This is a genomic window from Rodentibacter pneumotropicus DSM 21403, from assembly GCF_000379905.1.
GTDB lineage: Bacteria > Pseudomonadota > Gammaproteobacteria > Enterobacterales > Pasteurellaceae > Rodentibacter > Rodentibacter pneumotropicus.
The window spans coordinates 115343-173013 of record NZ_KB904056.1; the positions used below are offsets into that span (position 1 = coordinate 115343).

At 40.0% G+C, this 57671-nt stretch carries 51 protein-coding genes (1 of these 51 cut by a window edge); 21 read left to right on the top strand and 30 right to left on the bottom strand.

Annotated elements, in window-relative coordinates; translation table 11 throughout:
• Positions 1 to 5 precede the first annotated feature (5 nt).
• Positions 6 to 509 carry a hypothetical protein gene (locus A3GE_RS0107475; protein ID WP_018356641.1) on the top strand — a complete coding sequence of 168 codons (504 nt, stop codon included), beginning with the start codon at positions 6 to 8 and terminating at the stop codon, positions 507 to 509.
• Between the two features lie 12 nt (positions 510 to 521).
• Entirely contained in the window at positions 522 to 1673 is a 1152-nt protein-coding gene (dnaJ, locus tag A3GE_RS0107480) for a molecular chaperone DnaJ (protein WP_018356642.1), read from the top strand.
• 207 nt (positions 1674 to 1880) lie between these two features.
• Here the strand turns inward: dnaJ and A3GE_RS0107485 are convergent, their stop codons facing one another.
• The 4 genes from A3GE_RS0107485 to modA form a co-directional block, all read right to left on the bottom strand.
• On the bottom strand, positions 1881 to 3209 hold the full coding sequence (locus A3GE_RS0107485) for an L-cystine transporter (RefSeq protein WP_018356643.1): 1329 nt from the start codon (positions 3207 to 3209) through the stop codon (positions 1881 to 1883).
• A 102-nt stretch (positions 3210 to 3311) separates the two neighbouring features.
• Positions 3312 to 4367: a molybdenum ABC transporter ATP-binding protein ModC gene (gene modC, locus A3GE_RS0107490; protein WP_018356644.1), complete on the bottom strand. Its 1056-nt coding sequence runs from the start codon at positions 4365 to 4367 to the stop codon at positions 3312 to 3314.
• A complete protein-coding gene (gene modB / locus A3GE_RS0107495; protein WP_018356645.1) occupies positions 4354 to 5082 on the bottom strand; it encodes a molybdate ABC transporter permease subunit in 729 nt (242 codons plus the stop codon). The genes modC and modB overlap by 14 nt, the downstream gene beginning before the upstream one ends.
• 66 nt (positions 5083 to 5148) lie before the next feature.
• Positions 5149 to 5913, bottom strand: a complete 765-nt coding sequence (gene modA / locus A3GE_RS0107500; protein WP_018356646.1) for a molybdate ABC transporter substrate-binding protein — start codon at positions 5911 to 5913, stop codon at positions 5149 to 5151.
• A 181-nt stretch (positions 5914 to 6094) separates the two neighbouring features.
• Here modA and A3GE_RS0107505 point away from each other — a divergent pair, with 181 nt between their 5' ends.
• A complete protein-coding gene (locus A3GE_RS0107505) occupies positions 6095 to 6862 on the top strand; it encodes a TOBE domain-containing protein (RefSeq protein ID WP_018356647.1) in 768 nt (255 codons plus the stop codon).
• 63 nt (positions 6863 to 6925) lie between these two features.
• Here A3GE_RS0107505 and A3GE_RS0107510 read toward each other — a convergent pair whose 3' ends face one another.
• From A3GE_RS0107510 to sstT, 5 genes are all read right to left on the bottom strand, one after another.
• Positions 6926 to 7492 (bottom strand): TorD/DmsD family molecular chaperone, encoded by a 567-nt coding sequence (locus tag A3GE_RS0107510; protein WP_018356648.1) that lies wholly within the window; start codon positions 7490 to 7492, stop codon positions 6926 to 6928.
• A complete protein-coding gene (locus A3GE_RS0107515) occupies positions 7489 to 8100 on the bottom strand; it encodes an NAD(P)H-dependent oxidoreductase (protein WP_018356649.1) in 612 nt (203 codons plus the stop codon). Before A3GE_RS0107515 ends, A3GE_RS0107510 begins: the two co-directional genes overlap by 4 nt.
• Positions 8097 to 8552, bottom strand: coding sequence for an NfeD family protein (locus tag A3GE_RS0107520; RefSeq protein ID WP_018356650.1), 456 nt, complete (start codon positions 8550 to 8552; stop codon positions 8097 to 8099). The genes A3GE_RS0107515 and A3GE_RS0107520 overlap by 4 nt, the downstream gene beginning before the upstream one ends.
• A gap of 219 nt (positions 8553 to 8771) precedes the next feature.
• A complete protein-coding gene (locus tag A3GE_RS0107525) occupies positions 8772 to 9686 on the bottom strand; it encodes an SPFH domain-containing protein (RefSeq protein ID WP_018356651.1) in 915 nt (304 codons plus the stop codon).
• A 126-nt stretch (positions 9687 to 9812) separates the two neighbouring features.
• Complete coding sequence (gene sstT / locus A3GE_RS0107530; RefSeq protein WP_018356652.1) at positions 9813 to 11057, bottom strand: serine/threonine transporter SstT; 1245 nt, start codon at positions 11055 to 11057, stop codon at positions 9813 to 9815.
• A 266-nt stretch (positions 11058 to 11323) separates the two neighbouring features.
• Here sstT and A3GE_RS0107535 point away from each other — a divergent pair, with 266 nt between their 5' ends.
• On the top strand, positions 11324 to 11767 hold the full coding sequence (locus tag A3GE_RS0107535) for a LexA family protein (protein ID WP_026215438.1): 444 nt from the start codon (positions 11324 to 11326) through the stop codon (positions 11765 to 11767).
• A 99-nt stretch (positions 11768 to 11866) separates the two neighbouring features.
• Here A3GE_RS0107535 and lpxM read toward each other — a convergent pair whose 3' ends face one another.
• The 7 genes from lpxM to seqA are packed head-to-tail and all read right to left on the bottom strand — an operon-like array spanning position 11867 to position 20999.
• Entirely contained in the window at positions 11867 to 12823 is a 957-nt protein-coding gene (gene lpxM / locus A3GE_RS0107540) for a lauroyl-Kdo(2)-lipid IV(A) myristoyltransferase (protein ID WP_018356654.1), read from the bottom strand.
• 30 nt (positions 12824 to 12853) lie between these two features.
• The gene (locus A3GE_RS0107545; protein WP_018356655.1) at positions 12854 to 13621 is read right to left on the bottom strand and encodes a TSUP family transporter; all 768 of its coding nucleotides are present in this window, start codon (positions 13619 to 13621) and stop codon (positions 12854 to 12856) included.
• Between the two features lie 28 nt (positions 13622 to 13649).
• Complete coding sequence (gene mepA, locus A3GE_RS0107550; protein WP_018356656.1) at positions 13650 to 14510, bottom strand: penicillin-insensitive murein endopeptidase; 861 nt, start codon at positions 14508 to 14510, stop codon at positions 13650 to 13652.
• A gap of 10 nt (positions 14511 to 14520) precedes the next feature.
• Positions 14521 to 15597, bottom strand: coding sequence for a chorismate synthase (gene aroC / locus A3GE_RS0107555; RefSeq protein WP_018356657.1), 1077 nt, complete (start codon positions 15595 to 15597; stop codon positions 14521 to 14523).
• Between the two features lie 24 nt (positions 15598 to 15621).
• Complete coding sequence (gene mscK, locus A3GE_RS0107560; protein WP_018356658.1) at positions 15622 to 18966, bottom strand: mechanosensitive channel MscK; 3345 nt, start codon at positions 18964 to 18966, stop codon at positions 15622 to 15624.
• A gap of 7 nt (positions 18967 to 18973) precedes the next feature.
• Positions 18974 to 20374 carry an o-succinylbenzoate--CoA ligase gene (menE, locus tag A3GE_RS0107565; protein ID WP_018356659.1) on the bottom strand — a complete coding sequence of 467 codons (1401 nt, stop codon included), beginning with the start codon at positions 20372 to 20374 and terminating at the stop codon, positions 18974 to 18976.
• Complete coding sequence (gene seqA / locus A3GE_RS0107570) at positions 20343 to 20999, bottom strand: replication initiation negative regulator SeqA (RefSeq protein WP_018356660.1); 657 nt, start codon at positions 20997 to 20999, stop codon at positions 20343 to 20345. The genes menE and seqA overlap by 32 nt, the downstream gene beginning before the upstream one ends.
• A 70-nt stretch (positions 21000 to 21069) precedes the next feature.
• Here seqA and A3GE_RS0107575 point away from each other — a divergent pair, with 70 nt between their 5' ends.
• From A3GE_RS0107575 to fur, 3 genes are all read left to right on the top strand, one after another.
• Positions 21070 to 21855 (top strand): alpha/beta fold hydrolase, encoded by a 786-nt coding sequence (locus tag A3GE_RS0107575; protein ID WP_018356661.1) that lies wholly within the window; start codon positions 21070 to 21072, stop codon positions 21853 to 21855.
• A gap of 81 nt (positions 21856 to 21936) precedes the next feature.
• A complete protein-coding gene (fldA, locus tag A3GE_RS0107580) occupies positions 21937 to 22461 on the top strand; it encodes a flavodoxin FldA (protein WP_018356662.1) in 525 nt (174 codons plus the stop codon).
• 23 nt (positions 22462 to 22484) lie between these two features.
• Positions 22485 to 22934, top strand: coding sequence for a ferric iron uptake transcriptional regulator (fur, locus tag A3GE_RS0107585; protein ID WP_018356663.1), 450 nt, complete (start codon positions 22485 to 22487; stop codon positions 22932 to 22934).
• Between the two features lie 61 nt (positions 22935 to 22995).
• Here the strand turns inward: fur and A3GE_RS0107590 are convergent, their stop codons facing one another.
• The gene (locus A3GE_RS0107590; protein ID WP_018356664.1) at positions 22996 to 24552 is read right to left on the bottom strand and encodes a peptide ABC transporter substrate-binding protein; all 1557 of its coding nucleotides are present in this window, start codon (positions 24550 to 24552) and stop codon (positions 22996 to 22998) included.
• Complete coding sequence (locus tag A3GE_RS0107595) at positions 24545 to 24949, bottom strand: YbaN family protein (RefSeq protein ID WP_018356665.1); 405 nt, start codon at positions 24947 to 24949, stop codon at positions 24545 to 24547. Before A3GE_RS0107595 ends, A3GE_RS0107590 begins: the two co-directional genes overlap by 8 nt.
• A gap of 115 nt (positions 24950 to 25064) precedes the next feature.
• On the opposite strand from A3GE_RS0107595, the gene prlC reads away from it, so the two are divergent.
• Positions 25065 to 27104: an oligopeptidase A gene (gene prlC / locus A3GE_RS0107600; RefSeq protein WP_018356666.1), complete on the top strand. Its 2040-nt coding sequence runs from the start codon at positions 25065 to 25067 to the stop codon at positions 27102 to 27104.
• Positions 27105 to 27232: 128 nt separating this feature from the next.
• Here prlC and fabB read toward each other — a convergent pair whose 3' ends face one another.
• Entirely contained in the window at positions 27233 to 28453 is a 1221-nt protein-coding gene (gene fabB, locus A3GE_RS0107605) for a beta-ketoacyl-ACP synthase I (RefSeq protein WP_018356667.1), read from the bottom strand.
• A gap of 173 nt (positions 28454 to 28626) precedes the next feature.
• Here fabB and mnmC point away from each other — a divergent pair, with 173 nt between their 5' ends.
• Complete coding sequence (gene mnmC / locus A3GE_RS0107610) at positions 28627 to 30636, top strand: bifunctional tRNA (5-methylaminomethyl-2-thiouridine)(34)-methyltransferase MnmC2/FAD-dependent 5-carboxymethylaminomethyl-2-thiouridine(34) oxidoreductase MnmC1 (RefSeq protein WP_018356668.1); 2010 nt, start codon at positions 28627 to 28629, stop codon at positions 30634 to 30636.
• A 75-nt stretch (positions 30637 to 30711) separates the two neighbouring features.
• Here mnmC and mfd read toward each other — a convergent pair whose 3' ends face one another.
• From mfd to A3GE_RS0107625, 3 genes are all read right to left on the bottom strand, one after another.
• Positions 30712 to 34152 (bottom strand): transcription-repair coupling factor, encoded by a 3441-nt coding sequence (mfd, locus tag A3GE_RS0107615; protein WP_018356669.1) that lies wholly within the window; start codon positions 34150 to 34152, stop codon positions 30712 to 30714.
• Between the two features lie 90 nt (positions 34153 to 34242).
• Entirely contained in the window at positions 34243 to 34419 is a 177-nt protein-coding gene (locus A3GE_RS12235; protein WP_018356670.1) for a DUF5363 family protein, read from the bottom strand.
• A complete protein-coding gene (locus A3GE_RS0107625) occupies positions 34416 to 36269 on the bottom strand; it encodes a tRNA(Met) cytidine acetyltransferase TmcA (protein WP_018356671.1) in 1854 nt (617 codons plus the stop codon). Before A3GE_RS0107625 ends, A3GE_RS12235 begins: the two co-directional genes overlap by 4 nt.
• A 243-nt stretch (positions 36270 to 36512) precedes the next feature.
• Here A3GE_RS0107625 and A3GE_RS0107630 point away from each other — a divergent pair, with 243 nt between their 5' ends.
• From A3GE_RS0107630 to A3GE_RS0107645, 4 genes are all read left to right on the top strand, one after another.
• Positions 36513 to 37493 carry a mannose/fructose/sorbose PTS transporter subunit IIA gene (locus A3GE_RS0107630; protein ID WP_018356672.1) on the top strand — a complete coding sequence of 327 codons (981 nt, stop codon included), beginning with the start codon at positions 36513 to 36515 and terminating at the stop codon, positions 37491 to 37493.
• A gap of 11 nt (positions 37494 to 37504) precedes the next feature.
• The gene (locus A3GE_RS0107635) at positions 37505 to 38299 is read left to right on the top strand and encodes a PTS mannose/fructose/sorbose transporter subunit IIC (RefSeq protein WP_018356673.1); all 795 of its coding nucleotides are present in this window, start codon (positions 37505 to 37507) and stop codon (positions 38297 to 38299) included.
• 10 nt (positions 38300 to 38309) lie between these two features.
• Positions 38310 to 39143 (top strand): PTS mannose transporter subunit IID, encoded by an 834-nt coding sequence (gene manZ / locus A3GE_RS0107640; RefSeq protein ID WP_018356674.1) that lies wholly within the window; start codon positions 38310 to 38312, stop codon positions 39141 to 39143.
• A 65-nt stretch (positions 39144 to 39208) separates the two neighbouring features.
• Positions 39209 to 39592: a hypothetical protein gene (locus A3GE_RS0107645; RefSeq protein WP_018356675.1), complete on the top strand. Its 384-nt coding sequence runs from the start codon at positions 39209 to 39211 to the stop codon at positions 39590 to 39592.
• 39 nt (positions 39593 to 39631) lie between these two features.
• On the opposite strand, the gene A3GE_RS0107650 is transcribed toward A3GE_RS0107645, so the two are convergent.
• The 6 genes from A3GE_RS0107650 to A3GE_RS0107675 form a co-directional block, all read right to left on the bottom strand.
• The gene (locus A3GE_RS0107650; RefSeq protein ID WP_018356676.1) at positions 39632 to 41458 is read right to left on the bottom strand and encodes an ATP-binding protein; all 1827 of its coding nucleotides are present in this window, start codon (positions 41456 to 41458) and stop codon (positions 39632 to 39634) included.
• Positions 41459 to 41627: 169 nt separating this feature from the next.
• Complete coding sequence (locus A3GE_RS0107655; protein ID WP_018356677.1) at positions 41628 to 44438, bottom strand: valine--tRNA ligase; 2811 nt, start codon at positions 44436 to 44438, stop codon at positions 41628 to 41630.
• A gap of 12 nt (positions 44439 to 44450) precedes the next feature.
• Positions 44451 to 45578, bottom strand: a complete 1128-nt coding sequence (locus A3GE_RS0107660; RefSeq protein ID WP_018356678.1) for a DUF4268 domain-containing protein — start codon at positions 45576 to 45578, stop codon at positions 44451 to 44453.
• 1 nt (position 45579) lies between these two features.
• Complete coding sequence (gene yqfB / locus A3GE_RS0107665) at positions 45580 to 45897, bottom strand: N(4)-acetylcytidine aminohydrolase (protein WP_018356679.1); 318 nt, start codon at positions 45895 to 45897, stop codon at positions 45580 to 45582.
• Between the two features lie 39 nt (positions 45898 to 45936).
• Entirely contained in the window at positions 45937 to 46461 is a 525-nt protein-coding gene (locus A3GE_RS0107670) for a hypothetical protein (RefSeq protein WP_018356680.1), read from the bottom strand.
• 26 nt (positions 46462 to 46487) lie between these two features.
• Positions 46488 to 46919, bottom strand: coding sequence for a DNA polymerase III subunit chi (locus A3GE_RS0107675; protein WP_026215440.1), 432 nt, complete (start codon positions 46917 to 46919; stop codon positions 46488 to 46490).
• Between the two features lie 302 nt (positions 46920 to 47221).
• Between A3GE_RS0107675 and fumC the strand changes: the two genes are divergently transcribed.
• Together fumC and A3GE_RS0107690 are read left to right on the top strand one after the other, a co-directional pair.
• Positions 47222 to 48616 (top strand): class II fumarate hydratase, encoded by a 1395-nt coding sequence (gene fumC / locus A3GE_RS0107685; protein WP_018356682.1) that lies wholly within the window; start codon positions 47222 to 47224, stop codon positions 48614 to 48616.
• Positions 48617 to 48726: 110 nt separating this feature from the next.
• The gene (locus tag A3GE_RS0107690; protein WP_018356683.1) at positions 48727 to 49329 is read left to right on the top strand and encodes a chalcone isomerase family protein; all 603 of its coding nucleotides are present in this window, start codon (positions 48727 to 48729) and stop codon (positions 49327 to 49329) included.
• 27 nt (positions 49330 to 49356) lie between these two features.
• Here A3GE_RS0107690 and A3GE_RS0107695 read toward each other — a convergent pair whose 3' ends face one another.
• Positions 49357 to 50256, bottom strand: coding sequence for a RimK family alpha-L-glutamate ligase (locus A3GE_RS0107695; RefSeq protein ID WP_018356684.1), 900 nt, complete (start codon positions 50254 to 50256; stop codon positions 49357 to 49359).
• A 122-nt stretch (positions 50257 to 50378) separates the two neighbouring features.
• On the opposite strand from A3GE_RS0107695, the gene A3GE_RS0107700 reads away from it, so the two are divergent.
• The 6 genes from A3GE_RS0107700 to A3GE_RS0107725 all read left to right on the top strand — a co-directional run bounded on the left by A3GE_RS0107700 (position 50379) and on the right by A3GE_RS0107725 (position 56417).
• Positions 50379 to 50642 (top strand): GrxA family glutaredoxin, encoded by a 264-nt coding sequence (locus A3GE_RS0107700; protein ID WP_018356685.1) that lies wholly within the window; start codon positions 50379 to 50381, stop codon positions 50640 to 50642.
• 199 nt (positions 50643 to 50841) lie between these two features.
• Positions 50842 to 51129 (top strand): citrate lyase acyl carrier protein, encoded by a 288-nt coding sequence (gene citD / locus A3GE_RS0107705; RefSeq protein WP_018356686.1) that lies wholly within the window; start codon positions 50842 to 50844, stop codon positions 51127 to 51129.
• Positions 51126 to 52001, top strand: coding sequence for a citrate (pro-3S)-lyase subunit beta (gene citE, locus A3GE_RS0107710; RefSeq protein ID WP_018356687.1), 876 nt, complete (start codon positions 51126 to 51128; stop codon positions 51999 to 52001). The genes citD and citE overlap by 4 nt, the downstream gene beginning before the upstream one ends.
• A 12-nt stretch (positions 52002 to 52013) precedes the next feature.
• Positions 52014 to 53516 carry a citrate lyase subunit alpha gene (gene citF / locus A3GE_RS0107715; RefSeq protein WP_018356688.1) on the top strand — a complete coding sequence of 501 codons (1503 nt, stop codon included), beginning with the start codon at positions 52014 to 52016 and terminating at the stop codon, positions 53514 to 53516.
• Between the two features lie 61 nt (positions 53517 to 53577).
• On the top strand, positions 53578 to 54975 hold the full coding sequence (gene citG, locus A3GE_RS0107720) for a triphosphoribosyl-dephospho-CoA synthase CitG (protein ID WP_018356689.1): 1398 nt from the start codon (positions 53578 to 53580) through the stop codon (positions 54973 to 54975).
• Between the two features lie 2 nt (positions 54976 to 54977).
• The gene (locus A3GE_RS0107725; RefSeq protein WP_018356690.1) at positions 54978 to 56417 is read left to right on the top strand and encodes an anion permease; all 1440 of its coding nucleotides are present in this window, start codon (positions 54978 to 54980) and stop codon (positions 56415 to 56417) included.
• A gap of 50 nt (positions 56418 to 56467) precedes the next feature.
• On the opposite strand, the gene A3GE_RS0107730 is transcribed toward A3GE_RS0107725, so the two are convergent.
• Positions 56468 to 57671: the 3' portion of a glycoside hydrolase family 2 gene (locus A3GE_RS0107730; protein ID WP_018356691.1), read on the bottom strand. 1841 nt of this gene lie beyond the right edge of the window; the window shows 1204 of its 3045 coding nt (coding positions 1842-3045); its start codon lies beyond the right edge, outside the window; the stop codon is at positions 56468 to 56470.

Below are 57671 nucleotides of genomic sequence, written 5' to 3' on the forward strand. Positions count from 1 at the left end.
TTTTAATGATGAAAACTTTAAGTCGTTATCTAGTAACATTCTCATGTTGGTTTATTATTATCGTAATTATTGAAAATACAAAAAATAACTCTGTACTTTCAATTGATAATTTGATTACTTCAATGACTTTATTTTCATTGATGTTACAAAACTTAAAAGTAAAGGAAATTGAATCTCTACAAGATTGGTTGGTTAATAAGATTAACATGCATGAGTTCTTTATTTTAACCTCTCATATTTTTTGCATAATATGTCTTGTAACAGCAATTATTATGCCTATAGGGCTGAATGAATTTCCAAGTTACCTTATAAAATTTGATAAGTTATCTAGCTGGCATGAGTTATTAAAATTAATCATTAAATTATCTTTATTTTTTGCTATTAGTTTCTATGCTCTTTCCCCTTTTGGAAAAGAAATTGATAGTAGCGTTGGAAATGACACAAACAAGAAATATGGGTTATTTTATGCAATATTACTCATTATTTATATCGCAACCAAAATAAGTTAGATCTATTTTATTATGGCAAAACAAGATTATTACGAACTTCTCGGCATCTCAAAAGGTGCAGACGAAAAAGAAATTAAGCGTGCATATAAAAAACTCGCGATGCAATATCATCCTGATAGAACTAAGGGTGATAAAGCTAAAGAAGAAAAATTCAAAGAAATCCAAGAAGCTTATGAAGTTTTAGGTGATAAAGAGAAACGTGCTGCTTACGATCAATACGGCCATGCAGCCTTTGAACAAGGCGGTTTCGGTGGCGGTGGATTTGGTGGCGGTTTTGGCGGTGCCGATTTCGGTGATATGTTTGGCGATATTTTTGGTGATATTTTTGGTGGCAGTGGTCGTAGCCGTCAGCGTGTCGTGCGTGGTGAAGACTTACGCTATGATCTTGAAATCAGCTTAGAAGAAGCGGTAAAAGGAACAACCAAAGATATCCAAATTAACACTCTGGTACATTGTGATAATTGTGACGGTACAGGCGCTGAAAAAGGCTCAAAAGTTGAAACCTGCCCAACCTGTCATGGAGCCGGACGTGTTCGTCGCCAACAAGGTTTCTTTGTATCTGAGAGTATTTGTCCGACCTGTCACGGTTCCGGTAAGAAAATTGAAAAACCTTGCCACATCTGCCACGGAGACGGTCGCGTTCATAAAAAAGAAAGCCTTTCGGTTAAAATCCCGGCAGGAGTGGATACCGGTAATCAACTTCGCTTAAGCGGCAAGGGTGCAGCCGGTGAAAACGGTGCGCCGGCAGGTGATCTTTACGTTGTCATTCACGTGAAAGAACATCATATCTTTGAACGTGACGGCAATAATCTTTATTGTGAAGTGCCGATTAGCTTTGCTACTGCGGCATTAGGTGGTGAAATTGAAGTTCCAACCTTAGATGGTCGGGTAAAACTCAAAATTCCTGCGGAAACCCAAACCGGAAAATTGTTCAGAATGCGTGGCAAAGGTGTAGCCTCTAACCGTAGCGGTTATGCTGGCGATTTAATCTGCCGCATTGTAGTGGAAACGCCAGTGAACCTAAACAGTAAACAAAAAGAATTACTGAAGGAACTTGAAGAAAGTTTTCAAGGTAAAGGATTAAGTAAGCATAGCCCGAAATCCTCCGGCTTTTTGGATGGCGTGAAGAAATTCTTTGATAATCTCGGTAAATCCGATAAATAAAAAAACTTGAGTAAAAAAAGCCCGTACTTTTCGGGCTTTTTTATTTGACTTATAGCAAAAGTGCGGTGATTTTTGACCGCACTTGATGATTTAAACAGAATGTAAAACCACAAAATAGAAATATCAATGAAATGTAGGGACACACTGCGTGTGTCCTACGAATATCATCTTTGTGTCGTGGTTACCCCATATTGAGTTTAAAATTATTTATTCTTTTAATTTCAACCATTTACTGCTTAACGTTCCCGCCGTCATTGCACCGTTTACATTTAATGCGGTACGTCCCATATCAATAAGCGGTTCGATTGAAATCAACAAACCGACTAATTCTAGCGGTAAACCTAAGGTTGAAAGCACCACGATCGCAGCAAAAGTTGCCCCGCCGCCTACCCCGGCAATACCAAAGGAAGAAATCGCCACGACTAAAACAAGAGTCGTAATATAACTCACGCTAAAGGGATCTATGCCTACCGTTGGTGCAATCATGGCAGCTAACATCGCTGGATAAATCCCCGCGCAGCCATTTTGTCCGATTGTCGCACCAAAAGTGGCTGAGAAATTCGCAATAGCCGGATTATTACCAAGTTTACCCGTTTGCGTTTCGATATTAAGTGGAATAGTCGCTGCGCTTGAACGAGAGCTAAAAGAAAAAGCGAGAGTCGGCATCACTTTTTTGTAATATTGAATAGGACTGATACCGGATAATAAAAGCAATACACCATGCACAATAAACATCAAGAAGATCGCAATATAAGAAGCAACAATGAAGCTACCTAGATTCAGAATATCCGCCCATTTTGAAGTTGCCCCCACTTTAATCATTAATGCAAATACCCCATAAGGCGTTAAACGAATGACAAAACGTACTAAACGTGCGACTAATTTATTCAGTGTTTCAACACCTTGTGCTATGCGATCACCCAGTTCTTGATTTTCTTTACGCAAACTCAACGCCGCTACGCCTAAAAATGCAGAGAAAATCACCACACTAATAACAGAGGTCGGATTCGCCCCTGTTAATTCGGCAAACGGATTCTTTGGAATAAAAGAAAGCAACATTGCCGGCACACTTAATGCATTAATTTGATCCGCACGGCCCAATACTCGGGTTTGAGCGGCAAGCTCACGTTCACCGGCGACTAAACCTTCCGCCGTTAAACCGAATATTTGCACCATAATAATTCCGATAAAAGCGGCAATAGCGGTGGTGACAAGTAATACGGAAAGGACGCTAAAGCTGATTTTTCCTAAAGAGCGTGCCTCATTTAATCGGGTAATTGCCGATAAAATTGAAACAAAGACTAATGGCATCACGATCATTTGTAATAAACGAACATAGCCTCCTCCTACAAGATTAATCCAATCTAATGCGGTTTTAATCATTCCTTCATCACCAATGTTTTGTAGCAATGCCCCCATACCTAAACCAAGCACTAAACCAACAAAAACGGTTTGTCCCAATTTCTGGTTTTTTTTATAAAGATAGCCTAACAGCACAAGAATCAGTGCAAAAACGGCTAAAGTAAGAAATAACATATTCATATTCTCCTATAAATTCAGGTGGCGATATTAGATAGACTTCCTCATAAAAGATCTAATCGTTTTTTGTTATAGCTTATAATTTTATGGAATATCATTTTAAACAACGGAGACCGCTTTTATTTGTACATAAACATTCATACCAACCGTAAAATGCAATTCATTCTGCGCCCATTTGCTAATACTAGCCCAAATCCTATACCCTTCCACTAACACGGCAATATCCACTCGAGAATCCTGTATGTCAATTTGTGCAATTTGACCTTGTAAAATATTACGAATACTGGTTTGTTGCGGTTTATGCAAGGCGATTGAAACATCGGAACTATAAATACAAATGCGTACAAGCTCCCCCACTTCCGCATTCATTTGATGAATCCAAAGTAATTGTTCTCCCAACGAAAGTGCGGTCATTTTATAAGGCGGATTATGCAAATGTACGGGTAAGGCTAAAACACTACTCTGCTCATTTTCCCCTTTCCATGGTGCAAAAATCGCACTGTTCCAAATTCGCTCCACAGAACCGTAGGCTTTTACTTTCCCGTTTTCCATTAATACCACCCGATCTGCGAGTCGTAATAATTCATCTAAACTATGTGTGACATACAAAATGGGAATATTAATTTCTTGAGAAAGTCGTTCCAAATAGTGCATTAATTCCCGTTTACGCGGTAAATCTAACGCAGAGAGGGGTTCATCCATCAATAACATTTCCGGATCAGTGAACAACGCGCGTCCAATAGCAACACGCTGCTTTTCCCCACCAGAAAGAGTGAGCGGATAACGTTTCAATAAATGACTTATGCCAAGCAATTCGACAATATAATCAAATTCTTCTTTTGAAACATTTTTCGCACCATAACATAAATTGCCTTTCACCGTATAATGCGGAAACAAACGGGCATCCTGAAACACATAACCGATTTTACGCAAATGAATAGGCACATTTTGTTGTGTTTCGGTATCAATTAAAGTACGGTCATTTAATCGGATAAATCCCTCATCAGGTTGCGTGAGTCCGCTCACTAAATTAATTAAAGCGGTTTTCCCCGCACCGGACAAACCGAAAATAGCCGTCACACCTTGAATAGGAATCTGCAAATTTGCCTGTAATGCCAATTTTCCTAATTGCTTTTTTATATTAATTTGCAACATTGCCTTGCCCTAATTGTTTCTGCATACGTTTACCAAGCCATTCTGAGGCAAGTAATGAAATGAATGAAAGTATAATCGCAAATAGGCATAAACGTGCGGTTTGCGCCTCAGCACCCGGTGTTTGAATGAAAGAGTACATAGCAAGGGGAATAGTTTGAGTTTCACCGGCAATATTGGAGACAAAAGTAATGGTTGCACCAAACTCCCCTAATGAGCGGGCAAAACCTAATATCAATCCGGCTAATACGCCCGGAAGTGACAGGGGGAAAGTAATTGTAAAAAAGACACGCCATGGGGAAGCACCCAAAGTTTGTGCTGCCCGTTCAAGCCTAATATCAATACTTTCAAGAGAAAGGCGAATCGCCCGAACAACGAGAGGAAAAGCAACTACCGCCGAAGCAAGCACCGCCCCTTTCCAACTAAACCCAAAAGACACGCCAAACCATTGATATAAATACTGTCCGATAAATCCGTTTCGCCCCATTCCTACCAGCAATAAATAGCCAATCACAACGGGAGGCAGCACCAAAGGTAAATGAACAATGCCACTCACTAAGGACTTACCATAAAAATTTTTACGTGCCAAAATCCACGCCACAAAAATCGCCGGAGGTAAACACCAAAGCACTGCATTAAACGCCACACTTAGGCTCAGACGAATCGCATCTGTTTCTAAGGGGCTGAGATTGAATAGGGAAAGAAATTGAGTGAGCAAATTACATTTCCTTATAACGCTTAAAGTAGGAATAGGATTTTAACAAAAAGGACAAACTCTAGCCCCTCATTTCACGGAGAAACCGTAACTTTCAAACACTTTTTTCGCTGCGTCAGAAGCAAGATATTTTAAGAAATCACGGGAATTCGCATTATCTTGCTCTTTCAAAATCGCCATCGGATATGCGATCGGTTGATAACTCTCTGCCGGAAATACTCCCACCGTTTTCACTTTTTGACTCACTTTCGCATCGGTGCTATACACAATACCATAAGACGTTTCAGCCCGTTCAGCTAAGACTAATGCAGCACGTACATCTTTGGCTCGCGCTAAACGATCTTTCACTTTATCCCACAAATTCAGTTTGATTAGGGCTTCTTCCGCATATTGTCCGGCCGGAACGTGTGCAGGATCTCCAACGGATAAATAACTGTCTTTTAAGGCATTCACCCACTCACCTTTGGAAATATCCACAGAATCGACCGCACTTTTCACCGAGGCAATTAATACCAACTCATTCCCAGCTAACACTTTTTCCGTTTCTTTCACCGTTAAATTTTTCTCAGAAAGATATTTCATCCACTTATTACTGGCTGAAATAAAAATATCAGCCGGTGCGCCTTCTTCTATTTGTTTTGCCAAGGTTGAAGAAGAAGCAAAAGAAAATACGACATTATTTTTAGGATTTTGTCTTGCGTAATCCACCGCCACATTTTGCAACACATCCTTCATTGAGGCAGCTGCAAACACCGTAACTTTTGCTGGAGTCGCTAAAGAAACACTAAAACCAATCACAAAAAGTGCGGTTGAAATTTGGGTTAATTTTTTCATTATTTTCTTCTATGCCGAATAACGTTATTTATTTGATTATATATTGAGATAAAAAATAGCGATACGTAAAAATTTGGTTTTATCATAAAATATATAACGCTCAGAATCTGTGGACACGTTATTTTCACCTAGCTTTATCGGAAAAATTGCCCACAGTTTCAATTATCATAAAGGGAATCCTATGAAAAATACTGAAATTTTACTCACCATAAAACTTAAACAGATGCTCTTTATTGATCCCAAACGGGTTCGCTTACTCAAAGAAATTCAGCAATGCGGTTCGATAAATCAAGCGGCAAAAAATGCCAAAGTCAGCTACAAAAGTGCGTGGGATCATCTTGAAGCCATGAACAAGCTCAGCCCTTCCCCTTTGCTGGAACGCAATACAGGGGGAAAAAATGGGGGTGGTACGGTTTTAACAAGCTATGCGGAACGTTTACTCCAACTTTATGATTTATTAGAAAAAACCCAAGATCATGCATTCAAAATTTTACAAGATGAATCTGTGCCGCTTGATAATCTGCTTACCGCCACCGCACGCTTTGCCCTACAAAGTAGTGCACGTAATCAATTCTTCGGCAGGGTTGCACGCCAACGAATGATGGATTCCCGTTGTATTGTGGAGGTAAACATAGAAGGATTGCCAACCCCCTTACAAGTATCCATAACCACAAAAAGTGCCTCACGTTTGAAATTAATGACAGAAAAGGAAGTAATACTGATGTTTAAAGCCCCTTGGGTGAAAATGGCGAAACAGCCTTTGGAAAATCAGACAAATCAATTTCCCGTGAGCATCAAATCACTCAATGAGGAAGAAGCTATTTTAGTTTTTGATGATACAGAGATGGAATTTTGTGCAACAATCACACAACCAAATCAATGGCAAATTGAGCAACAAATTTGGTTGCATATCGATCCGGAACAAATTATTTTGGCGACATTGGAATAAATTTTTGATAAGAAAAACGGCTGATATTCAGCCGTTTTGCCAATAAGGAAGATTTAATTCATCTTAAATATTGCGATTTTCCTCTAATTCATCCGCCATTGCTGCTAAAATTTCGCGTGTTAAGTACGCTAAAGAACGATAAAAAGGTAAAGTAGCATAGGTTTCTATTTGCGTTAGAAATTTCGCAGCACAAGGCAATAAGAAGGCTTCAAATAGGGTTCGTTGTGCAGAAACGGAATCAACGTTATCCTCCAACCAAGAAGCAGTCAGCAAAAGTAATGCAAAATGATCAGCACGTTCCACTTCCGGCATACCACGTTCATTACGAAAAGCCATAAAATCCGCCACATCAATATCATAAGAGGAAATGGCTGTGGCAACTTTACCTTCCGTACCAAGCAATTTTTGATACTCTTCATTTAACAATGTGAGGTCAATTTTTAACTGGAGATTATCTAACGCTGTTTGACTTTCTTTATCCGCATCTAATGCCCATACTTGATCTAAGCCTTTTTGTTGCAACCAATCAAAAACACCGGCAAGCACCGAGTCTGTTGGGGCGCGATAAAATAAATTACCGAATAAACGACTAATTAAAGAAAAATTATTAAGTGGCTTTTCTGTACTCATACTGCTTTTCCATTTAAAAGTGCGGTCAATTTTTCCCGTGTTTTTTGCTCAACGATATCCAACATTGCGTGACGTGCCTCATCATCAATTAAATGAAGATCACCAAATAACTCATAGGTTACATTTTCAATACCGCAATAATTAAACAAACCGTTCACGAGACAATGATCAAGGGATTTATCAATGCCAAATTCTTTATACTTATCCACATTGCTGCCAAGTGTGATGAATTGCTGCATTTGTTTCCCTTTAAGTAAGCCAACGGATTCGCCATTTTCTGTTTTATAAGCAAACCCATGACTTAACACCCGATCCAAATACCCTTTCAAAATCGCCGGAAAACCCATCCACCAAAGGGGATAAACGAGCGTAAGTAAATCGGCTTGCTGAATAAGATCATGTTCATATTTAACTTCTTCGGGAATAACACCATTATTCACCGCTTGTAATTCTTCAAAAGAAATGATCGGATTAAAATCTAGGGTATAGAGATCACGGAATTGGGTTTCCACCCCAAGACTTTGGCTGGTTTTCACCACACAATCTGCCACAGCACGCCCAAAACTGCCTTTAGAATTAGGATGAGCAAAAATAATGAGATGATTCATTCTGTTACCTTTTCGACAATCAGCGTAATACCTTCTACACGCACAACCTTCACAAGATCATTCACCACAAGATGCTCGCCTTGAATACGCCAAGTGGTATCACCAAACGCACCACGTCCAATACCATTTACAGCGATTTCCTGCACCGTACCTTGTTTACCCAACATGGAATGATCACGCTGGTTTAAAGAGCTTTTAGCCTGATCTTGACGATCTTTATTATGCTGGTATTTCCACCAAGCGACAGATAAAATACAAGCTAAAACCCCATAAAAGATCGCTAGTCCGACTAATGAAAAAGTGGGAAAAAGAAACTGTACAAGAGCTGTCACCAAAGCGGCTAATCCCCACCAAAGTAAAAATACACCGGGAATGACAACTTCAGCGATCAACAATACAAAACCTAAAACCACCCAATGCCATAATGTCCATGTGGTCAACCATTCTGCCATATTGTCTCCTTTGATAGAAAAAGTGCGGTCAATTTCAACCGCACTTTGAAAAATTAGCGGTATTATGTAACAGCTGCAGAAACTTAATTTTTGGTTTATTTGTAGGGACACTCTGAGTGTGTCCGTTATCAAATCAAATTATTTCAGTATATTATAAACGAACACACGCAGTGCGTAGGTTTTGTGCCTTTGTCACGTAATACCGAAAACTAAACACACTTAGGCTTTTTTATCACCTTTTAATAATTCTGCAATACCTGCCACAGAACCAATTAAATTGCCTGCCTCCAATGGCATTAATACCACCTTGCTATTTTGCGAGCCGCCAATTTCTTTTAATGCTTCCGTGTATTTTTGCGCAATGAAGTAATTGATCGCTTTGGTATCACCACTTGCGATAGCTTCGGATACCATTTGTGTCGCTTTTGCTTCGGCTTCTGCTGCACGCTCACGGGCTTCCGCTTGTAAGAAAGCCTCTTGACGTTCCCCTTCTGCTTTTAAAATACGCGCTTGTTTTTCCCCTTCCGCCCGTAAAATTTCTGCTTGTCGAATCCCCTCGGCTTCCAACACTTCCGCCCGTTTGTTACGTTCCGCTTTCATTTGGGCATTCATAGAATCAATCAATTCACGTGGCGGACGAACATCACGAATTTCAATACGGGTGACTTTAATCCCCCATGGATTTGTGGCTTCATCTACAATCGCAAGCAAACGGCTATTAATGGAATCACGCTGCGATAACATTTCGTCCAATTCCATAGAACCGAGAACCGTACGGATATTTGTCATGGTTAAATTAATAATCGCCTGTTCAAGATGATTCACCTCATAAGCTGCGCTACGTGCATCAATCACTTGAACAAAACATACCGCATCAATGGCAACATTAGCGTTATCCTTAGAAATGACTTCCTGTGAAGGAATATCCAACACTTGTTCCATCATATTAATTTTGCGACCGACACGATCCACAAAAGGCACAACAATATTTAAACCGGGCATTAATGTTCGCGTGTAGCGCCCAAAACGCTCAATTGTCCAGTTATATCCCTGTGGAACAGTTTTAATAGTTGAAAATAAAATAACAATAATGAGTACAAGAAATACTAATGTCGCTATGGTTAATCCATCCATTTTGATGTCCTCCATCTGGTTTTAAACGAAAAAAGTCTAACAAATTAGACCGCACTTTGTATAGCGAAATCTAAGCATCTAAAAAAACAAAAAGTGGGCTTTCGCCCACTTCATAAAATAATTGAATTATGCGTTATTTTTTCGCTCTTCTTCCAGGCAAACTGCGGCGGTAAATAACACATCAGTCGAAGAGTTTAACGCCGTTTCGGTAGAATCTTGCAAGATACCAATCACAAAACCGACCCCAATCATTTGCGCTGCGACATCATCAGAAATACCGAATAAGCTACATGCTAACGGAATGAGTAATAACGAACCGCCTGCAACACCCGATGCACCGCAAGCACAAAGTGCGGCAACCATACTTAATAACACGGCACTAACAAAGGAGATTTCTATACCAAGTGTATGTACTGCCGCTAAAGTTAATACCGTAATAGTAATAGCTGCCCCCGCCATATTGATATTTGCTCCTAATGGAATTGCTACCGAGTAGGTTTCTTCATCAAGATTTAGACGTTTTGCCAAAGCAATATTCACCGGAATATTTGCCGCGGAGCTACGGGTGAAAAATGCGGTTACACCGCTTTCGCGTACACAGGTCCAAACTAATGGGTAAGGATTTTGGCGAATTTTCCAATAAACTAAAATAGGATTAAGAACAAATGCAGTAAAAAGCATTGTACCGATTAAGACAAATAATAGATGAATATAGCCGCCTAAAGCCACTAACCCTTTATCTGATAAGGTTTCTGCCACTAAACCAAATACCCCAAAAGGCGCAAATGAAATAATCACATGTACAATTTTAGAAATTCCTTCTGCAAAATCTGATACCACTTGTTTTGTTGTTTCAGCGGCATAACGAAGCGCTAATCCTAAACCGATTGACCAAGCCAAAACACCAATAAAATTTGCTTTAAAAATCGCGTTGAGCGGGTTATCCACCACATTCAGCACTAAAGTTAATAATACTTGGGTAACCGATTGTGGTGCCGAAGAAACATCTTCTTTCACAGATAATGCTACTTCAGAAGGAAAAAGCATACTTGCAATCACAGCAGCAACCGCAGCTAAGAAGGTGCCTAAAAGGTAAAGCACAATAATTTCTTTCATATTGCTTTTTGAACCAACCTTTTTATTGGCTAATGCCGCCATCACAAGGAAAAAAATTAAAATTGGCGCAACTGCCCGAAGTGCTTTGACAAAGATTTGTCCCAGCACGCCAACATTTGATGCAAGATTAAAACCAAACGTTTGTTCAATAGTTGAGTTAACAAGTGCAACGAGGATCCCAAGAATAAGACCAAGGGCAATTCGTTTTACTAAATTACCTTGGAAAAGAAAATGAAATAAACGTGATGTATTCATAATAAATTTAAATAAAAATATAATTAAACTTCAGATCATTGCAGATCCACCTAAGCAGGCTAAAGATAGCTTAAATTCTATCTAAAAGAAAACCTTTTCTTCGTTTTTTATCATAGTTTCATCATTTCCAGATTATTCATTATATTTTTTCTAAAATTTTGCTTGATAAAAAAATTTTTTCCATCCGACATTGACAAACTGTATGAAACACCAGTATATTTACACCTGTACAAAAAAACATATTTAAACCAAAGGAAAATAAGATGATGAACTACGCAAACACTGTTGCTCCAAATGAAATGACGTTTTCTTATCATCCAATGCCATTCTTTAATGATATTGAGAAAAGATCAAAATTCAGTAAAAAACTTGATTTAAATCTCTACTGTATCAAACGTCCGCAGCAAACCTGCTTTATTCGTGTTACGAATCCAAATATGCTTGCCTGGGGAATTGAACAAGGTGATATGTTGATCGTTGAAAAAAATGATCGTCTTTCTATTGGCGATATTGTCGTATTAGAAAGTGAAGACGAATTTCATCTCTATGAATTTATTACTCATCATGATGAATTTATTTTTATGGCGCTGGATTCTCAAATGCAAAATATCAAAACGAAAAATTGGACATCATTACCGATTATTGGAACCGTAACAAATACGATCCACCAAATTCAGCCAAAACATAATACGCTAAAATTCTCAGCTTAATCTAAGGTAAATGACAATTTTTTCCGATAACACAGATACCCCCCCCAACAGCTCCGAGAAAAAGTGCGGTTAAAATTGACCGCACTTTTGTTACATCAGCTAATCATAAAGATCTTCGCTATCTTTACGCGTTCTTAATAATTGTAAAATCCAAACATATTGTTCTGGGGTTGGGGTAACAAAAGATTCAATTTCTTCATTCATCGCGCGGGCTGATTTTTCGGGTTCATCACCCAGCACCATAGCAGGATGAATTTCCATCTCATATTTACCACTTTTCGCGTTATAGCGAGGAAACATTGGGATCACAACAGCTTTCGCCAATTTTGCCATTTTATTTAGTCCCGGTAATGTCGCTTTATAAGTAGCGAAAAAATCAACAAATACACTCTGTTCTGCACCGAAATCTTCATCGGGCAGGTAATATCCCATTTCTCCTTGACGAACACTTGCCAAAAAAGGCTTAATGCCATTTTGACGGGCGTGCATTTTTCCACCGAAACGCTGACGGACAATTGTCCACAGCCAATCTACCAAAGGATTGCGATGAGGATTATACATGGAAGTCATTGGCATGCCATGGGTATGCAAAATAATACCAGAAGCATCAATCGCCCAACCGTGCGGCACCATTAAAATAATGTTATAGCCTTCCGCTTTAGCTTTCTGAATATGTTCAATACCGATAAATTCACTGCGTTTTTGTAAATGTTTTTTAGAACGGACTGCAATTTCACCAATACCAAACATTACTTGGGCGACCACAGCAAACATTTCATCAATAACTTGCTCTCGCTGTGCTGCAGTCCACTCTGGAAAACAATAACTCAAATTAATTTGAGCCCGTTTACGTTGTTTTTTTGCCTTATGTCCAATCCATACACCCAGTTTTGCTGCGATCTTATCTCTCAAACGAAAAGGCACAAATGCCAACAAAAGCAAAAAGAAAATACCGAGCCAAACGCCCCAGTATTTTGGTTTTAAATAGGACCATAAAAATTGTGGTTCATAACCCACACGCGCCGTTAAACGTAAATTTTGTTGAAAATCTGTCATACTAAAAACAGCTGCGGAATTAACCGCACTTTAAATGTTAAACCAACCTTGATCATATGCCATTTTTGTTGTCATCAAAAACGACATCACCACTACCATAGGACGAATTAAAGTTTTACCTTTTGTCATCACCATTTTAGCACCTAAATTTGCCCCAATAATGCTCCCCGCCATCATCACGATTCCTGCGATCCACAAAATTTGCCCGCCGGCTAAGAAAAATAAAAAGGAAGCGAGATTTGAAGTAAAATTCATCACCTTTGCGTGGGCTGTCGCTTTTGCAATGTTGAAACCTAATAAGGTTACACAAGCCAGACTCATAATAGAACCCGTCCCCGGTCCGAAAAAGCCGTCATAGAAACCTAAAAATGGGCTAATAGAAAAACCGAAAACCACATAAGTTAAACGTTGTTTACGATCCTCATTACCCAATTTAGGTGTAAAAAGAAAATATAACCCAATGGATAAAATTAAGAATGGCAAAATTTTCTTAAATACAGACACATCAAGCAATTGAATTAAGATTGTGCCTAAGGCTGAACCGAGAAAAACGCAAAGTAAAATAAACCAAAATTCCCGTAAATTCACCGCTCTTCTACGTAAAAAATAGAGGCTTGCAGAAAATGCGCCCCCCATCGCTTGCAATTTGTTTGTACCTAGAGCAACCGCTGGTGGAATTCCTGTCATGAGTAAGGCTGGAATGGTAATTAAACCTCCACCACCGGCAATAGCATCAATGAATGCTGCAACAAATGCGACCCCGAATAATATCCCTAAAATATCAACGCCTAATTCCATATTATTTCTCTATTACTTGCCTACAAAATTATTCTAACCATTCATTTCGATTTGGCGAATTTAATATTTGTTGGCACAAAAGTGGTTCAGGCGGTATTATCTTTGGTTTATTTGAACCCGTGCTTGGTTTTGCAGGCTCAAACCAAGAATAAAGTTCACGACCACAGCCATCGCCTGCCGGTATCGGTGCTTGATCTTCACAATAAACAGCGTCAGCCGGACACTTTAAACGAACGTGAAAATGTGAATCATGCCCAAACCAAGGGCGAATTTTATGTAGCCAACCACGATCATTAGCTGCAGTTTGACACAGTTTTAATTTAATTGCCGGATTCACAAAAATACGGGAAACGCCATGATCCTGAGCTGCAAGTTTAATCAGAGTAGTGTGGTTGTTATTCCATATACGATCATCAACCCGTTGTGCTTTTCTATCAACCACCAACAAGCCTTTTCCATCTGAATTTAATGCATCTGCATCGGACATCGCACCCATGCGTAACCAAATATCCGCATCTAATCCCATTTGATGGCTGGCATGCCCGGTCAAGAAACGACCGCCGCCCGGCATAGCAATATCCCCTACAAGCATTGTTGGTAATCCCGCTGCTTTCGCTTTTTCTCCCAAACGTTTAAGATACTTAATAATTTCCGGGTGTCCATAATATCGGTTACGATTCATACGGATCACTTGATAGCCGTCACCTTTAGCCGGTAAAGCTTCAGCACCGATAATACAACCATTAGAATAGCTTCCGATTGGCTGGGCTTTTCCATCCTCACTTGGAATAGGACGCTTAACTTGCTGCCAATCGTGTGGAGAGGCTTGCACCCCAAAACAAAAAAGTGCGGTTAAACCAACCGCAGTTTTTAATATAATTTTATTCATTTCACGCGCTCTACTGCTTACATTGCGCCTTAAAACGTAATAAATGATCCAATAGCACAATAGCGACCATCGCTTCCGCAATGGGTACAGCACGAATCCCCACGCAAGGATCATGACGACCTTTTGTCACCACATCTACTGCTTCACCATCAAGGTTTACAGAACGCCCAGGTATTGTAATGCTTGAAGTCGGTTTCAATGCAATGGTGGCAATAATCGGCTGACCGGAGCTAATCCCCCCTAAAATGCCGCCTGCATGATTGCTTTCAAAGCCACTCGGTGTCATTTCGTCACGGTGTTGGCTACCCCGTTGTTCCACCACCGCAAAACCATCGCCAATTTCCACACCTTTCACAGCATTAATTCCCATTAAGGCATGAGCCAAATCAGCATCCAAGCGATCAAATACCGGTTCACCTAAGCCAACCGGTACATTTTCAACAATCACGGTGAGCTTTGCACCAATGGAATCGCCCTCTTTTTTAAGTTCTCGAATCAATTCATCAAATTTTTCAACCGCACTTTCGTCAGGGCAAAAGAAAGGATTACTTTCCACTTTTTTCCAATCAATCTTCCCTACCGTCTGCGGTGCAATTTTCACCTCACCGATTTGACTTAAAAAACCACGTACCTCAATGTCAAATTGTTCCCGTAAATATTTTTTAGCAATCGCTCCTGCTGCGACTCTCATAGCCGTTTCACGTGCGGAAGAGCGTCCGCCACCACGATAATCGCGAATACCGTATTTCTGTTGGTAAGTAAAGTCAGCGTGTCCCGGACGAAAACGATCTTTAATTTCACCATAATCTTGAGAACGTTGATCAGCATTTTTAATGATCATTCCAATGCTTGTGCCGGTAGTTTTTCCCTCAAATACACCCGATAAAATTTGCACTTCATCTGCTTCCCGACGTGCGGTAGTATAACGAGAAGTACCCGGTTTACGGCGATCTAAATCAGGCTGAATATCCGCTTCAGACAATGTCATATTGGGTGGAACTCCGTCCACAATACAACCGAGCGCAATACCGTGCGATTCACCAAAGGTTGTCACGCGGAAAAGTTGTCCTATTGTATTACCTGCCATATTTTACCTCCCCTTTTTCTACTTCTACGATTTTTTCTTAGATAATGTTGTTGCATTGACATCAATGAAAGGAATTTCTTCACCGGTATCATTGTTTTTAATAAAGATATCAAGTTGATTGAATGCAATGTCAATATTGTTTTCAGAAAAGAGTTCATTAATACGACGATTAAGCGCATCTACCGTATTGGTTCTTTCAGAAAGCTGACCAACATAAACACGTAGCTCGTGATCTAATGTACTCGCCCCAAATGATAAAAAGAATGCGCGAGGTTCAGGATCTTTTAATACCGCAGGTTGCTCGTTTGCCGCCTGAAGGAGTAATTTTTTCACTAATTCTAAATCTGAACCGTAAGCTACCCCAACAGTCACAACTAAACGGGTCATCGTACTGGAAAGTGCCCAGTTAATCACCTGACCAGTCACAAAAGATTTATTAGGAACAATAACCTCTTTTCGATCAAAATCAATCAATGTAATCGCACGAATACGAATTTTAGCGACGGTGCCGCTTACCCCATTAATCGTTACGGTATCACCAACACGAATCGGACGTTCAAATAGTAAGATAATGCCGGAAACAAAATTCGCAAAAATTTCTTGCATACCGAAACCAAGTCCCACTGAAAGTGCGGCAAATAACCACTGCAATTTTGACCACGACATCCCCAGCGTAGCAAATCCCCATGCACCGCCTACTGCCACAATAACATAGGTTAATAACGTCGTGATGGTATAAGGCGTTCCCTGAGATAATTTCAAACGTGAGAAAAGTAAGACTTCCAGGATACCTGAAATATTTCTTACAAGAACATAAGTAATCCCCACAATAATAAGAGCAACAAGTAAATTAAATAATGTGATACTTTCCGTGACATTTGCCCCATCTACCACAGAGATTTGCTGCCATAATGTAATATCACGCAAGTAACTTGCCACTGTCACAAGATCCGACCAGATAAAATAGAAAATTGCAAATAATGCCGACCAAATAAACAAGTCTGCAAAACGTAGCAATTGACTTCTTACCTCATTTAACGCCAAGCCTTCTTCTTGGTCTGTAATCACAACCACGTCATCTGAAGGCACACCATCATTAAACTCTTCCGATTTTTGATAGCGTTTTTCCATAAGACGGCGGTGTGCTAAGTGGCGCGATGACACTGTAATACCACGATAAATGACATTGCGTAAAATAAACCAAATACACCAAGCAATATAAGAATTGATGATATGTTGGATTAAATTCAGCGCCGTATAGTAATAACCGAGAACAATCAGCAGAATTAACCCTATTGGAACCAACTGCAATAGAATTTGAATGGCTTTCACAATCACGTTATTACGTTGTGATTGATTTTCTTCATAAGCTCGAAGAGCGCGATTAAAACGTGGTGCGATAATTACCGTACAGAACATCAAGGCGATAATCGTGTTGAGTTCGCCCAGTACATCATTTGCCAAACCATTATCCATCACATTACTAAATACCGATGTATTCAATAAGAGAACAACCGCAATAATAATGCGTTTTACCACCCCACGGAACTTTTCAGCATCCTCTTGAGCAAAACCAAAATGGCGAACGAAAATCCCGTTTGGACGATAAATGGCAAACCACACATTGAAGAACCACCAATATCCCGCCATACGGAACGACCAATCCCAAAATTCTTGCGGATTACGGAAGAAGAAAAAGCCAATCATTTGGCAGATCGCAAGAAACCAAAGCGTACCGGATAAATTAAGTAATCCCGTTAAAATCAATGCCATCGGTGTATGCCACTGGGTATCTGCACGCAAAGTATTAATTTCACCATTAATCATTGCCAAGCGATGCTTAATAGCCGGTTTGAATTTAAAAATCGCACCACCAATCACAATAAGAAAAAATACATAAGTCAGCAACGAGGGCAAATTATCATAGTTTGTAGGAAAACCAAGACGTTTCATCATGCCATCAAATTGCCCCTCTAATGACATTGGCAAAGCTTTCAGCCAATCCAAATTAATCGGGTTATTGCTTTTTACCCAGAAACTTTGTTGATCGAGCTTCGACTGAATTTGATCGCTAATTTGGGTAATTTGTTGCTGCGTTAATTCTAAAGAAATCGCTAAATTTAACTGATTATTTAATGATTTGATTAAGTCAGAACCCATTTTGCGACGTTCGGTCAACAAAGTAATTAATTGTGTCTTTTCCGTATTGGTAAAAGGTTGATCTTCATTCAACTCTACTTTTTGAATGTACGCATCGAGATCATAGAGCTCATTACGACGCTGTGTAATATCGAAAATTTGCACACGTAAATCAGCAATTTGTTTTGATAACCCCTGAATATTTAAATTTGTCGGTAATTTTTGTTTTTGCTGCTGAATAATACGGGAAAGCACAAGTGTACCCTGCAATGCACTGATCTGTTCGTCAATCGTACGTTGGGTCTGTGTTAAATTATCCAACACATTACGCATTTTCAGTTCATCTTGCGTTAATGTATTTGTTTTTTCCGTTTGTTCTAACAAAAACTTACTGAGTTGTGCATTGCGATCCAATTCTTTTTGAATGTAATCATTTTTAACCGCACTTTGTTGCTGTTGCTGTACTTGCTCAACTTTGTCTTGGCTTTGAGCAAGATTTTTCTGATTAATAACGTCCTGAATTGCTGAAATCTGTTGTTGCTGAACTTGTTGTTTAACATTTAATAAGTCATATCGACTCTTGTAGAGTAAAGAAAGTTGATCGCTATTTTTTAGCAAAGTTTGATTATAATCATTTTTTAGTTCAATGAGTTGCAATTCCAACTGATATTGCTGCTGCAACGCTGTACTTAGCCTATGATCAGAAAGCTGTTGGTTTAAAATTTGCGTGCGTCTTAAATTATCCGCCAGTACGGTTTGCGAACGTTCTGAAACACCGCTTTGTCCTGCCATTAACCCATTAGCCGCACTTAATGCTACCTGACTCTCTTGCTGCTGATTATTCAGTTTTTCCAGTTCAGTTTGTAAATCCGCCAAAGAAATTGAAGCGTAGTCATCTACCTTGACTTGATCTAAACTTTTTTTAAGATTTTGCAAATCCGTATTATTTTTTTGGATTTCCGCATCCGCACGGCTAAGCGTACTATCCAAATCATCATTATTTTTTTGCTGATTTTGAATTTGTTGTAACAAATCAAGTGATATCTGCAACTCATTAATACGTGATTTTTTCACTTCAGCATCATCTATTTTTTGTGCCGCAGACAAATCCGCTTTCAGGCTTTGTTCTGTCGGAAGTGCTTTTTCCTGCTCCGCCATAGCAGATTGCGTAAGGGCAACCCCTACCATAAAACTAACTGAAAGTGCGGTTAAAAAACGAGGTAATTTCATAGTTTTCCTATTTATTTTCTTGACACGCCAACCATTGTGCTAACGCTTTACGCGAAATCTTAATCGCTCCTTGTTGTATTCCAAGAGGCAATGGGTAATAAGCGATCGGTTGCTTAAATCTTGCTAAATGTTCTTGTAAAAAAACACGCAGTTTTTCGACCGCACTTTCCGTGAAGTGTTCATAAAATTCAAGGATAGCGACGGGTCTTGCACCAAATTCTAAATCCTCTTTGGGTAATACAAACACTTGTTTCACCAAATTAGATTGCAATATCGCCCTTTCAATTTCTTCCGGTTGGAGGTTTTCACCACCAGAAATAAACATATTGTCTAAACGCCCCACGACCACTAATTCATTATTTTTCCACATGCCTTTATCTTTTGTTTGCAACCAACCTTGTTCGTTAGTGAGCGGAATAATCTCACCTTTTTTCCAATAACCTAACGCCAACCCAGCTCCTTTCAACCAAATTTCTTCATTCACCAGTTGAAATTCACGTCCTAAGAGCGGTTGCCCCACACCGGGCAAATTATCCGACAATTTCGCAAAAATTGTTGATGCCATTTCTGTCATACCATATCCGCTATAGGAAGAAATGCCATACTGCTGAACAGCTTGAGTCAATTCCACCGGAATATGCGCTCCCCCCAATAAAATATGCTTCGTTTTAAAAGTTGCTTGGGGATGTTGCACAAAATAATTGAGCAAACGTTGAAGCTGCGTTGGTACTAATGACACATGGCTGGCTTGCAAGAGTGAGGCAAAAAAATCCACTTGAGGAAAATGTAATTCAGCCCCACAGAGCAACCAACGCCACACAATGCCCTGCCCTGAAACATGGTACAAAGGCAATGATAATAACCATGATTGAGAGGAATTAAAGTGCATTAACTGACACACGCCACGGGCATTATCCAAATGTGCCTGTATATGATGTACCACCGCTTTAGGCAAGCCGCTTGAGCCAGAAGTCAGTGTCATGGTCACAGGGCGAACAAAATCCGCCTCATGATGAAACGCAACTGATAAATGTTCGTTTGAAATAGCCAACAAATCTTTATCAAAAAAGCATAAGTCAATGGCATATTCACGACATAGCTCATGGATTTTTTCTTGCGGAAATGCAGGATTTAAACCTAGAATTTTTGCCCCGATCTGAATGGTCGCAAGATAAAGAAAAAGGATCGATTCAGAATTTTTGCCACAAAAAGCGACCGCACTTTCCGATGTGATACCTCGCGTTTGTAAAAATATGGCGGTTTGATCGATTTTTTGCCCAATCTCTCCCCAAGTAAAAACATCACCTTGAGATGAACGCAAGGCAATTTTTTCACAATATTGGGGATCATTGGCAAAAATTTGCCAAGGAAATGATTTAGTTGCTGACAAAATAGACTCGAACTTCATCAATCAGGGTCTCCGGCAAATCCATAGATTGCATCGCCCCTTCCAGCATTAGCATTTTTCTGCCGCTATTGGTATTAGTAATCACCCAATAAGGCGTATCCGGAATTTGTTTCGGTTTGGTGTGATTACCCGCCATTAACAATGTCCCTTCATCACGAGCAAAATAAACACGGGTACGGCCTTGTAGAGATTCCGTTGCCTGTGCGAAACTTTCCGGATTAGTCCGATAAAGCACGCGCAAGACAGCTAAAAAACGCACAACTGCTTTTGTTTCTTCTTTAAATTCCGAAGAATTTAATAACGCACGAACTTTATCCGTTATTTGACTAATCGCCGTCTCCGACTGTTTTCTTGCAGTTTTTAACACTGCGGGTTCAAGTGCTTTTGGCGCAGATTCCGATTGGATTTGAGAGACATTTTCCGCCTTTGTCTCTTTTGGCAAAACAGCAGCAGATTTGACCGCACTTTTATTCGCCTCATCAAAAGAAACAAAATCTAACGTACTATTCGGGTTAGGGGGTAAATTCAGCAAACGGCGAAGAATATCGGAAGCACTTTCACCAATGGACTGGGTTTGTTTCGCAATGTATTGGTATAATTCTTCATCGACTTCAATGATCTTCATTTTTATTTCTCCCTTTGCTAAAATTTTTGCCCATTATAACGACTTCTCAACTAATTCTCACGCGAAAATTATGCCTAGCTCTCAATTATTAAATTATCAATTTCATCAAACAGAACAAGCAATTACTCACCCTACCTTAGTTTTTATTCATGGTTTATTTGGCGATATGAATAATCTCGGCGTTATCGCCCGAGCATTCAGTGACGATTACGATATCCTACGTGTTGATTTGCGTAATCATGGACGAAGTTTTCATGCAGAATCAATGAATTATGAACTCATGGCGGAAGATCTCTTCACGCTTATCCAACATCTTAACTTGAAAAAAGTCATTTTGATTGGTCACTCCATGGGAGGAAAAACAGCGATGAAATTGACCGCACTTCATCCTGAAATTGTTGAAAAATTGATTGTCATTGACATTGCCCCGCTCCCCTACGGCAAACAAGGACATCAAGATGTTTTTAGGGGGTTATTTGCCGTGAAACAGGCTAAACCAGAAACGCGCCAACAAGCGAAACAAATTTTAGAACAAGAAATCAACGATCCGAGTGTAATTCAGTTTATGTTGAAATCTTTTGAATCCGGCTCTCCTGAATTTTTTCGTTTTAATTTGACCGCACTTTTCAATAATTATAACCATTTGATGGATTGGCAAAATGTCAATGTTACAGCACAAAGTTTATTTATTAAGGGTGGGGATTCCCCTTACATTAAACCGGAAGACGCACAATACATTTTACAGCAATTTCCTAACGCGACATCATTTACTATAAACGGCTGCGGACATTGGGTTCACGCAGAAAAACCGGACTTTGTTATTCGTGCTATTAATAGGTTTCTAAATAAGAATTAATTGGTTTAAATGAGAACTAGTTTATGGTATAGTTTGCACAAATTTTGTTTGTTTAAACGTTTAAATTAAAAGGAAAGAAAAATGGCAGTAGTGGGCCTATTTTATGGTAGCGACACAGGCAATACCGAAAATATCGCGAAAATGATTCAAAAGCAATTGGGTAATGATTTAGTTGATATTCGTGACATCGCAAAAACCTCAAAAGAAGATATTGAAGCCTATGATTTCTTACTTTTCGGCATTCCAACTTGGTATTATGGTGAATCTCAAGCAGATTGGGATGATTTTTTCCCAACTTTAGAAGAAATTGATTTCACAGATAAATTAGTGGCAATTTTCGGTTGTGGCGACCAAGAAGACTACGCCGATTATTTCTGTGATGCAATTGGTACGATACGCGATATTATAGAGCCACGCGGAGCAATCATTGTAGGAAACTGGCCAACTGAAGGTTATACATTTGAAGCCTCAAAAGCACTCTTAGAAGACGGCTCTTTTATCGGTTTATGTATTGATGAAGATCGTCAACCTGAACTCACTGCTGAACGCGTAGAAAAATGGTGTAAGCAAATTTATGAAGAAATGTGTTTAGCCGAGCTCGCTTAACTATCATAAAAAAAGGAAACTTTATGTCTGAAGAAAATATTAAATTGCTTAAAAAAGCTGGCTTAAAAATTACTGAGCCTCGTTTGACTATTTTGGCTTTAATGCAAAATCACAAAAACGAACATTTTTCAGCAGAAGATGTATATAAAATTTTATTAGAGCAAGGCAGTGATATTGGTCTTGCTACTGTTTACCGTGTACTTAACCAATTTGACGAAGCGCATATTTTAATTCGTCATAATTTCGAAGGAAATAAATCGGTTTTCGAACTTGCACCAACAGAACATCATGACCATATTATTTGTGAAGACTGTGGTAAAGTATTTGAATTCTCCGATAACCTTATTGAGCAACGCCAAAAAGAGATTAGTGAACAATATGGCATCAAACTAAAAGCCCATAGCTTGTATCTTTATGGAAAATGCAGTGATATTGAAACATGCGAAGAAATTGTTAAGAAAGACGAGAAATAATTCTTAAAAAATTCCCCGCTTAATGATTAAGTGGGGAATTTGTTATTTAATATGTTATTTTTTACTCGACTTCCACTTTTCTCCATAGATGCTTACTATAGATCGTACTAATAGAATTTTTCTTTGCCCCCATTATGGAAGAAGAGATATAAACAGGTGTCGTATATTGAAACAGTGGCAATACTAAATTTTCCTGTTGGATAATTTCACTTAATTTTAAATAAATTTCTGACCGCTCTTTTTCTGATGTGCTTTTTAATGCCTGTTCAAAAAGCTGATCATATCTTACATTGATATAACCACTCTTGTTGTCCGGACTTTTTGAATAAAATAACCCTAAAAATGCCATAGGGTGATTAAAATCGCCACACCATCCGGAACGAATTAATTGAAAATCACCTTTATTCCGTTTTTCCTGCAATTTTGGCCAGCTCATCGGCTCGGTTTCTACACGTAATAAATCCGACTCCGATAATTGTCTCGCTAAACGATTCGCAATATTTTGATGCAATGCAGTATCATCATAACCTAATCGTAAAGCCAGCGGTTGCTTTTCCGTAATATGGCTTTGTGCTAGCAACTGCTCTGCCAATACCGGCTCCCAATGTGAATCTTGCCCTTGTAACATTGTTTTTGGTAAAAAATAAGAACTTGGAATGGAATTGGGCATTTCGTTATTTGTAATACCTGTAATGGAAATAAGAGAAACTATCGCCTTCCGAATTAAGGGATTAGCCAACTTAGGATCACGCAAATTAAATTCGTAAAAATAGCTACATAGTTGAGGAAAATATTGTATGTTTTCTGTTTTTTCCCTTGGAGACCAAATAATATCTAATTCAGTCTGCGGTTCAGTCTCATAAGGGACATAGTCCACTTGTTTAAATGACACTCTATCTTTTTGCCAATAATATGGGTTTTTCTCCAGATGAATCCCTTTTTCATCACGCAATGAAAACATATACGCCCCGTTTGATATAAATAAATTCAAATCATGATATTGTGGTAATAATGCAATATGTGCCAACATTTCAGGTAAATAAGGGGTAGGTTTATCCAGCGTGATAATTAAAGTGCGGTCATTTTCAGCAGAGATACCCAAATTTGTTAAGGGTTGTTTTTTGTCTAGAACAGGTTTCGCACCTTTTAAATTTAAATAGAGCAAATAAGATTTAAGCGGGCTTTCAGATTGAGAGAGGGCTTGCCAAGAGAGAACAAAATCCTGTGCAGTTAAAGCTGTGCCATTTGACCACTTCAACCCTTCACGCAAAATAAATGTCCAATTTTTATTATCTTGCGTTGTCCAACTTTCCGCAGCAGCAGGAATAATATTACCTTGTACATCATAGGCTGTTAATCCTTCAAACAAATCTCGAATAAGGGAAAACTGTTCTGCCTCCTTCACTTGCCAAGGATCTAAAACTGCAACCGATTTTATGCTGCGTACAAGTTTCTCTCGATTATTGTGTACCTGCGGTTTTTCTATTGAAATAGTGGGTTCGGATTGGTGTTGAGATGGTTTTGGATTCTGTGACTGATTATTATCACACCCATTCAGCGCAAAAATAACAGAAAAAATGACCGCACTTTTCAAATTTACAAAGAAAAAATTACTCATTACTTATCTCTTCTCTTTGAATAGGAGCAACTTCCGATTCTTCCTCAGTTTTAATCCAAAATAAGAAAAACCAATATTTCACAATGATTAATGCGGCAATAATACTTCTACCGACAACACTAGGAGTAAAGTAAAAACCAATTAATAGCATTGAAGTGGCAAATGCCAAAATAGCCATTTTTGTTTTTTTGCTCATCGCCCGACGTTCATTAAATGACTTCAAATGTTTTTGGTATATAGACGTGCTAAGAAACCAAGTTTCCAAACGTTCTGAACCTTTTGCAAAGAAAAATAACGTGAGTAAAAGAAAGGGTGTGGTTGGTAAAAGTGGCAGAAAAATACCAATAATACCTAGTGCAAGAGAAATAAATCCCAACAGAATATAAATATACTTCATAGCGTACCTAAATAATTTAAATGCGAACCATTATTACTGATTTTTTAGATTTTTCAACCTTGATATTATAGAATTTGCCGTCACATAAGAAACAGTTTTCAAAAAGGAAATATCTATGTCAAATCCATTACTTAACATTCAAGGCTTACCGCCTTTTTCACAAATTAATCCTGAACATATTCAACCAGCCGTTGAAAAACTCATTCAAGATTGCCGTGACACGATAGAACAGGTCTTAAATCAACCTCACTTTACATGGGAAAATTTCATTTTACCTTTAACAGAAGTCAGCGATCGTCTAAATCGTGCTTGGTCGCCTATTTCCCATTTAAATTCAGTAAAAAACAGCTCTGAGTTGCGCGAAGCCTATCAGGCCTGCTTACCTTTACTTTCTGAATACAGTACTTGGGTGGGACAGCACAAAGGGCTTTACAATGCTTATTTAGCCCTCAAAAATAGCCCTGAGTTTTCCGATTACTCCGTGGCACAAAAAAAGGCGATTGAAAATTCCTTACGGGATTTCGATCTTTCCGGTATTGCATTACCTGAAGAAAAACAAAAACGCTATGGTGAAATTTCAGCACAATTATCCGAACTCAGCTCACAATTCAGCAATAATGTTCTTGATGCCACGATGGGTTGGGAAAAAGTGATTGAAGATGAAGCGGAACTGAAAGGTCTTCCCGAATCGGCATTACAAGCGGCAAAACAATCCGCCGAAAGCAAAGGCTTGAAAGGCTATCGCTTTACCCTTGAAATTCCAAGCTATTTGCCAATTATGACCTACTGTGAAAACCAAGCATTGCGTGAAGAAATGTACCGAGCTTACGCAACCCGCGCATCAGAACAAGGCCCTAACGCCGGCAAATGGGATAACAGTAAGATCATGGAAGAAATTCTCACCTTGCGCGTAGAGTTGGCAAAACTACTTGGTTTTAGCACCTACACCGAACTCTCTCTTGCCACAAAAATGGCAGAAAATCCGCAACAAGTATTGGATTTCTTAGATAATTTGGCAAAACGAGCCAAGCCACAAGGCGAAAAAGAATTGGCTGAACTCAAAACCTATTGCGAACAAGAATTTGGTGTCACAAACCTTGAACCTTGGGATATCACTTTTTACAGCGAAAAACAAAAACAACATCTCTACGCCATCAATGATGAAGAATTACGCCCTTATTTCCCTGAAAATCGTGTTCTATCCGGTTTATTTGAACTGATTAAACGCATTTTCAACATTCGTGCGGTAGAGCGCTTTGATGTGGATACTTGGCACAAAGATGTGCGTTTCTTTGATCTCATTGATGAAAACGATCAACTGCGCGGCAGTTTTTATCTCGACCTTTATGCCCGAGAAAACAAACGAGGCGGCGCATGGATGGATGATTGCATCGGTAGAAAACGTAAACTTGACGGTTCTATCCAAACGCCGGTGGCCTATTTAACCTGTAACTTTAATGCACCAATCGGTGATAAACCGGCATTATTTACCCATGATGAAGTCACTACACTTTTCCACGAATTTGGACACGGTATTCATCATATGCTCACACAAATTGATGTATCCGATGTGGCTGGCATTAACGGTGTACCTTGGGATGCAGTAGAATTACCAAGCCAATTTATGGAAAACTGGTGCTGGGAAGAAGAGGCGCTGGCATTTATTTCCGGTCATTATGAAACGGGTGAACCTTTGCCAAAAGAGAAATTAACACAATTATTGAAAGCAAAAAACTTCCAAGCGGCAATGTTTGTCTTGCGCCAACTGGAATTCGGGATTTTCGATTTCCGTTTGCATCATACTTTTGATCCTGAAAAAATGAATCAAATTCTCGACACACTCAAAGCGGTAAAATCACAAGTTGCGGTCATTAAAGGCGTAGATTGGGCAAGAACCCCACATAGCTTCAGCCATATTTTCGCCGGCGGCTATGCCGCAGGCTATTACAGCTACTTATGGGCAGAAGTGCTATCCGCCGACGCCTACTCACGATTTGAAGAAGAAGGAATTTTTAACCCAATCACCGGAAAATCTTTCCTTGATGAAATCTTAACCCGTGGCGGTTCAGAAGAACCGATGGAACTTTTCAAACGTTTCCGTGGCCGTGAACCCCAATTAGATGCACTGTTAAGACACAAAGGTATCGCAAATTAATCACAGCCAAAAGCCCTGAGGATTCAGGGCTTTTTTATGAGTAAAGTGCGGTCATTTTTCAACGCGTTTTATATAAAAAATCGCACGCTATCACTAACGTGCGATTCTCCTTTTGATTAGCGTATTAATTAACCATTGTAACGTTTAAAAATTAACGTCGCATTCGTACCACCAAAACCGAAGCTGTTTGACATCACAGTTTGCAAGCCGGCATTTTCTTTGGTTTCTGTCACGATATTGCAACCTTCCGCTGCTTCATCTAAGGTTTCAATATTAATGCTTGGCGCGATGAAATCATTATCAAGCATTAATAAGGTATAAATCGCTTCATGCGCACCTGCAGCCCCTAAAGAGTGACCGGTCATTGATTTCGTTGAAGAAATTGCCGGAGTTTTTGCTCCGAAGACTGCTTTGATTGCACCCAACTCTTTCACATCACCGACCGGTGTTGAGGTGCCGTGAACATTAATATAATCAATTGGTGCGTCCACTGTCGCCATGGCTTGTTTCATGCAGCGTTCCGCACCTTCACCGCTTGGTGCGACCATATCATAGCCGTCAGAAGTCGCACCATAACCCACAATTTCCGCATAAATTTTTGCACCGCGAGCAAGGGCGTGTTCTAATTCTTCCACCACCACAACTGCACCGCCACCGGCAATAACGAAACCATCACGATTAGCATCGTAAGCACGAGAAGCTTTTTCCGGCGTATCATTATATTTCGTGGAAACGGCTCCCATTGCATCAAATTCTGTGGCACATTCCCAAGATAATTCTTCCGCACCGCCGGCAAACACCACATCTTGCTTGCCTAATTGAATTAATTCCAGTGCATGACCAATACAATGTGCCGAAGTCGCACAAGCGGAACTAATCGAGTAGCTGACACCACGGATTTTGTAAGGCGTAGCAAGACAGGCTGAAACACTTGATGCCATGGTTTTCGTTACCGCATAAGGCCCGATTGCCTTCACACCACGAGGACCACGTGCCGCATCACAAGCAATTAATTGATTATGTGCAGACCCTGTACCTGCCCCGATGACTAAACCGGTACGATCATTGGAAACCTGCTCTTCCGTTAAACCCGAATCTTCAATAGCTTCACGCATAGAAAGGTAAGCATAAGCCGCCGCATCACCCATGAAACGATACACTTTACGATCAATATGTTCACTTGGATCCAATTTAATCGTGCCTGCAACATGACTACGCATTTTCATTTCAACAAATTCAGGCACAATTTCAATACCCGATTTTCCCGCTTTTAGCGAGGCAAGCACTTCTTCTTTATTGTTGCCGATACTGGAAATAATACCAAAGCCTGTAATGACAGCTCTTTTCATTGCTTCTTCCTTTTGTTTCATATGTCAAAATAACGGCTCAAAACTACTACGAAATAAAAATATTTCAAGCAATAATTCATTTGTTCGACCAGTTAGGAGCAGCCAACAAATTTCAATAAGCCGGAAAATTCCGCTATTATAAGCCAATTCGATCATGCAAGAAAGGAATAAAAATGTTCAACGTTCAGTATGCCGACATTCATTTTAATGAAGAAAACACCCCCATTTCCAATCAATTTGATGATGTTTATTTCTCCAATCACGATGGCTTGGCGGAAACGGATTATGTATTTTTACAAGGTAATCAATTATGGGAACGTTGGCTCACCTACGAAAACACCCATTTCGTCATTGCCGAAACCGGTTTCGGCACGGGATTAAATTTTTTCGCCACTACCGCATTATTCCGTAAATTTCGCCAACAATTCCAACATTCGCCGTTAAAGCGGCTCTATTTTATTTCCTTTGAAAAATATCCGCTAAAGCCCACCGCACTTCAGCAAGCTCATTCAGCCTATCCGCAATTTGCCGAAGTCAGCCGGCATTTACAATGCTATTGGCAATCACCGATTAAAGGCTGTCAACGTATTCACTTTGATGAAACCATCCTTGACTTATGGTTTGGTGATGTGACAGAAAATTTACCGCAACTTGGCGATTATATGAACGAACATATTGACGCTTGGTTTTTAGACGGTTTCTCTCCCAGCAAAAATCCGGATATGTGGAACGAAAACTTATACGTCCAAATGTATCGCTTCACCAAACCAAATGGTACTTTTGCCACGTTCACTGCCGCAAGTGCGGTCAGAAAAGGGTTAGAATTAGTTGGTTTTGAGGTAACAAAACGTAAGGGGTTTGGCAAAAAACGGGAATGCCTGAGCGGACAAAAAACACAAGCAAAACCAACCGCACTTTCTGCACCTTGGTATTTGCCTCAACCGGCAAATATGAAAAAACAAGATATTGCGATTATTGGCGGGGGGATTGCCTCACTCTGTGCTGCGATTTCGTTACTTCAACGGGGTGCCGACATCACCCTTTATTGTGAAGATGAACAACCTGCACTCAATGCTTCCGGCAATAAACAGGGAGCATTTTATCCCCAACTCAGCGATGATAATCCCCTCACTATTCATTTTTATCTTCACGCCTTTTCTTATGGGAAACAATTACTTGACTGGGCAATAAAACAAGGGATTGAATTTGAACACGAGTTTTGTGGCGTAGCGTTATGCGCCTATAACGAAAAAAGTGCGGTCAAATTGGAAAAAATTGCCCAATTAGGTCTATCGAATGAAATCTTTGAGATGTTGGATACCGAGGCATTAAGCGCAAAAGTCGGCTTACCCCTTTCTTGCGGAGGCGGTTTTATTTCCCAAGGGGCTTGGCTTGCTCCTCTCCAATTTGTGCAAAATACCTTTTTGCTACTTGAAAAATGCGGTGTAAAAATCAAAACTTCGCAAAAAATTACCGCACTTTCACAAACCCAATACGGTTGGCAACTGATGAATTCGCAAAATCAACATATGGAACATGAGGTTGTGATACTCGCCAATGGCTATAAAATCACAAATTTTACTCAAACGGAAAAACTTCCGCTCTACCCGATTCGAGGGCAAGTCAGCCAAATCCCGACCTCCGAAAACTTACTAAAACTTAAGTCCGTGCTTTGCTATGATGGCTATCTCACTCCTGTCGATCAAGCCAAAACCAGCCACTGTATTGGTGCAAGCCATATCCGTGATAATACGAATCGTACCTTTAGCGAACAAGAGCAGCAGGAAAACCAACAAAAGCTCCAACAAAATATTGCACAAAGTTGGACGCAAGATGTGGATACCTCAGGCAATCTTGCCCGAACAGCTATTCGCTGTTCCGTGCGTGATCTCGCTCCAATAGTTGGCAATATACCTAATTTCCACCAACAACGTGAAGATTACCATAATCTATTTAATCTCCTACGCCGCAAACAGCCTATCCCAAGTGCGGTCAATTTTCCTAATCTTTTTCTCTGTGCCGCATTGGGATCTCGTGGATTAACCTCCGCCCCCTTACTCGGCGAAACCTTGGCATCATTAATTTACGGCGAACCTTTGCCTTTAGGGGAAAATATTATGCAAAACTTATCTGCTAATCGTTCTTGGGTGAGAAAATGGTTAAAGGGTACGAAGGTGAAATAAACAACGACATTTTGCACTAGGATAATTAATAAATGGGTTTCGTTATAAACGAAATCCATTTACCAAATAATTTAATTATCCAACCAATTCTTTCACCAAATCCACCACAAATTCCAACCGCACTTTATTCTCTGAAAGATCTTTCATAAACCTAAACTTGAACGGACCATCAAAGCGATAGACTATCGGTTCTTTTTGAATGAGCTGAATAAATTTTTCCGGATCAATTTTTGCATTTGGTGAAAATTCAATAAAACCACCTTGTGTACCCGCATCAATTCGTAGCACTTGCAAGGGTTCGATCAATAAACGTAGTTCGGCAATTTGCAGTAAATTTTTCGCTGCTTCCGGTAATAAACCAAAACGGTCAATTAATTCAACTTTTAATTCATCCAATTCTTGCTTGGTTTCCGCTGCGGCAATACGTTTGTAGAAGGACAAACGCATATTCACATCGCCCAAATATTCATCCGGTAACAATGCCGGGACTCGCAGTTCAATTTCCGCGTGCTGTCGGGTTAATTCTTCTAAGGACGGCTCTCGCCCTTCTTTTAAGGCTTTCACTGCCGCATCGAGCAATTCCATATAAAGGGAAAAACCGATGGTTTCAATTTGTCCGCTTTGTTCATTCCCCAGCAATTCCCCTGCACCACGAATTTCTAAATCGTGGGTGGCAAGAATAAAACCTGCACCAAGATTATCTAAACTTTCCAAGGCTTCAAGGCGACGTTGCGCATCTTTTGTCATCATTTTCGGTGGCGGGGTAAGCAAATAGGCATAGGCTTGGTGATGAGAACGCCCGACCCGACCACGCAGTTGGTGTAATTGTGCTAAACCAAAATGATCCGCCCGTTCGATGATAATGGTGTTTGCGGTTGGCACATCAATTCCCGTTTCAATGATAGTTGAGCAAACCAATACGTTATAGCGTTGATGATAAAAATCGCTCATCACTCGCTCTAACTCACGCTCACGCATCTGTCCATGTCCGACAATCACTCTTGCCTCCGGCACAAGTGCGGTCAATTTTTCTGCTGCATTTTCAATGCTTGCCACATCGTTATGTAAATAATACACCTGTCCGCCCCGCAAAATTTCACGCAAGACCGCTTCACGTACCACTAAATCATCTTTTTGACGCACGAAGGTTTTAATACTTAAACGACGGGCCGGTGGTGTGGAAATAATGGACAGATCACGAATACCGTTCATTGCCATATTAAGGGTGCGTGGAATCGGGGTTGCCGTGAGGGTGAGAATATCGATATTGGCACGTAACTGTTTAATTTTTTCTTTTTGACCCACACCGAAACGATGTTCTTCATCAATAATCAGCAAACCGAGATCGTGAAATTTCACATCCGATTGAATCAGTTTATGAGTGCCGATCAAAATATCCACTTTACCTTCCGCCAGATTTTGCAGAATTTGTTTTTGTTCTTTCGCTGTTTTAAAACGTGATAACACTTCCACATTCACCGGTAAATTAGCAAAACGATCTTTAAAATTTTCATAATGTTGTTGTGCAAGCAATGTCGTCGGTACTAAAACAGCGACTTGTTTATGGTTCATTACCGCCAAAAACGCCGCACGCATTGCCACTTCGGTTTTACCAAACCCCACATCGCCACAAACCAAACGATCCATTGCTCTTGGCTGGCACATATCCGAAATAACGGCATTAATCGCCATTTCTTGATCATGGGTTTCTTCAAAAGGAAACGTTGCCGCAAATTGTTGAAATTCATCACGATCATATTTGAAGGCAAAGCCTTTTTTCGCCTCACGTTGAGCATAAACATCTAACAGATCCGCCGCCACATCACGAATTTTTTCTGCGGCTTTTTGGCGTGATTTCGCCCAAGCCTCGTTACCCAGTTTATGTAATGGCGCACTTTCATCAGAACCGCCAACATAACGGCTAATCAAATGCAATGAGGTGACAGGCACATAAAGTTTGGATTCATTAGCATAATTCAGGAGCAAATATTCTGCTTTAATCCCTCCTGCATCAAGTGTCACCAAGCCGCCGTAACGCCCTACTCCATGATCCAGATGTACCACCGGTTGCCCGATTTTGAGTTCCGCCAGATTACGTACAAGGGTATCCGGATTAATGGTTTTACGCTTATCACGCTGACGCTGTTGTATCCGTTCGCCCAGTAAATTGGCTTCACCAATAATGGCTAAGGGCAAAGGTTGCTCAATAATAAAGCCTTGCTCAAAGGCACTAACCAGCAAGCTGAATTTTTCTTGATCTGCTTGAGCGAGAGATTGAATTTGTTTCGGTTTGATTTTTAATGGTTGCAACAAGTCAAGCAAGGTTTCCCGACGACCTTCCGTTTCCACGGAAAACAATATGTTGCCATTAAAATGCTCAATAAATTGGCGAAGTTGCCCGAGAGGTTCTTTTTGTTGTGATTGAATAGTGATCGCCGGCAATGAAGTGATCGGTAAATTTTTCTGACGTACGGATGACCGCACTTTTTCATTTTTAAGGGTAATACGCGGATAGTCTTTCAGTTGGCGATTTACTTCATCAATATTTAACCATAAACGTTCCGGTGGCAATAAGGGACGTATAGGATCCGCTTTGCGTTGTTCATAACGCTGTTTTGCATCTTGATAAAAACGCTCCCCTTGTGCTTGATTTGCTTCCATATCCACAAATAAGGCTTGGGTAGGAAGATAATCAAATAAGGTCGCCATTTCTGCAAAAAATAGCGGCTGCCAATATTCAATCCCGGAAATTAACGTGCCTTTACTAATTTGTTGATAAATATGTTCCGGATCACGGCGGATTTCACCAAAGGTTTCTCTGAATTGAGAGCGGAAAAACTCAATCCCTTTGTCATCCGTAGGAAACTCGTGTGCCGGCAGAAGATTAATAGATTGAATTTCATCAAGTGTGCGTTGTGTATCCACATCAAAAGTGCGGATCGAATCAATTTCATCATCAAAAAAATCTAACCGAAAAGGTACTGCACTTCCCATAGGAAAGAGATCGAGCAACGAACCGCGTACGGCATATTCACCGTGTTCCAATACTTGCTCTACGGCACGATAACCGGCTGACTCCAATTGTAAACGCATTTTATCAATAACAATGCTATCACTTCTTTTGATCAATAAAACATTATGTTGTAAATATTGTGGCGGGCAAAGGCGTTGCATTAAAGTCGCAATCGGCAATAAAAAAATGCCTTTTTTCGCATTTTGTAGATAGAAAAGCGCACTCAGACGGGAAGAAATAATATCTTGATGCGGCGAAAACGTATCATAAGGCAAGGTTTCCCAATCAGGAAAAAGTCTCACTTCTTGACTGCTTAATTCCGATAAAATACCTGATAAGCGAACCGCACTTCGAGTATCGGGAGTGACTACAACAGTTAAATGTTGGTGTTGTTCGGCAATTTCGCTAATCGCTAGCGCATCAGCACCTTGCAAGACATTACCTAAAATTTTGTGGTCGTTTGGGGTGGAAGGAATATCGAGTTGGAAAAAAGCGGTTTTCATGAATAATGCGTCAATCTCTGATAAAAATTAACGCATAGTTTACTGAATTAAAAAAGGGGATTCAAGCTGGAGTCTGTATAAAAAAACAGGTTATTTTTTAAAGAGCGAATCTTCTTTGCATAAATTTCCGTTTTCATCTTCACGCATTTTTGGCATACCGCAACAGCTTGGTGAATCAAGATCGTAAGTTTTTAGAAAATTATCATACTTTTCCAAAGCCCGTTTAAACCACCCCTTAGGTTTCTCTGTTTTTTCTGTTGTTGTCATAAAAGTTCCTCTAAATATCGTTTAATTTCTAAACGAAAATATTCTACGCTTTTTTTCTTGTTAGAGGGTAGTCGTTTTTTCGTCAAATAGGTTGAAAGTTGTGGAAAATTCCTTTTATTTTTCGCCCTTAACAAACGTTGAATCGCAGGCATTGAGGAAAATAAAGTGCGGTTGAAATAGGCAAAATTTTTTAAACTTTGCCAATCTTCCTCATTAAGCGACCAATCAATTTCCCCCTGCACCATTGTTTCAGCCAAAGGATGAGGTGATAACGCTACATTACGTTGAAATTGTCGCTGTGCAATTTTTACAAAGGCTATACCTTCTTCCGATATTCCTTTCAAGGCAATGGCGGAATAGCTGCCGCTACTGGCTTCTTGATGTTCCCCTAAATGAACCAAAACAAAACCGCACTTTTTCCAAAAATAGGCTAATTCTTCCGTATAACCAAAGCTCACAGAAAGAAAATCCACCGCCGGTTTCTGCATTGTGTTCACTAATGCCTCCCCTATTCCGTGCTGTTGCCAACGAGGCTGTACAGCAATACGCGAGATCCGCTGTGAACGTAATAAACAGGCTTGAGGAAGATTAGCATGGAAACAAAGTGCTTGAGGTACAAGATTTCCTTTGGGGCGACGTATTCCTTGTCTGATTTGTTCGATCAGATTTTTATCACTCATTCCGCCTTCTTCTAACGCCCAAATTGCACCGATAAGGTGTTGTTGATTGTTCGCCAAGTAAAAGTGCTGTCCTTCACCATCAAATAAACGACGTAAATCAATGGGTGAAGTTCGATAATGTGCCAATGTCATCAAGCCATAAAAAGGCTCGGGCGAACTGATTAACCGAGACTGCTTGATTTCATCAATCTGAATATCGCCCTGTGGGTTATACGCAATTTGCTCAAATTGATCTTCTGCCTCTAGCAATAAAAGATCTTCAATGAAATGTTCCAGTGGATCATTTTCTTCCCAACGCAGAGGTTGATAGAGCGCAAATTGTTGGAAAGTGCGGTGAATTTTTTGCTTAAATTTTAATTCAAAGCCACGCCCTGTTCCTTCGTAGCTATGAATTGTTGTACTAAAAACAATATGGCAAAAATGTTGAGAAAATTGCTGTAATAAAGACAAAGGAATCATCGCCGCCTCATCCACTAAAAGCCACGCACTTTCAGAGAATGCTGCATTTTGTTGTAATCGTTGGCTTAATTCGTCCGGTGCAATAAATTCGATATTTCCCTTAGAAAAATCATACAAAGAATTGACCGCACTTTTGTTGGGAGCGGTGAGATAAATCGGTGTATCAATTTGATCGGCAAGCATACCTAATAGGGCGGATTTGCCTCTTCCGCGTTTTGCCGTCAAAAAGTAAAGATCACGCTGTCGTTGTAAAATCTCCTCAATGATTGTTTGCTGCTCCGCTGTGGCTGATTTGTTTTTTTTCTCATGATGGAAAACAACGGGAAATCTGACCGCACTTGGTTCTCTCAAAGTAGGAAAATGGTAGCGCTCCGCGCATAGTTTGAAATGGTGAATAAAATTGGGTGTGCAAATAACAGCATTGTTTCCGTTCCAACGAAGGCTATCAAAATCGGCGCGTTTTTCTAAATCTTCCCACGCCGAAAACAACAAACAGAACGTCCCCCCCACTTTTAATGTACCGGCGGCAATGGCAAGGGCTTCTAAATGAATGCCATTTCGTGCATCAAATAAAATATGTTCAAATTCTTGTCCCAATAAATTGGATGCTTTAGCAAAAGGAATCCCCCGCTCTCCAAGGATTAAAACTTGTGGAGGCAAAAATTCAGGGAATACATCAGAAATAAGCACTTGGCATTGACGATTTGGCATAAGGAATCCTTATTATCATTTCGGTGCATTTTAGCGAAATTTTGATGTTCTACAAATCCTGTAAAATTTTGACCGCACTTTTCTTCCAAAAATACGCCATTATTTACTGCCTATTTCGTCATCATTATGAATAAATGTTGATCTGGCTCACACTTTTTTCCTAAATCCTTTCATACCTATATTGAGTTAGGTAATCGTTTACATTATGCTTGCCACGTTTTTTTATAACGTTAGGAGTACCCAATGATTCAAGTAATCGTTGCAGCTCACGGCAAACTTGCCGCAGAGTTGGTGAACTCTTCTGAAATGGTGTTTGGCGAAGTGGAAGGACTCCACGGTGTCACATTCGTTCCGGGAGAGGGGCAAGACACCTTGGTGGAAAAATATGAAGCGATTATCGCAGAATGTGATCCCACCGATTCGGTGTTATTTTTGGTGGATTTATTCGGTGGCAGCCCTTATAACGCGGCAGCTCGTGTGGCGGCAAAACGCCCACAAGATGATATTGTCACCGGCGTGAGTTTGCCTATGTTGTTGGAAGTATTGGATGCGAAAGACGATGCAAAATCAACAGAAGATCTCGCCACTACCGCAAAAGAAGTGGGAGTAATGGCGGTGAAAAGCTATCGTAAATCTGATGAAACCTTTACTCAAGCGAAAGAGACAACGAGAGAGTCATCGGAAGAACAGGAACTAGAGGAAGACAATACACAATATGATCCAAATGGGCGTATGAGTGTCAATTTATTGCGGATTGATGATCGTTTAATTCATGGTCAGGTAGCAACATCTTGGGCAAAAGCAGTGAAATGTGAAGCTATTTTTGCGATCAGTGATGAAGTAGCCAATGATGAACTTCGTAAAGAGTTATTGCTCCAAATTGCTCCGCCACATTTGAAAGCCTATGTCATTTCCGTAGATAAAGCGATTAAGGTGTATAACAATCCTAAATACGCCAGCCGCAATATTTTGATGCTGGTGACAAAACCGGAAGATGCGGTGCGTTTAATTGAAGGCGGATTGCGCATTGATACCATCAATGTAGGAGGTATGACGCACAAAGAAGGAAATAAACAACTTTCCGATGCCGTCACCGTCAATCCGTCTAATGTGGAAGCATTTAAAAAATTACTCGATATGGGTGTAAAACTCTCACTTCAGAAAGTGGCGGCAAATAAGCCCGTTGAGCTTACCCGTGAAAAATTAGATTCAATTAAATTTTAGGAGAGCCTTTTATGTCAACAATGGAACTCATTTTAGTCGTACTGGTTGCGGCGATCTGCGGTATGGGAAGTGTGTTAGATGAACGTCAAACCCACCGTCCACTTTTTGCTTGTACCATGATAGGTCTGGTATTAGGTGATATTGAAACCGGCATCATTCTTGGTGGTACTTTAGAAATGATCGCATTAGGTTGGATGAACGTGGGTGCAGCAATGGCACCGGATGCGGCACTGGCGAGTGTTATCTCTGCAATCTTGGTTATCAAAGGTGGACAATCGGTGGGCACGGCAATTGCTATTGCGGTACCGGTTGCTGCGGCAGGTCAAGTATTAACCATCTTTGTTCGTACTTTAACGATTTTCTTACAACACAAAGCCGATAAATTTGCAGAGCAAGCCAATTTCCGAGGTATTGAGCTTTGTCATTTTGCCGGTCTTTCTTTACAAGCCTTACGTGTTGCAATTCCTGCATTCGCCGTTGCTTTAGTCGCAGGTACTGATACTGTAACCAATGCACTAGGTGCGATCCCAGAAGTGATTACCCGTGGTTTACAAATAGCCGGTGGTTTCATCGTGGTTGTAGGTTATGCAATGGTCATCAACATGATGCGTGCAGGTGCATTAATGCCGTTCTTCTTCCTTGGTTTCGTGATTGCCTCATTCACTAACTATAACTTAGTAGGTTTAGGTATTTTAGGTACTTGTTTGGCAATGCTTTATATCCAATTAAATCCTCGCTTTAACCAAGCAACAATGCCGGCAGTGACCAAAAGAAAATTGGCCGATAACGAATTAGAAGGTCTATAAGGAGCGAATTATGTCAGATCAAAAAACAACACTTACTAAAGGTGATATTTTAAGAACCTACTTCCGTTCAACGTTCCTTTTAGGTTCATTCAACTTCGAGCGTATGCAATCAATGGGATTCTGTGTTTCTATGATCCCAACCATCAAGCGTTTATACAGTAAAAAAGAAGATCAAGCCGCTGCATTAAAACGCCATCTTGAATTCTTTAATACCCATCCATGGGTCGGTTCCGCCATTATGGGGGTTACCGCAGCCATGGAACAGGAACATGCAAACGGTGCAAAAGATGTGGATGATGCGGCAATCAGCGGGGTGAAAGTGGGCTTAATGGGACCACTTGCCGGTGTGGGTGACCCAATTTTTTGGGGAACATTACGCCCTGTTTTAGCCGCATTGGGTGCCGGTATTGCCTTAACCGGCAGCCTTTTAGGACCTTTATTGTTCTTCATTTTAATTAATGTTATCCGTGCTTTAACCCGTTGGTATGGTTTCAAATATGGCTATGAAAAAGGCACTGAGATCGTCTCAGATATGGGCGGAGGTCGATTACAAAAGATTACACAAGGCGCATCCATTCTCGGTCTTTTTGTGATGGGATCACTGGTTTCAAAATGGACGACCATCAATGTCCCATTAGAGCTTATCCGTTATAAAAATCAATTAGGTGACGAGGTTGTTGTTACCTTACAAGGCGTATTAAATAATCTTCTTCCCGGTTTACTCGCATTATTGCTCACATTCTTATGTATGTATTTATTGCGTAAAAAAGTGAATGCGATGATCATCATCTTTGCCCTATTTGGGATCGGGATTTTAGGTTATTGGGCAGGTATTCTCGCTTAGATAGCGCTTGAAATATTGAACCATAAGGGCGTATGATAACGCCCTTATTTTTAGGGTAAAAAATAATGAAAATCAAGGAATTAATACAGACTCCGCCCAGTGAAACCTACATCAAAAACAGCTCTCGCTTGGTTTCCGGTCTATTTATTATCGGGGGATTACTTTATTATCCAACAAACGGTTATGGCGCAGTTATATCTTTAGCGCTGGCATTAATCCTGTTATTCGGTCAAAAAATGTTGCTTACTCAAGCGAATAAAGATTTCACCGATATGTATCAGGCAAAGCAATTTTTTGAACAAACGCAAAATACCGATTATTTACGCTTTATTATGGCGCGTTCAGAGCAAATGCTGAAAGATAATAAAGTGCTGTCTGATAAAGCAAAACGCGAAATTCACCAATTACGGGAATATTCAGAAGAAAAATTGGAGAATGAAAATTCATAAAAAATGACCGCACTTTCAATGCAAAGTGCGGTCATTTTGCTATAACTTTAAATAATCTTCTAATTCTTTCACATTCGTCTGCCAGTGGGTATTAAGTTTATCAAGCCAATTTTCAATATTATCCTTCCAACTATCTTCCTGATAACATTGTATTTTTTCTGCAAGTTGCTGCACTGTTATTAAACCGATAGAACCTGCCGCTCCTTTAATTTTATGTGCAATATTGGCAACATTTTGAGTGGCAGAATTATCCACCGAATAAACTTCAAAAGCATCATTAAGTTCTTCAAGATACGCAGGCATCATGTGTTTAAACAGAATTAAATTTTGTTCGGTTTGAGTTTTGACTACTAATTCTATCTGCTCTAGATCCAAAGATTGGTGGGCTAACTGTTTTTCCACGACTTTAAATTCGATGTTTTCTTCACCAAAAAAATGGTAAAAACAGCGTTTTAGATCTTCCAATACAAGAGGTTTACGTAACACCGTATCCATTCCCTTACTCTGATATTCTTCTTCACTTTGCATCACATTAGCGGTGAAAGCTACAAGAGGGGGAAGAAAATCATAAATGCCGTCTTCATATTTTTGACGTAGATGAGAGGCTATATCGAATCCGGACATATCGGGTAAGTTAATATCAAGTAATATAATATCGTAGCTATTGCGTTCAAAAAGTTTAATAGCATCTTTCCCATTCAACGCAACATCAACATGATGTCCGAGTTTTTCTAATACGCTTTTTGCTACAAGAACATTTAATTCAATATCTTCAACCAGTAAAACGGATAAATTCAACGGTTGGATAGGTTCATAATTATTAATCGGATGCGCTTCTTTCGCATAGATAGTCAGATCAAATGTTGAGCCTACACCAAGCTGACTTTCAACTTGAATATCCCCCTTCATTAATAAAGCAAGATTTTTTGATATTGCAAGCCCTATTCCGCTACCGGAAGATCTATTTGTATCCTCTTTCACGCGGTAATACATTTTGAAAATATTGTTCAGTTCACACTGTGCGATCCCCCTACCGGTATCAGAAACACTAAAACGGTAAATATCTTTTTCTAAGGCATGAATAGAAAGTTTAATTGTACCTTTTTCAGTAAACTTCACCGCATTACCAATCAAATTTAAAAGAATTTGACTCAAGCGCGCCCGGTCTAAATAAAGTAAATCAGGTAAATTAGATTCAATTTCCAAAACAAATTTAAGATTTTTAGGTTCAGCCATTAAAATGGCAAAATTTTGAATATCATTTAATAATTCATTCAAATTGATAGGTTCAAAGTTCAATTTTAAGCGGTTTGTATCAAACTTATCTAAATCAATAATATCGCTAAAAATATGCCCCAAATTGACCGCACTTAAATTAATTGTTTTCAAATAATTACGCTGCTTTTCTGACAACTGTTCATCAAGCAAAATATGGCTCAACCCAATAATACCGTTAAGCGGTGTTCGCAATTCATGGCTAATAGTCGCCAATAAACTACTTTTTTCCCGATTATTCTTTTCTAATTTTTCTAGAGCAATAGAAAGTTTCTTTTCAGCAACAATTCTTTCCGATACTTCATTTCGTAAACGTAATACTGTTTTAGACAGAGCCAATCTTGATCGCTCTAATTGTTCAACGAGCAAAGTAAAAAAATAAATCACAAAAGGCGCGGTGAAAAGCCCAAATATAATTGAACGAACGAGAACCATCCAATCAATTTGATTGGTAATAAAGAGACTAAGTAAAGTCTGTGCACCCAAAGCCAAGACAGCTAGAAGAAATAATCCAAGTAGGGAAAACCGAACACGTCCGAGCTTTATCACCCAATCAACATATCGTTGAGCAAAATGTTTAAAGTTTTTCATTATTATTAATTAAGTGTTGGAAAAGTTACTGGAAAAGTATTTTAGCACCGAAAGGTAAATTGTATATCTATTAGTTAGTATGATTGAAATAGTCGCAGTAGGAACAATCATCCTATACTGCATTTTTTAAATAATAAAAAACGCTGAACCAGTCAGCGTTTTTTCAAAATTATAGCGCTTCAATCGCCTTATACTGCTCTCGGATTTTTTCCAACCCTGATTGATATTCAGCCATTTTTTCACGCTCTTTGGCGATCACTGCCTCCGGTGCTTTGGAAACGAAGGCTTCGTTGCTGAGTTTGCCTTCAATACGTTTTACTTCATTTTGATATTTTTCTATCTCTTTGGTTAAACGTGCAAGCTCGGTTTCTTTGTTGATAAAGCCTGCCATTGGCACAAGAAGCTCCGTATTGCCCACAAGTTTTGCCACGGCAAGCGGGGCATTTTCCCCTTCCGTTAGTACCCGAGCATCACCCAATTTTGCCATTGCACATAAAAGTGCGGTCTGTTTTTCAAGAATTTTTTGTTCTGCTACATCCATATTACGGAACAATAAATCTAATCCTTTACTTGGTGCAATATTACATTCAGCTCGAATATTACGTATCGCAACAATCACCTCTTTTAACCAATTGATTTCACGCTCAGCTTCACAATCAAAGGCACGTTCATTCACCGTTGGGAATGGCTGTAACATAATGCTATCCGCATCAATGCCAACAAAACCTTTCACCTTTTGCCAAATTTCTTCCGTGATGAACGGAATCAATGGGTGTGCCAAACGCAATAATTGCTCTAACACTCGAATAAGAGTTTGACTTGCCGCGCGAATTTGTGCCGGCGTACCGTTTGCAAACACCGGTTTCGTTAATTCTAAATACCAGTCACAGAATTGGTTCCAAGTAAATTCGTAGATCGCATTTGCCGCTAAGTCAAAACGATATTGGCTTAATGCCTCGCGAAAATCGCCAACTGTGCGATTAAAACAAGATTCGATCCAACGATCCGCCACGGAAAATTCAATTTCGCCTTCACTTAAATCCAATTTTTCATTGGTTAATACAAAACGGCTCGCATTCCACAGTTTATTACAGAAATTACGATAGCCCTCAAGGCGTTTCATATCCCAGTTAATATCACGACCATTGCTGGCGAGAGCAGCAAGAGTAAAACGTAACGCGTCCGTACCATGTGCCACAATGCCGTCGGCAAACTCTTTACGGGTGGCTTTCGCAATTTTTTCCGCTAATTGCGGTTGCATCATATTTCCCGTGCGTTTTTCAAGTAAATCTTCAAGGCTAATACCGTCAATCATATCAATCGGATCGAGTACATTACCTTTGGATTTCGACATTTTCTGTCCTTGTTCATCACGGATTAAGCCCGTTACATAGACGGTTTTGAATGGCACTTGCGGTTTGCCATTTTCATCTTTAATGAAGTGCATGGTGAACATAATCATACGAGCCACCCAGAAGAAAATGATGTCAAATCCGGTGATTAATACATCAGTCGGGTGGAACATTTTCAGCTCTTTGGTTTGCTCCGGCCAGCCAAGCGTAGAGAACGTCCACAGCCCCGATGAGAACCAAGTATCTAGCACATCTTCATCTTGGGTTAAAGGCAGATCCGCTGGCAGATTATGTTTTTGGCGAGCTTCTTCTTCGCTACGAGCAACGTAGATATTACCCGCTTCGTCATACCACGCAGGAATGCGATGCCCCCACCAAAGTTGGCGTGAAATACACCAGTCTTGGATATCCCTCATCCAAGAGAAGTAAAGGTTTTCGTACTGTTTTGGCACAAATTGGATTTCACCGTCTTCTACCGCTTTTGTTGCCACTTCTGCAAGCGGTTTAACGCTCACATACCATTGATCGGTCAAATACGGCTCAATCACCACACCGGAGCGGTCTCCGTAAGGACGCTTCAATTCATGCGGTTCAATTTTTTCTAAATAACCTTCCGCTTCTAAATCCGCTACGATTCTTTTGCGGGCCTCAAAGCGATCTAACCCACGATAACGCTCCGGCGCATTGTCGTTTAAGGTCGCATCGGGGTGCATTAAATTGATGATCTCAATATCGTGGCGTTTGCCCACTTCATAGTCGTTGAAATCGTGTGCGGGGGTAATTTTCACACAACCCGTCCCAAATTCAGGATCAGGGTAAGGATCGGCAACTACCGGAATGATACGGTCGGTCATCGGGACGTGTACCATTTTACCGATCACATCTTTGTAACGTTCATCGTCAGGGTGAACCGCCAAACAACCGTCAGCCAAAATCGTTTCGGGACGAGTAGTCGCAATGTGCATTGCCCCTCCACCAAAGGTTTCAGATTTATCCACAAACGGATAGCGAACGTGGTACATAAAGCCTTTTTCGTCACGGTTTTCCACTTCCAAATCAGAAATAGCGGTACGCAGTTTCGGATCCCAGTTTACCAAGCGTTTGCCACGGTAAATCAGCCCTTCTTCGTGTAATCGAACGAACACTTCTTTTACTGCATTGGACAAGCCTTCGTCCATGGTGAAGCGTTCACGATCCCAGTCGATTGAGTTACCCAAACGGCGCATTTGTTGGCTAATCGTACCACCTGAATAGGCTTTCCAATCCCAAATTTTATTGATAAAGGCTTCACGCCCATAATCGTGACGAGTTTTTCCCTCTTCCGCCGCAATTTTACGTTCCACCACCATTTGGGTAGCGATACCAGCGTGGTCTGTTCCCGCTTGCCATAGGGTGTTATGCCCTTCCATACGGTGAAAACGAATAAGCGTATCCATCAAGGTTTGCTGGAACGCATGCCCCATATGTAAACTCCCCGTCACATTCGGCGGTGGAATGGCGATACAATAGCTTGGAACATTCTGGTTTTCATTCGGTTTAAAATACCCTTTCTCTTCCCAGTGTTGATAAAGGGCTTGTTCTACCGCAGACGGATTAAAACGGTCTGCCATTTGGAGGTTTTGTGTCATTTATCTTTCTCTTTAATTACTAACTTGCTTTTTAATTTTTTCTAATGATGGTTTAATAGCATCTACAAATTTTTTCATATTCTCAATATGCCAATCTATAGACCTATCCCAATTAGTCATATCATCACGATTAAAACTATTATTTGATGATAGTGATATCCTAGAAGCCCTTTTATTCTCTAAAAGTTCCCAAGTTAATTCAGCACCAAATTTCTTCTCTATAACTTCTTTATCCTTTTGTAAAAGATTAAAAATTGTCTTGTTATCATCTTTGTCTATATATAATTCAACTCTAATCTTATTCTTTAATAATACAAGATTATATTGAACATCTGCGATCCCCGCTCCAGTTGATATCCAATAACCCTGAGAGCCATTTCTCCCATCATATAAAGAGAAACCTCGATTTTTAGCACATTCTAACAACTTAGCCCAATATTTTGAATATAGTTCTGAATTCATTTTTTGAGTTATAGTATTTTTCTTTTCTTCATCATCCTTCAAAGATAATTTAACTGTAAATTTTTCAATTTCAGGAACTGGAATTATTTTATCTACATCTATAATCAAAGCATTATTCCACTTATAAGGAACTATTTTTATACATTGAATATCAATATTATTTGATCTTAACCATAAAACAGTACTAGTTACCTCTGGTCTAAATTCTTTTGCAGCAAGAATAATTCTCTGACTATTTCCTATATTAATATTAAAATCCTCTTTCCCTAAATGTTCATTAATATTATCTTCAGCATTATCAGATAAGCCTTTTTTATTTAAATACTCTTGATAGATATTAATAATCTCTCTTTTAGTTAGAGTCGAACAATAAGATACATATTTCAGAGCTTGCCAGACAACATCTTTACCAGTATCGTCTAATTTATTTTCAATAATGACCAAATTTCCTTTTTTATCTAATGCCAATAAATCCAATCGTTCATTAGTCTTATCAAATCCAGAAAATTCTTTTTGAATAATTAAAAGCTCCTCATCTGAACCGATCCCTTTTGCTAAGATACTAGGGTTTTTATCAATCCATTCTTGTAAATCATATCTTTCTTTTAGTCCATTTTCAGAAAATGTTGTCTCTGAAATTTCTGTTAATGATTTAGTTCCTTCATCCAAAATATACATATTACTTATCTCTTATTCTAAACTTAATCACATAAAAGCGTTCTTCATTCGGATAAATCCCTCGAATCACTTCTTTCAACTCCGCTAACGTCATATTTTCTTGCCTAGCGTGTTGTTCCGTTAATTCATCTAACGTAATAGGCAAAACACTTAATACTTCAATCGTGCAGAAATATTGATTATCCTCAAACCGACCAACACGCAAAACATCGCCCATTTTAAAATGGCTTTCGGTTTTATCTCGAATGGTGATCGTTTTTCGCCCTGTGAGAATATCGGCTTCAAAGCGTTGATAGAAAGTAATATCGTTTGCTTGCATTTATTTCTTAAAGTGCGGTTAAAATATCGAGAGTTTTTATTACTGATTCAACCGAATCTCACCTTTTACTCGCTCAATTTCTAAAAATAAACGGCGTTCTTCTTGGCGGCAGAAACTGTACTCACCTAATTTTTCGGCTTCCGCTGTACACCGAACCTGCTGATATTGGGATTCGAGGACTTTCAATAAGGCTTTTTGCTCTTTTAAATAGCTACTAGTTGTTGCTGTTTTACGTGGTTTTTCTGAATGGCGTACTTTTTTCGCCATTTCACCTTTCTTAAAATTAGAAGCAACCGGTGGTTTTTCAACGGTGTTTTTCACTTCCTCTACCGTTTTTTGCTCGACCTTTTCAACCTCAGCAATATTTTTAACTTCCTTATCTTTAACAACCGATGACACCGTTTCATCTTTAGAGGCATCTGAAACCGGCATTTTCTCAGGCATTGACTCAACCTTACTTTCAGAAAGTGCGGTCACTTTTTCAGGTGTTTTTGCTTCTTGATTATCACAAGCGGCTAAAGTTAAAACGCTTAATCCTATAAAAATTGGCAAAGAAAGTTTCATATTAGATCCTTAGGGTTTTAGTAAAATTAAGTATTTTCGGTGGAAAGTTGCCAACCTTGCATACGGAGTTGTTTATAGCGATCCCGAGCTCGTGCTTTTTGGGTTTCTTCCACAGGAACAAAATCAATTAACTGCGTAAAACTATGGCTAAACTCAGGGATGTCTTGTTGCAAGTTGATAAGCAAATCACGTCGTTGTGCATTGCGTTTTCCACGCCATGAAATCTCAATGGGTGTGGGATATTGAGTCGCTTCGCCCGATAAATTATGCGGCACAAATTCATTGGGATCCCGTTGCCAAAGTGCCTCATCGATATCCAGTGCTTGTTGTTCCGTTTCACAAGCAATCAAAATCCGTTTTCCTAAACGCCAAGCTGATGCGGCTAAATTACAGGCTAGTTGTTCAACAGTGAATGGGCTTTGTTCTGTCAAAATGTAAAACTGTGCATTTTTCATCATTTTTTGCCTTAAATTCACCAAACTATAAACCGAGTAATTCTACCGAAAAATTGAGAAAAAATAAACGGGTAAAGAGTCCTTCTATCCTTTCATATGCTTTATACAAGTAAAAAACAAATCGTTATTGATGAAATTCAACACAACATATTCAAAAAATAAAAATCCTAATAAAACCGACCGCACTTTTATGATCTATATCACAAAACTGATTTTTAGCATTCCTGCCTCGTTCCATTCATAATTCCTAGGTGTTAGAATCAAGCCACTTTTAATTTTTTATTCTATTAAGAAGGAGTATCATAATGGCATTTCGTATTGAAAAAGACACGATGGGCGAAGTTCAAGTTCCTGCGGACAAATATTGGGCAGCACAGACCGAACGTTCACGCAATAACTTTAAAATTGGGCCTGAAGCTTCAATGCCGGCTGAAATTATTGAAGCCTTTGGTTATTTGAAAAAAGCCGCTGCTTTTGCAAACCACGATTTAGGTGTGTTGCCCGCTGAAAAGCGTGATTTAATCGCCCAAGCCTGCGATGAAATTCTGGCGAATAAATTAGATGATCAATTCCCCCTCGTTATTTGGCAAACCGGCTCCGGTACGCAATCAAATATGAATGTCAATGAAGTGGTGGCAAATCGTGCACACGTTTTACATGGCGGAAAATTAGGGGAAAAATCGATCATTCACCCAAATGATGATGTCAATAAATCACAATCTTCAAATGATACTTTCCCAACAGCAATGCATATTGCAGCCTATAAAAAAGTAGTAGAGCACACCATTCCTTGCGTTGAACGTTTACAAAAAACCTTCGCTGCAAAATCTGAAGCATTTAAAGATGTGGTGAAAATCGGTCGTACCCATTTAATGGACGCAACACCATTAACTTTAGGTCAAGAATTTTCTGCTTATGCCACACAATTAGATTTCGGCTTACGCGCATTAAAAAATACTCTTCCTCATTTAAGCCAATTAGCCCTTGGCGGCACGGCAGTAGGGACAGGGTTAAATACGCCGAAAGGCTATGATGTGAAAGTAGCAGATTACATCGCCAAATTCACCGGGCTTCCGTTTGTTACTGCTGACAACAAATTTGAAGCATTAGCGGCGCACGATGCTATCGTGGAAACCCACGGAGCGTTACGCCAACTTGCCATGAGTTTATTCAAAATCGCTAACGATATTCGTTTATTGGCATCCGGTCCTCGTTCCGGTATTGGTGAAATTTTAATCCCAGAAAATGAACCCGGTTCTTCTATTATGCCGGGCAAAGTGAACCCAACCCAATGTGAAGCCATGACTATGGTCTGCGCGCAAGTATTCGGTAACGATACCACGATTGCCTTTGTGGGGTCACAAGGTCATTTCCAATTAAATGTGTTTAATCCGGTGATGATTGCCAATTTCCTACAATCTGCACAATTATTAGGTGATGCTTGCGTGTCCTTTGATGAACATTGCGCAGTTGGGATTGAACCAAATTATCCACGCATTAAACAACAACTTGAAAATTCATTGATGTTAGTAACCGCACTAAACACCCATATCGGTTACGAAAATGCAGCGAAAATTGCTAAAACCGCACATAAAAACGGTACAACCTTACGCGAAGAAGCCATTAATCTTGGCTTAGTTTCAGCGGAAGATTTCGACAAATGGGTGCGCCCTGAAGATATGGTAGGCAGTTTAAAATAAACTTACCGATGAAATAACGGTCAAAGGCGGGGTAACTCCCGCCTTTTTATTTGTGGTTTTAAAGGTGCTTTTGTTATAATCCGTGCGATATCGAACCGTGAAAGAACAATATGAAAATTAAATATCTTTTCGTGACAATTTTGGCTTTTTTTTCAACCGCACTTTCCGCTCATTGGCAGTTAGTGGGTAATGCTGAATATACTTGGGGACCTTTCCACGTGTATAGTGTGGGGCTTTTTTCTGAAACCGGTTCATACCAAGAAAATCAGAGCCCACTGATGTTTTCCATCAAATATAAAAAGCCTATTGAAGGCAAAAACTTCGCTATCACCTTAATAAAAGAAATGGAAGCACAGCAGTTCAATACAGATGACACCACGGCTTGGTTAAAAAAAATGCAGGAAATTTTTCCTGATTTTTCGCCAAATGACATTTTAAATTTCGTGGCATTGGAAAATAAAGGCTATTTTATCGCTAACGACACTGTGTTGGATCATGAATTTGATACGAAATTTACTCAAGCTTTTATCAATATTTGGCTTTCACCGAAAAGTAGCTTTGTAAAATTACAACCACAATTATTAGGTCAAGAAAAGAGCGGTCAAAATGAACAAGAATTTCAATATCAACCGGCAAGTGAGCCCTTTGATGAAGAAAATTCGATGCCGGAATTACCACCTAATTACGATCCTCAACAGAATTTGAAAGGTTAATAAACCGGCAAATAGATTATCCGACGTTTATTTTTGTGAAATCGCTTTCTCCAAATATAAAATCATCTGTAATGCAACATCCACACCACTGGTTTTCTCAATCATTTCCAAGCCCGGGCTTGCATTAATTTCTAACACCAATAAACCTGATTTAGCACGGATAAGATCCACCCCCGAAACCTCTAATCCCAAGGCTTTTGTGGCGTTCACTGCCAACTGTTTTTCTTCATCGCTCAAAATAATTTTTTGTGCGGAGCCTCCACGATGGAAATTAGCACGAAACTCCCCTTCCCGCCCCATACGTTGCATACTTGCCACAACTTTATCGCCAATCACAAAACAACGAATATCCTCGCCTCTCGCTTCATCAATAAAATCTTGCAACAATACCGGCACATTCGCTTGTTTTAAAGTTTCTAAAATACTGACCGCACTTTGTGATGTTTCCATCAACATCACACCAATCCCCTGAGAACCATTTAACGTTTTAATAATTAAAGGCAAATCCATTTTCTGAATAGTCGTTTTAGGTTCAGCATCAACACCCGATAATTGACTATTGGGTATCGCAATGCCCTGCTCTCGCAAAATTTGCAAACTTTGCCATTTATCACGTGCAATTAAAAATGCCCTTTCCTTATTCAAACAATAAACGCCTTTTGCTTGGAAATGGCGTAATACGGCACAGCCCATTTTTGTACTTGTCGTGCCGAAACGTGGTAACACCGCATCATAATCGGGCAAAAGATAAGTATCGCCTTCCTTTGGCTGATAATAAATGTCAAAGTGCGGTGAATTTTCCGTGAGTTTTAGAATACAGCGATTCGGATCTAAAATATCCATTTCATGTCCGCATTGCATTGCGGCTTCTTTCAATCGTTGACAACTGTACAAACGGGGCTCACGACAAAGCATTAACAATTTCATAGGAAAATTCCAAATTAAAAATAGCAATACATTATACCAATCATAACAATCCTGAAAAACGGTTTGTGACTAATCAAAAAAAGAGTAGAATTGCGAAAATTTAACATGAATAGGAGAAAATTATGTTTGTTGTTATTTTTGGTCGTCCAGGTTGTCCTTATTGTGTCCGAGCCAAAAATCTTGCCGAGAAATTAAAAGGTGAAATTGCTGATTTCGATTACCGTTATGTTGATATTCATGCTGAAGGTATTACGAAAGAAGATTTATCCAAATCAGTGGGAAAACCTGTTGAAACAGTGCCACAAATCTTCATTGATGAAAAACCAATTGGCGGATGCACCGATTTTGAAGCATTAATGAAAGCGCAATTCAATATCGTTGCTTAATCTAAAACAACGCGTAATTGTTCATATAAAGTGCGGTCAGTTTTGAGGAATATTTAAAAACACCTTGAAAATTGACCGCACTTTTCTCTTAGAAATTATTTTTTGATCTATATCAGAAAAACACCTCTTTAGAGTTAGCTACTTGCAATGAAAGCCAGTAAAATGAGTGCCTATTTTGGAGTAAATAAAGGAAATAACTATGAAGATTAATAAATCTGCAGTAGCGGGGACGCTAGAATCTAGTGATGCATTAATTCGCATAGAACCTGCAAATTCATTAAGTGTTGAAATTAACAGTTCTGTCGGAAAGCAATTTGGTGAAGCGATTGAGCGAACCGTTCTCGCCACCTTAGCAAAACTCGGTGTCTCTGAAGCCCTTGTTGTGGTTGAGGACAAAGGTGCATTAGATTGCGTTTTACAAGCCCGTGTAAAAGCAGCCGTTATGCGTGCAACAGATGAAACCATTAACTGGGAGACACTGCTATGAAATTAAGAAGAAGTATGTTATTCGTACCCGGCTCAAATGCGGCAATGTTAAGCAACAGCTTCATCTATAAACCGGATTCCATTATGTTTGATTTAGAAGATGCGGTGGCATTAAAAGAAAAAGATACAGCACGCCTTCTTGTCGCTCACGCCCTACAACATCCCCTTTATCAAGAGATGGAAACCGTTGTTCGGGTAAATCCGTTAGATTCTGAATTTGGCTTATTAGATCTAAATGCTGTCGTACGTGCCGGTGTCGATGTGGTGCGTATGCCAAAAACCGAAACGGCACAAGATGTTATCGATATGGATCGCGAAATCACCGAAATCGAAAAAGCGTGCGGACGCGAAATCGGCTCTACAAAAATGCTAGCCGCAATTGAATCCCCTCTCGGCATCACTCAAGCAAACCAAATCGCCACAGCGTCTCAACGTTTAATCGGCATTGCCTTGGGTGCGGAAGACTACGTCCGTAACTTAAAAACCGAACGTTCCGCAGATGGCATTGAATTATTATTTGCCCGTTGCTCTATTCTTCAGGCTGCCCGTGCAGCCGGTATCCAAGCCTTTGATACCGTCTATTCCAACGCAAACAATGAAGAAGGTTTCTTACAAGAAGCCTCCCTTATCAAACAACTTGGTTTTGATGGAAAATCCCTAATCAACCCACGTCAAATAGAGTTATTACACAACCTCTTTGCGCCGACACAAAAAGATGTGGAACAGGCAAAACGTATCATTGAAGCCGCAGAAGAGGCAGAGCGTCAGGGAAGCGGAGTAGTTTCACTAAACGGTAAGATGATCGATGCGCCGATTATTGATCGCGCACGATTAGTATTAGAACGTGCTAAATCAGGAATTCGTGAAGAGTAAGGGAGAGAAAAAATGACAACAAGAGAACAACGTATTGAAAAATACAACGCCGGTCGAGCAATTTATCAAGCCGTACCAAAGACAGAATCTCTTACCCGCACGGCAAAAGATCGCAAACTTTGCGCCAACTTAGAAGAAGCAATTAAACGTTCCGGCTTAAAAGACGGGATGACCGTTTCATTCCACCATGCTTTCCGTGGCGGTGATTTTGTCGTCAATATGGTGATGAATAAAATTGCCGAAATGGGATTTAAAAATTTAACCCTTGCGTCAAGCTCGCTCATTGATAGCCATTCGCCGATTATTGAACATATTAAAAATGGTGTCGTGACTAAAATCTATTCTTCCGGGTTACGTGGTGAGCTTGCCGAGCAAATTTCCCGTGGCTTATTGGATGAACCGGTAAATATTCACTCCCACGGCGGACGGGTACACTTAGTCAAATCCGGTGAACTCCATATTGATGTGGCATTTTTAGGCGTACCTTGCTGTGATAAATTCGGTAATGCAAACGGTTTTACCGGTAAAAGTAAATGTGGTTCATTGGGCTATGCTCGTGTAGATGCAGAATATGCCGATAAAGTCGTCCTTTTAACCGAAGAATTCGCCGAATATCCCCACCATCCGATCAGTATTGGGCAAGATAAAGTAGATTTAATCGTACAGGTTGAGGCGGTTGGTGATCCGAAAAAAATCGGTGGCGGTGCAACCCGTATGACCACCAACCCTCGCGAATTACTCATTGCCCGTAAATGTGCCGAAGTGATTTTTGCCTCCGGCTATTTTAAGGACGGGTTTTCCTTACAAACCGGTTCCGGTGGTGCCGCATTAGCCGTTACCCGCTTTTTAGAAGAAAAAATGCGCCGTGAAAATGTAACCGCAGATTTCGCATTAGGCGGTATCACCGCAAGTATGGTGGCATTACACGAAGCAGGTTTAATCAAAAAATTATTAGATGTGCAAAGTTTTGATGCTGTCGCTGCAGAATCCCTTTCACGCAATCCAAACCATATTGAAGTTTCCGCCAACCAATATGCGAACTACAGCTCAAAAGGGGCTTCCGTAGAACGTTTAGATGTGGTTATCCTTTCCGCATTAGAAATTGATACCAAATTTAATGTGAACGTATTAACCGGTTCTGACGGTGTCATCCGTGGAGCATCAGGGGGACACTGTGATACGGCAGCCTCTGCCCAAGTGGCGATCATTGTGGCACCACTGGTTCGCGGGCGCATTCCAACTGTGGTGGAAAACGTCATTACTTGTGTTACGCCGGGTGAAAATATTGATATTCTCGTTACCGATCATGGGGTCGCTGTCAATCCGAAACGCCCTGATTTAATCGCTTCATTAAGCAATGCCGGTATTCCATTGTTCACCATTGAACAACTTTGCGAACGTGCTTACAGTTTAACCGGTAAACCAAAAGAAATTGAGTTCACCGATAAACCGGTAGCAGTCGTTCGTTATCGTGATGGTTCGGTTATTGATACGGTGTATCAAATCAAAGAATAATGAACGGGGCATTGTATGTGCCCTATTATTGCGTGAGAAACACTAAAAGAGCGGTCAAATTTTGCAGCGTTTTTTTCAAATCTTTTCTATCCAAGGAAACAGAATTTCCCTTGAGGCATTGCTGAATGCACGTGAGGAGCGTGCATTATTGCAGCAACAACTTTTAGCGAAATACCAACTTCCCCTCCTTTCTGTCACTTTAACGGCTATGGGTGAGGTGAAAAAAAATCCTTTATTGGATTACGTATTTGAAAAAGTATTAGAAAAATTGACCGCACTTTTTGCTCAGCGCAAGTGGATACCATCGAAAAAAATCGTTCGCGCTTTAGATTCGGGACACGAAGCTTTTTTTGTCTTGCCCGTGGATGCAGTGGAACTCAAACGGGCTATGATTGAGCTGGAAGATAGCACAGCCCTTGCCCGCCTTTGGGATTTAGATGTGTTGGATGTAAAGGGGCGTCTGCTAAGTCGCTCGGATTTTAACAAATCACCCCGTACTTGTTTAATATGCGGTGAAAATGCAAAAAATTGCACGCGCAGCCGCAAACATCACATTGATGAAATCCTTTTAGAAATGCAACACCGTACACAAGCATATTATTTTGCCGAGCAAATTGGTGAAAAGGTTTACCAAGCCTTGTTGCAAGAAGCACGGTTATCACCTAAACCGGGGTTGGTTGATAACCTCACGAACGGCGCCCATCAGGATATGAATTTACAAACCTTTGAACGAAGTGCTTTGGCTTTAAAGCCCTTTTTCATAGACTTTGTATTGAAAGGGATGGAAACCGCTGCGTTACCGGAAAACCAAGTGTTGTCTTATATTCGACCTCTTGGGCTATTGGCAGAACAAACAATGTTTCAGACAACGCATCACACCAACACACATAAGGGTGCGATTTTTTCTTTCGGATTAATTTGTGTGGCAATCGGCCGATTAGCAAAATTGGCTCACTTTAGAGCCAATGAGCTGATTTTTAGTATTGAGTCTATTTGTTCTCTCAGTGCAAAATTTGCTCAGGATCTCACTAAAGAGCTCGAACACTATCCTGACTACCTGCCCATTACTGCCGGTGTACGTTTATACCGAGAATACGGATTAACCGGTGCCCGCGGTGAAGCGGAAAATGGTTTTCAACAAATTCAAATGTTGTTACCGCTGTTGGATGAGTATCATCAACTTGATTGGGAACATCGTTTGTTAATTGCTTTGTTGCACTTAATGGCTAAAAATCCTGACACAAATGTGGTTCATCGTGGTGGATTGGAAGCGTTACAATTTGTGCAGCAAAGTGCGATTGATTTACTTAAAAATCAATCTCTTGTGTTAGATAAAACAAAACTAACACAAGCCTTACTGAAATTTGATTCCGCCTGTATTATTAGGAACTTAAGTCCGGGCGGAAGTGCTGACTTATTAGCACTGTCGATTTTCTTTTTATTTTTTAGAGGTAACTAAAAATGGCATTATCCAAAAATGCAAAGTTAGTGATCTTAGCGGCTATTCCGTTGATCACCTTTTTACTGCCTGCCCCTGAGGGATTATCCCTCATTGCATGGCGTTTACTTGGCGTGTATATCGCAACAATCGTAGGGCTTGTAATGAAACCTTATGGTGAACCGGTCATTTTACTCGCCGCTATCGCTGTTTCAGGTGCAATTATCGGTAACACCGAGGGTGCTAAAGAATTTGTCAAAGCCGGCGATATTCTCAATGGCTATAAATCCGGCACAACTTGGCTTATTTTTACCGCATTCACGCTAAGCTCGGCTTTCGTAATTACCGGATTGGGTAAACGTATTGCCTACCATATGATCGGTGCAATGGGAAGTACCACCCTACGATTGGGCTACGTTACCATGTTCTTGGATTTATTACTTTCTCCGGCAACCCCTTCTAACACTGCTCGTTCAGGTGGTATTATTTTCCCAATTATCAATAGTGTGGCGGTCGCATTAGGTTCCGATCCGGAAAAAAGCCCGAAAAAAGCCGGTCGTTATTTAATGATGAACGTGTATATGGTGGTAAAAACAACCTCGTATATTTTCTTAACCGCAATGGCACCTAATGCCCTTGCCCTTTCATTAATGGCACCGATTTTAGGTTTCAATATTGACTGGTTACATTGGTTCTTAGCCGCCTCCGTACCGGGTTTACTCTGCTTATTTATCATTCCATTAATCTGCTATTGGGTATCCCCGCCGGAAATGAAAGAAGTGGATAACAAAGCCATAGCGAAGAAAGGTCTGGAAGAATTAGGCCCAATGTCTTTCCGTGAAAAAGCACTTATTGTGTTATTTATTATCGCTTTATTCGGCTGGATTTTCTCCTCTGCCCTCAACCTCAATGCAACCATTGTGGCATTAATCGTCATGGTATGCTGTGTGGTATTAAGTATCGTTTCTTGGGACGATATTTTAAAAAATAAAGGCGGTTGGAATACCTTAATTTGGTACGGTGGTATTATCGGTATGTCCGGTTTGCTTGAAAAAGCCAAATTCTTTGAATGGTTGGCAGATACTCTAAAAGCGATTCTCCAATTTGAAGGACAAGGCACGCTAGCCTTAATCGTGATTCTCACTTTAAGCGTAGCAGTACGTTATCTCTTTGCCTCAGGTGGGGCTTATGTTGCGGCAATGGTGCCTGTGTTTGCGACTGTCGGACACGTTGCCGGTGCACCGGCTGAATTGCTCGCCCTTGGTTTGTTATTTGCCAACTCTTATGGCGGTTCAGTCACCCACTACGGCGGTGGCCCGGGTCCAATCGCGTTTGGTGCAGGCTATAACGACATCAAATCTTGGTGGACGGCAGGTGCAATTATCGCATTTGGTAGCTTAATTATTCACTTGACCATTGGTATTGCATGGTGGGAATTATTAATGGGGCTCGGTTGGTTATAATCCAGACTTCAGAGATACAAAGTGCGGTTGAAATCAACCGCACTTTTTCGTTAGAACGGTGAAAACCGCATTTCCCAATCCCATTGTGTTTCATTTAAGCGATATTTTTCTTTTAAACTTGGGCCACAGGAATTAGAGCCGATACCGCTCATTTTATAGTCCACGCATAATATCGTGCTACCACTTTCTTCTAGTTCATCGTGATGTTTTTTTGCGCCTAATTCTTCTTGAGTATAAGGAGAAAGGTTAAAACTAAACGCTTTATCACAATGGATCGAGAGTCTCTCTCGCTCTCCTTTAATCGTAAAATGCTGACAACCAATATGACTTCCATTCTCTTGCGGTTTTAAATAGGGAACATGATTATCTTTTGGCGTTGTTTTATACAAACCAAATTGTGCAGCCTGATATTTATCAAGGTAACTTTCCGTTTCTCCATAGCCAATATATTCAGCTTGTTGAAAGCTATCTTTTAAGAAAAACCGAACACCGAAGCGAGGTAAAAACGGTAAGTGCGGTTGTTTTTTAGCATAAATTTTAATTGATAAATCGCCTTGAACATCAATACGATAAATCACATCAAGGGTTAAAATGCGTTCGCGTGAAACCGCATTCAGTCCACATTCGGCTCGAATTTCTACCGTACTTTCTTGCTTAACAATTGTAAAATTATAGGCTCGAGTGGTTGCCTGATGATAACCAGCAGCCAACCAATGAATTTTAATCAGGCTGTCATTATCCAATGGTGCCCGCCAAATATTAAAATCCAAAGGCGCATTAAGCCAAGAGCTTCCTCCGCAAGAAATTTGTGTGATAATTCCTCGGTGTTTATCAAATTCATAACAAAATTTTCCCACTGAAATCAGAACCTGATGAGCATTTTCCTCAACAGAAATAGAATTTTCTGCTTTCTTCATTTGATGAATAGGCAACGTCTTCTGGGGAGAAAAACAAAGTTGATCGAAACCTAAACAATGATTTTTTGCCACTAAGCCACGATCGATTTTTTGATAATAGGTGAGTGTGATATGCCAGAGTCCATTATCGGTTTCCGGTAAATCAAGAGGCAAAAGTGCGGTTGATTTCGGTGCAATTTTTATCCCGTCAAAATAGCCTTCACTGATGACTCGCAAATTTTCGGTGATTTGGTAGTGAATAGCGATCAATTCTTCCGTATCGGTAAAATCCAAATAATTTTTTAGCCGTACCTTACCTTCATCTAAAAAGGCTCGAATCGGACGCTGTACATTTTTT

What these genes read in the sequence shown, in the direction of transcription:
- modA (WP_018356646.1), bottom strand. Translation starts at nt 5,913, where the DNA reads ATGAAAAAATTAACCCAAATTTCAACCGCACTTTTTGTGATTGGTTTT.
- A3GE_RS0107535 (WP_026215438.1), top strand. Translation starts at nt 11,324, where the DNA reads ATGAACTACGCAAACACTGTTGCTCCAAATGAAATGACGTTTTCTTAT.
- mscK (WP_018356658.1), bottom strand. Translation starts at nt 18,966, where the DNA reads ATGAAATTACCTCGTTTTTTAACCGCACTTTCAGTTAGTTTTATGGTA.
- mepA (WP_018356656.1), bottom strand. Translation starts at nt 14,510, where the DNA reads ATGAATAAAATTATATTAAAAACTGCGGTTGGTTTAACCGCACTTTTT.
- A3GE_RS0107510 (WP_018356648.1), bottom strand. Translation starts at nt 7,492, where the DNA reads ATGAGTACAGAAAAGCCACTTAATAATTTTTCTTTAATTAGTCGTTTA.
- A3GE_RS0107675 (WP_026215440.1), bottom strand. Translation starts at nt 46,919, where the DNA reads ATGATGAAAAATGCACAGTTTTACATTTTGACAGAACAAAGCCCATTC.
- A3GE_RS0107655 (WP_018356677.1), bottom strand. Translation starts at nt 44,438, where the DNA reads ATGACACAAAACCTCCAAATGGCAGACCGTTTTAATCCGTCTGCGGTA.
- A3GE_RS0107630 (WP_018356672.1), top strand. Translation starts at nt 36,513, where the DNA reads ATGATTCAAGTAATCGTTGCAGCTCACGGCAAACTTGCCGCAGAGTTG.
- A3GE_RS0107515 (WP_018356649.1), bottom strand. Translation starts at nt 8,100, where the DNA reads ATGAATCATCTCATTATTTTTGCTCATCCTAATTCTAAAGGCAGTTTT.
- A3GE_RS0107625 (WP_018356671.1), bottom strand. Translation starts at nt 36,269, where the DNA reads ATGCCAAATCGTCAATGCCAAGTGCTTATTTCTGATGTATTCCCTGAA.
- seqA (WP_018356660.1), bottom strand. Translation starts at nt 20,999, where the DNA reads ATGAAGATCATTGAAGTCGATGAAGAATTATACCAATACATTGCGAAA.
- A3GE_RS12235 (WP_018356670.1), bottom strand. Translation starts at nt 34,419, where the DNA reads ATGACAACAACAGAAAAAACAGAGAAACCTAAGGGGTGGTTTAAACGG.
- menE (WP_018356659.1), bottom strand. Translation starts at nt 20,374, where the DNA reads ATGAAGTTCGAGTCTATTTTGTCAGCAACTAAATCATTTCCTTGGCAA.
- citF (WP_018356688.1), top strand. Translation starts at nt 52,014, where the DNA reads ATGACAACAAGAGAACAACGTATTGAAAAATACAACGCCGGTCGAGCA.
- A3GE_RS0107575 (WP_018356661.1), top strand. Translation starts at nt 21,070, where the DNA reads ATGCCTAGCTCTCAATTATTAAATTATCAATTTCATCAAACAGAACAA.
- mfd (WP_018356669.1), bottom strand. Translation starts at nt 34,152, where the DNA reads ATGAAAACCGCTTTTTTCCAACTCGATATTCCTTCCACCCCAAACGAC.
- manZ (WP_018356674.1), top strand. Translation starts at nt 38,310, where the DNA reads ATGTCAGATCAAAAAACAACACTTACTAAAGGTGATATTTTAAGAACC.
- A3GE_RS0107485 (WP_018356643.1), bottom strand. Translation starts at nt 3,209, where the DNA reads ATGTTATTTCTTACTTTAGCCGTTTTTGCACTGATTCTTGTGCTGTTA.
- aroC (WP_018356657.1), bottom strand. Translation starts at nt 15,597, where the DNA reads ATGGCAGGTAATACAATAGGACAACTTTTCCGCGTGACAACCTTTGGT.
- mnmC (WP_018356668.1), top strand. Translation starts at nt 28,627, where the DNA reads ATGTTCAACGTTCAGTATGCCGACATTCATTTTAATGAAGAAAACACC.
- A3GE_RS0107545 (WP_018356655.1), bottom strand. Translation starts at nt 13,621, where the DNA reads ATGGAATTAGGCGTTGATATTTTAGGGATATTATTCGGGGTCGCATTT.
- A3GE_RS0107650 (WP_018356676.1), bottom strand. Translation starts at nt 41,458, where the DNA reads ATGAAAAACTTTAAACATTTTGCTCAACGATATGTTGATTGGGTGATA.
- dnaJ (WP_018356642.1), top strand. Translation starts at nt 522, where the DNA reads ATGGCAAAACAAGATTATTACGAACTTCTCGGCATCTCAAAAGGTGCA.
- A3GE_RS0107660 (WP_018356678.1), bottom strand. Translation starts at nt 45,578, where the DNA reads ATGTATATTTTGGATGAAGGAACTAAATCATTAACAGAAATTTCAGAG.
- A3GE_RS0107695 (WP_018356684.1), bottom strand. Translation starts at nt 50,256, where the DNA reads ATGAAATTGTTAATGCTTTGTCGTGAGCCCCGTTTGTACAGTTGTCAA.
- A3GE_RS0107475 (WP_018356641.1), top strand. Translation starts at nt 6, where the DNA reads ATGATGAAAACTTTAAGTCGTTATCTAGTAACATTCTCATGTTGGTTT.
- yqfB (WP_018356679.1), bottom strand. Translation starts at nt 45,897, where the DNA reads ATGCAAGCAAACGATATTACTTTCTATCAACGCTTTGAAGCCGATATT.
- A3GE_RS0107670 (WP_018356680.1), bottom strand. Translation starts at nt 46,461, where the DNA reads ATGAAACTTTCTTTGCCAATTTTTATAGGATTAAGCGTTTTAACTTTA.
- modC (WP_018356644.1), bottom strand. Translation starts at nt 4,367, where the DNA reads ATGTTGCAAATTAATATAAAAAAGCAATTAGGAAAATTGGCATTACAG.
- fabB (WP_018356667.1), bottom strand. Translation starts at nt 28,453, where the DNA reads ATGAAAAGAGCTGTCATTACAGGCTTTGGTATTATTTCCAGTATCGGC.
- A3GE_RS0107595 (WP_018356665.1), bottom strand. Translation starts at nt 24,949, where the DNA reads ATGAAGTATATTTATATTCTGTTGGGATTTATTTCTCTTGCACTAGGT.
- A3GE_RS0107635 (WP_018356673.1), top strand. Translation starts at nt 37,505, where the DNA reads ATGTCAACAATGGAACTCATTTTAGTCGTACTGGTTGCGGCGATCTGC.
- A3GE_RS0107525 (WP_018356651.1), bottom strand. Translation starts at nt 9,686, where the DNA reads ATGGATGGATTAACCATAGCGACATTAGTATTTCTTGTACTCATTATT.
- sstT (WP_018356652.1), bottom strand. Translation starts at nt 11,057, where the DNA reads ATGAATACATCACGTTTATTTCATTTTCTTTTCCAAGGTAATTTAGTA.
- lpxM (WP_018356654.1), bottom strand. Translation starts at nt 12,823, where the DNA reads ATGACAGATTTTCAACAAAATTTACGTTTAACGGCGCGTGTGGGTTAT.
- A3GE_RS0107505 (WP_018356647.1), top strand. Translation starts at nt 6,095, where the DNA reads ATGAAAAATACTGAAATTTTACTCACCATAAAACTTAAACAGATGCTC.
- prlC (WP_018356666.1), top strand. Translation starts at nt 25,065, where the DNA reads ATGTCAAATCCATTACTTAACATTCAAGGCTTACCGCCTTTTTCACAA.
- citE (WP_018356687.1), top strand. Translation starts at nt 51,126, where the DNA reads ATGAAATTAAGAAGAAGTATGTTATTCGTACCCGGCTCAAATGCGGCA.
- fumC (WP_018356682.1), top strand. Translation starts at nt 47,222, where the DNA reads ATGGCATTTCGTATTGAAAAAGACACGATGGGCGAAGTTCAAGTTCCT.
- A3GE_RS0107700 (WP_018356685.1), top strand. Translation starts at nt 50,379, where the DNA reads ATGTTTGTTGTTATTTTTGGTCGTCCAGGTTGTCCTTATTGTGTCCGA.
- A3GE_RS0107645 (WP_018356675.1), top strand. Translation starts at nt 39,209, where the DNA reads ATGAAAATCAAGGAATTAATACAGACTCCGCCCAGTGAAACCTACATC.
- fldA (WP_018356662.1), top strand. Translation starts at nt 21,937, where the DNA reads ATGGCAGTAGTGGGCCTATTTTATGGTAGCGACACAGGCAATACCGAA.
- fur (WP_018356663.1), top strand. Translation starts at nt 22,485, where the DNA reads ATGTCTGAAGAAAATATTAAATTGCTTAAAAAAGCTGGCTTAAAAATT.
- A3GE_RS0107725 (WP_018356690.1), top strand. Translation starts at nt 54,978, where the DNA reads ATGGCATTATCCAAAAATGCAAAGTTAGTGATCTTAGCGGCTATTCCG.
- A3GE_RS0107520 (WP_018356650.1), bottom strand. Translation starts at nt 8,552, where the DNA reads ATGGCAGAATGGTTGACCACATGGACATTATGGCATTGGGTGGTTTTA.
- A3GE_RS0107590 (WP_018356664.1), bottom strand. Translation starts at nt 24,552, where the DNA reads ATGAGTAATTTTTTCTTTGTAAATTTGAAAAGTGCGGTCATTTTTTCT.
- A3GE_RS0107690 (WP_018356683.1), top strand. Translation starts at nt 48,727, where the DNA reads ATGAAAATTAAATATCTTTTCGTGACAATTTTGGCTTTTTTTTCAACC.
- citD (WP_018356686.1), top strand. Translation starts at nt 50,842, where the DNA reads ATGAAGATTAATAAATCTGCAGTAGCGGGGACGCTAGAATCTAGTGAT.